Here is a 57,671-nt window from a genome sequence, read left to right as displayed (position 1 = left end):
GCGGAAGTTTTCTGACTCGTTTGCGCTGTAGGCGAAACTGCCACCCCGGACGGATTTATGTGCAAGACCGAGGTCACTGTGTTGAGCGTTGTTAGGGTTATCGGTTGGACCAAATCGATAAAAGGTATCGTCGAAGGCATCAATAACAAATTCACCGACATTACCTGTCATATCGTATAAGCCAAGCTCGTTCGGTTGCTTTAGACCTACTGGATGGGCACGGTTGTTCGAGTTTGCATCGTACCAAGCCACATCATCAATATTATTAGAACCGGCGTAGGTATAACCTTGACTGTGGATACCGCCTTGAGCGGCAAACTCCCATTCAGCCTCGGTCGGTAAGCGATAGTTCTCTCCCGTCATTTCGTTGAGCTGCTCCACAAAGTACGTGGCTTGCTGCCAACTTAAGTTGTTTACTGGTACCTGAGGGTCTTTGAAAAAACTTAATGATGAGCCCATCACAGACTCAAATAGATCTTGAGTTACCTCAAATTTAGATAAGTAAAAACCATCGACCTTCACGCTTCTTGCGGGGCGCTCTGCTTTGGTTGTTGTTTCTGAGTCACTCCCCATGACAAACTCACCGCCTTCAACCCAGACCATATCTTGATTTATTTGTTCAGCGAGTGGATGTGCAGGTTTACTTGCACAACCGGCAAGAGTAAACACAAATAGAGGTATAGAAAGAAGGGATAGACTCGTTTTCATCATCTGTTCTCTGGTAATGTGAGTGTATTGATAATAGCACTTTACACCATAAGCTTTGGTTATAACCCCTATAACATGAACTCAAGGAATACCCGCAGTACACTAACGGTACACAAAAAGATGAAAGGTGATGTATGCAAATTACTCAAGGTCCTCAGTTTCAAGGTAAGGCGTCGAAGCGCATGCATGTGATGGCGAAACCCATCGGTGCAGCGTGTAATATCGATTGCCAATACTGTTACTACCTCAGCAAACAGGACTTGCTTGAGTATAAAAAAGGCTGCTCGCCGCGAATGTCTGATGAGACACTAGAGCACTACATCAAAACTTACATTGAAGGACAAAATACCCCTGAAATCATCTTTTCTTGGCAGGGTGGTGAGCCGACGATGCTCGGACTTGACTACTTTGAAAAAATCGTTGAGCTACAAAATAAATACAAGCCAGATGGCATTGTTATTTCTAACGATTTGCAAACCAACGGTACCTTGTTAAACGACGAGTGGTGTGCGTTCCTTGCCAAAAACAACTTCCTGATTGGCCTAAGTATTGATGGCCCAGAGATGCTACACAATGCGTACCGCACCAACCGAGCGGGCCGTGGTACGTTTAAGCAAGTAATGGCGGCGGTTGACCTGCTGCACAAACACAAGGTGAATTTTGCCACCTTGACCTGCGTGAATAATCTCACCAGCCAAAACCCGCTTGAGGTCTACCGCTTCCTACGTGATGAAGTGCGCTCACCGCAAATCCAGTTCATTCCGATTGTGGAACAAAAGACGTTCCGCACTACGGCGCCGCAAACTTGGCCCGCAGGAGAACAACCCAAGCAGGGCGATAAACGCCTGATCCCGGGTCACAAAGATTCGGTGATGGAGCCTTGGTGTGTGTCGGATATGGCATGGGGTAACTTTTTGATTGCGGTATTCGACGAGTGGGTGAAGCACGACATTGGCAAAGTGTTCGTGCAATATTTTGAAGCGAGTATTGAAACTTGGATGGGGCGTAAAAACCCACTGTGTACACTGGGTGAGTTGTGTGGTAAAGGCCTCGCAATGGAGCCTAACGGCGATCTTTACACCTGCGACCATTATGTCTATCCAGAGTATAAAATTGGTAATATACATCATCAAAAACTCGATGATGTTGCTTACAGCGCCGAACAACAAAAATTTGGTTTCGCTAAATCGCGTACGTTGACGACACAGTGCCAGCAATGTGATTACCAGTTTGCTTGCTACGGTGAATGTCCCAAAAATCGCTTTATTCGAACCGCACAAGGTGAACCTGGCTTGAATTATTTGTGTGCAGGTTGGAAAAAGTTCTTCTCACATGTCGATCGCAGTATCGCGTACATCTTGCGTGCAACACGTCATCCTGTCGCTCATGGTAAGTATAGTGACTCCGTTGTTCGCGAAATGATGCAACAACGCAATGAATTGAATAAGGGGTAATATTATGACTCGTCCATTTTCAACTATCGCATTGCTTGTTGCTGCGCTGAGCGTTTCCACTGTGGTTGCTGCGCCTAATCAAACGAATCCAGTGGCACCGAGCCCACTCATGCCACAGGTGGAAACCCAAGCTATCAATCCGGTTCAATTGGCCTACAATGCTCAAGACACGCGTTTGGACAATGAAGAAAGAGCAATGGCATTGATGGCGCTTGCGAGTTACCCGAGTGAGAACGCACTCGTTGCCGTTGCTCGTGGCTTAAAAGATGAGAGCGCTGTGATTCGTCATGGTGCGATTGTCGGCTCTCAGGTATACCCGATTGAGCATCGCTGGCGCATGGTTTCTCCTTTGCTTACCGATGCCGAGCAGATAGTTCGCGTACGAGCGAGTGCGAACCTGGTTCAAGACTTCAATGCGTTAAGTCAACCGCAGAGAGAGCAACTGTCTGAATCGCTCAAAGAGCTTGAGACAAGTCTCGCTGAACAAAATGATCCAGAGTCTTTATTGTTGCTGGCAAACGTGTACCGTTGGACAGAGCGATGGAATCTCGCTGAGCCTATCTATGTGAATTTGGTAGAGAATGATCAATACTCGACAGAGCTTTGGCTCGCTTATGCAGACAACTATCGTGCACAGCAACTGAATGATAAGGCTATCGTGATCTTGGATCAGGCACTGGAACTGAATCCCGAAGCCGCCGCGTTGTATTATTCGAAGTCGTTAGCCTTGGTTCGCACAGATGAGAGAAAGCAGGCAGCGAAAGAAATGGACATCGCCGCAAACCTTGCGAAAGATAATAGTTACTACTGGTATCTAAACGGTGTGTTACAAGAGTCGTTGGATATTGAAAAATCGACTCAGTCTTTTGAGACTGCTTACCTTATATCAGGTGCTCCAGAACAGTTATATGCTCTTTGTGATATTTATATCCGTTACGATCATGATAAATCCGAGCCATGTATGGATGAGTTAAGTCAAGTCGCCCCAAGCTATGTCATTGATGAACTCAGAAGTAAGCAAAATGCCAACGTCACTCAATAGAGCGAAATAAAAAGGCGCGCCCAATCGTTGAGCGCGCCTTTTTACCTCATAGCTCTAATAGGTACGTTACTTGGTTTTGAACTCCGCCACCGCTTTGTCCATCTCAATCGCTTGAGCTGAGACATTATCGACTTCGAGCAAACAGAGTTTGGCTGATTCCATATTGCCCTCTGAAATCGAGTTGAGCTCGGTGATGGATTCACTGACTTGATTCATCACAATCCCTTGTTCTTCAATCGCCGAGGCGATGCGCTCAGAGTTGGCTTGGATGTTGTCCATATCGGAGATGATTTGCTCCAAACTCGCATCCAATGTTTCCGATGCTTTCAAGGTCTCAGCGCCTTGCTCGTTACACTTATCGATATTGGTGACCACTTCGGACATTTGTGACTGAATCGCGCTCACCACTTTGGTGATGTCTTCGGTCGATTGATGCGTTCGGCTTGCCAATGCGCGCACTTCATCGGCCACCACGGCAAATCCACGTCCTTGCTCACCGGCACGTGCAGCCTCTATCGCCGCGTTGAGCGCAAGTAGGTTGGTCTGTTCAGCAATACCTTGAATGATGTTGACCGCATCACCAATCTTGTCGACGTGATGGTTGAGCGATTGGATAGAGGTCTGGCTCTCGCCTAGAATGCTCGACAGCTGATCAATATTACGCACCGTGGATTCCACCACCTCACGACCTTTATGTGCATTGATCGACGCTTGATGAACGCCCTCCACCGCCACTGAGGTACTTTCTGAAATCTCATTGATGGTCGACACCATCTCTTGAACCGATGTGGCCATCGTGGAGGTGTGATCCGCTTGGACATTAAACTGAACAATGACATTTTCCAGTTCTTGATGCATGTTACCGGTCGTGGATGATAGATGCGCCGATTTCTCTTGAGTTCCTGAAATCAGCCCTTCAAGTTTATCGAGGAGACGGTTGAAGTATTGACTGATGGCGACCAACTCATCTTTACCTTTGAGATTGGCACGCAGTGCGACATTATTAGTCCGCGCGATCTCCTGAATCAGAGAGAGCAAGGTGGATACTTGGGTGTTGATAGAGCGAGCGATTTGCCAGATAAAGCCAATGATAACTAAAGAGACGATCACGGTAACACTTAACTTGAGGGTCGCTAGGCGAGATTGGGTTTGCGCCGAGTTTTCACTGAGCGCTGAAGAGAAGCTTTTAAATTGGTCCTCGACCGTGTGAGACAGGCCGCGTGTCTGCCCCAGTAGCCCCTCATTGTATTTTAGGCCGACCTTTTTGTGTTGAACGACCAGCGCTTGCGCCGCATTGAGCAGTGATGAGGCATTCGGCGGTAGCAAGGAAGAGTCGAACTCACCTTCTAGCACTTTCTCATTAAAATCGGCGAGCTGAACCAATTGGTCACTGTCGAGTGATGGGCGAATGGCGTCTAACGCTTGGTTGTAGCGACCAAGCAGTTGGTCTTCATCATTGAGACCATAGGCCTGAAAGGCGGACACCAAGCTAGCAAAGCCTTTTTGATAGGCGAGGATGTCTGTGCGTAATTGTTTAGAAGACGGCAGTTCATGAGCCTTTAAGAGAGTCGATAGTGTTGCCTCTTTGGCTAAAAACTTATCAATATTGTCATTGAACGAAGTGAGATATTTGGCGTCTTTTCTGAGCAGAAAATCTTTCTCGTTACGACGCAAATTGAGCAAGCGGACTTCAAGCTGAGCGACGAGTAGATTCGCTTGATTGAGTTCATTGGTCACTTTGGCAAATTGGGTGGTGGAGAGCAACAATACGCCGATACCGACGATGGCGACTGCCCCTAGAGAATAGAGCTTACTCTTTATGTTCATAATTGCTTCCTAAAAAAGGTGTAACTCATTATTGTTGTTATAGTAATGTGCATACTCTCAAGCTAGTTCAGTACTGAGATGTTTGTCAATCATACTCATGACTACTACTAAAAAACTAGTTTCTTAACCCATTTAGCTTTGTGAATTTTATATGAAGGAATTATTACATTCGTATCAAGGTCTCATTTTTGACATGGATGGCACCCTGATTGATACCATGCCCGCACACTTGTTGGCGTGGGAAAAGACGGCCGAGCATTTCCAGTTTCCCTTTACCCGTGAATGGCTGCACGGCTTAGGTGGCATGCCGAGTTTTAAAATCGTCGCTGAAGTGAACAGCAAGTACGGCTTGACGTTAGATCCCAACGAAGTGGCGCAATTTAAGATGGCGACATTTAGCAGCCTTAATGATCATGGAGAGCCGATACAAGCCACGATGGCGATTCTCGACCACTTCTACGGTAAAAAGCCACTGGCGGTAGGGACAGGCAGTCAAAGGCAGAGCGCGATGCGCTTGCTGGAAAAAGCGAACCTCATCGGGAAACTCGATGCGATTGTCACTGCCAGTGATGTTGAGCATCACAAACCGAACCCGGATACGTTTTTACTGGCGGCGGAGCAGCTTAAGCTAGCGCCGTCTCAGTGTGTGGTGTTTGAAGATACGCATCTCGGCCGTCAAGCCGCGCACGCAGGCGGAATGGATTGTGTCATGGTGGAAGGGGAAGCCTTGGTCTTTTACCCCGTGCCAGTTAAAGGCGAACAATAAAATGCGCGATAGCTTGTCACTACCGCGTTCATAAGTAATTCGCGTTTAAACGTATCTCGCGTTTATCACGTATTTAAAGCAGGTTTATCGCAACTTTAAATTGTATTTAGCGCGACATTATCGATCCCAATAGGCTTCTTCGAGACTGTCTTCACGCTCTGGTAATGCTCGACCCAATCTCGGCGAGTGTTGCGTGAGCACCTCGTAGCTTACGCGGTTCGCGTACTTACAGATCTGTGATAATGATGAGTAAGTCAAAAACGGCAAGTCATGTTTAGACGAGTTGGGCACGTTCATCTTGTGGTGGCTGTTGGCTGCCATGTCATGGAGCAAGGCTGATAATGCCGCATCGCCTGCGCCGTTGGTGTTTTTGATCTCGAGTGGACCACCAAGGTACGGACCAATATGCGAGTAAACTTTCAAAGGCGACAGACAGTCTTGTTTGCGCATCGCGCGGCTAAATTCATACTTATTAAACTCGGCGATGTTGCCCGGCAATAGCGGTAGTTCCGTATCACGCTTTGCTGATTCATCGGTGTAGCCCGCCATGTAAAGGCCAATAGGCCCCGCTGTACACAGCACGAGGTCGACCCATTCTAGCGCTTTATCAGCCGCGAGCAGAGGATCTTTCTCACCGGTAAGCGCTTCGCCTTCTTCCTCGTTCATCGCGATCACTGAAATGTTCTCTTTGATGTACTCTTGCCACCACGCCGCGTTGCCTTCAATCACCCACTTGGTACCCAAGGTCAGCACAACAGGAACCTGTTTTTGCTTGGCGATTTCAATTGCACGTGCGACCGCTTTTGGCATCGGATCTTCTGGCTTACCGCGCATTAGATAAGAAGAGACCACCAGTGCCGAGGCTTTATCAAACACCTCTTCAGGAATGCTTTCCGGACGCAGCTGATTCATGTGACCTTCATTGATAGCAAACGTACGTTCGCCATTTTCAGAGATCAAGGTATAGCAGCGGCCAATCGATCCCTCGACCATTTGCAAATGATTGAGATTCATACGAGAGGACGTGCGACACAAATAGCGATAGGCAAAGGAGCCAACCTCAATGTTCTTCGACATTACACCCAGCAGCACCGATTTGCTGTCCGCAAGCACGGAGTAGTTGTGTAGGGTGTTGCCGATGGTATCACCGGGGTATTGGTGTGTGATCAGTTCGCGTTCCACCAGCTCTTGATATAGCGCATCGGCTTTGTCCTCTTCGAGTACCAGTGAGTGTCCTTTGCTCAGCTCGTATTTAGCGAGGAAATCATCATCGACGCGCGCTTCAATATCAACGATGGTTTGACCGACACCGACCACGATAGGGCGGTAGAGCTTCGGTGCTTGCTTCATCTGATTGATCAATGGATCGCGATTGTCAGTAGGAAAGTAGTGCTTAGATTTACGTTGGCCAGGAAATTTCATGCTCAAAAAGGACAGTAAAAAATTTTCGCCAGTTTAACACAGAAGTGTCTTTCAAATTTCATAAAAATTACATAACAATGAGATTTTGATCAAAGAAACATGTCGGACAGGGAGACAGTCGAGATTGGCTTAAAGTCGGCTGTTGATTTAAGAAATAAGGCGAGCCAAAACAGCTCGCCTTAAGCCTGCCCACCCCTAGCATGACTTGGATATAGGGCGGGTCAGTCTGCGTGTGATTAGCGCAATTACTGTGCAGCGACAGGGGCCTCCACATACGCATCGGTACCCCAAAGTGGCACGGTCGACAGACTGTGTTTGAAGCTACCTTCGGTTTCTTTGGTTGTGTACGAAAGATAGAGGAGGGACTGTGTGTCGGCATCGTAGATGCGGCGCACTTTCATGGTTTTGAAGAAGATGCTTTTTGACTTTTTGAACACCACTTCACCCGACGCGCTCTTATCGATTTTTGCAATCATATCCGTGGTGATTTCGCCGGTTTGACGGCATGAAATGGAACTGTCGCTTGGATCGGAGAGGCTAAGATTCGCTTCAATGGATGCGATGTGGCAGGTCACGCCTGTCACCACCTCATCTTGCAGTGAGGTGATCTTAATGTCTTTCAATGTAAATAGACCGAGTGAAACGTCACCCACTTCGTTGCTATCACACGCGGTGAGCAGCAGTGAAGCCATGGCAACGCCAAGTAATTTTATCCGCATGGCCGCTATCCTTTCTTAAATAATGGTTGAGCTTTGTGATTGTCGAGCTAATTATGAACCAAGCTTATCTGTTTTATGCTCAAGCAGCCAATAGTTCAATGAAAAACTTGTCGCATCATGATCTTATCGTTAAGCTCATGACGATAAGACTCATGACGTTAAAAGATATCCCATGCCCAATACCGCCTCTGCCATCACCGAGATGAAAAACCAATGGCTTGCCAGCCAAGTGGACGTTGAATTTCCAACGCCAGAGAGCCTCAAAGGGCACGAACTTTATCAAGCACGCGCTTCAGAGCGAGAGACACACTTGCTTGATCTCAGTGAGTTGTCTCTAGACGAATTCAGTGAGCAAGATGTGTTTGTGGCGGATTTTCATCGCATGACCGTGATGTTTGCCTTGCAACAGGCCAAACAGTGGCAAAGCCAACAAGACAGGGAGTGGATTGTTGAGTTTTTCACTCAGATCATCTACTCAGCGCCTTGCCAATTGATCGTTGCGTTTAAAGGTAATCAACCCGTTGGCGCAGCGTTGGTGACCACGCATCAAGGTGCTGCTTTGGTTTCAGATGTCGTGGTGGAGCCGGAATACAAGCGTTCTGATCTGATTGCAGCGATAGTGAGTAAACTTGAACTCAATCAATGTGATGCTGTATATGCTGAACACAGCGCACATTAAGCGCACGAGATAGTCATTATCTTCATCATTTATTCTACCTACCATTCGTGACGCGTGCGAGGGTTCTCAGCAAAACCCTTCCCTTGTCACTTAAAGTGTTAAGTGACGCATTTGAAATCGTGGCCGCTCGTTTACTATTTTGTTTAACGAATTAACAGAGTGTGCGGCTATGTCAGAAACCCAATGCGTGATATTTGATTGTGATGGAACGCTAATCGACAGCGAGAAGCTGTGTTGCCAAGCGCTGAGTGAGACGTTTCATCATTTTGGTGCTGGGCTTTCTACTCAAGATGCCTTAGCCCATTTTGAAGGGGGGAAGTTGGCTGACATTTTAGCAGCAACGAATGAGCGCCTTGGCTGTCGAATTTCAATTGATCAACTCGAACCTTTTTACCGTGAGCGGCTAGATGACTTGTTTGAACGTCATTTAAAGCCCTCGCCCGGTGCCACCGAGCTTTTGAAGCAGCTCGAAGCGAAAGGGATTGAGTACTGTGTGGCTTCAAATGGCCCAAAAAGTAAAATCCGCCGATCGCTTGAGCTGACAGGGCTTTACCCTCATTTCGAGAATAAGATTTTTTCTGCGTTCGATACCAACAGTTGGAAACCTGAACCGGATCTGATTTTATATACTGCCATGACCATGGGATTTCGCTTAGAAAATTGTGTCTATGTTGATGACACAGTCAAAGGGTTAGAGGCAGGGATTCGAGCGGGGATTAAAACTGTTCACTATTTGGGCGTCAATAATCGAGTGCATGAGCACGCCCTGCCCAAAATTCACGATTTACGCGAACTGACCACCTTGATGTGAAGCGATCGATAGACAAAAACAGCCTGCGACGGTGGCAGGCTGAATACTTGATAAGCGAACTAGGTGAATGAAGGCGTTAGGTACGCTTGGCCAGATACGCCGGGTAGTCAGGGATCTCAATGTCCACTTCTTTCTCAAGTAAGCTCGACTCAAACAGGAACTTGGCCGTTGCGCGGTTGGTAGCAACTGGAATATTCCATACGCTCGCAATACGCAATAGCGCTTTGACATCTGGGTCATGTGGAACCGCGTTGAGTGGATCCCAGAAGAAAATCAGCATGTCGATTTTCCCTTCCGAAATGAGGGCGCCGATCTGTTGGTCCCCGCCCATCGGGCCACTGATCATACTCTTAATGGCAAGGCCGGTCTGTTTACTTAGCATGGTGCCAGTTGTGCCAGTGGCATAAAGAAAGTGACTCTGTAACTTTTCTTTGTTTTCCGTTACCCAGCGCAGCAACTCTGGCTTGCAGTTGTCATGCGCGACCAGCGCAATGTGTTTGTGTGCAGGTAGGGTACGTGTTGTTTTTTCCATGAATGTTCTTCCTGATTATGAATGTTCTTCCTGATTATGAATCGTTATTCTTTAGCTAAGACATTAAAAATGGGTCGGTATTCGGATGGAGACAGCGAGGCTTCGATAACCGAACGTGGTAAATGATTGGGCGTTAGCTTAACAATATCGGGCGCAATATGCCTGTCAAAAGGCGCTTGTTTGAGAGATTGAACCGCTTGACGAACCGATAGACGACCTTGCAACACCATCTGATCGCTCGGTGCAAACAGCACTTTATTGCGAAGTAAACCGCGATAGACGCCATGACTGAGGTAGGTAGAGACAAGACCGATATGCGCGCTCTTTCCGCCGAGGCGCAACTCACTGATTGCCGCTTCAATCGCGACCGCACTGCCAATTAGGTAATGGATATCGCGGTTTTCTGTTACGCGCTGAACTAAATTGCGTTGCAGCTCTTTGTCGTTGTCTGCCCAATACACGCCGGTGATAGTGACATCACTGCCTTTAATTGCAGCCTCGATGCCTTGCATCACAGGTTTGGTGCCACCACTTGCCACGGGGCCGGGAAGCACCGCGACGTTAACATGACCACTGCCTTTCGGGTGACGTTTTGCCAAAAACTCGCCAGAGAAATAGCCCATCTCATACCAATCAACACCGACCTCGCCAAGCAAGACGTCATCGTCGTGCTCGGCACTGTCTAACTGATTGATGGTGGCAAAAACCGGGATATCGGCAGAGAGTTGCGCTAATTTGCCCAAATAGATGTCTGGGGCAACGGTACCGAGCAATATCGCATCGGCTTGCCAATCTCGACAGCGTTGCAACTGAGCGGCCTGTTTACTCTGATTGGGGTAGCCGCCCGCTTCCAGTACTTTCAGTGTCACGTTCTGCGCTTGGGCTTCTTGCACCATGCCATAGTTGACCGACAGCCAGTACGAGTCTTTTAGATGCGGATAAAGCGCGCAGATCTTAAACGCGGGTGAGGCAATCGCCACCGATGACCATGATACAAACAGCGCACCAAGCAGCAGAGAGGATTTCAGTGTTGGGATCAAAGTCATTAAGCAATTCATTGGTAAAGTCGTGATAAACCTTGCAAAATATAACCCAATATTTCGGTGTACAGAAGCGATGATTTGTTATGTTACTAGCCAAGGCCAGCATTGGGCGTACGCTCTTATTCGCCTTTGTCTCAATGGGGCTGCTGGTTGTCATCTCGGCGCTGATCGGCATGGCGGGCTTTTCTATGGTGGCGAAAACCGAGCGCGGCGTGGTCAATACGGCAATTCCCTCCATGGTGGAAGCGCGGCAAGTATCGGAGCTCAGCGCTCGTATTCTCTCATCTGTCCATACCTTATCGAACGCGAAAACCGCTCAGCAACATCGTGACTCAGGTCAAGCGCTACTGACACAGCTCGAATCTTTGTTATTGCACATTAAACAACTTGGCGCAGAGGCGTTTGATTCAACCTTATTGGAACAGTTAGAAATCGATGTCGAGCAGGTGATTGATAACGTAGTGCAACTGGGCGTCGTGGTGGAAAAGCGTTTGAGCTTTAACCAGCAACTTTCGGCAGATACGAGGGAGATGCGCCAATTTGCAACGGAGCTTGAAGAGCTCACCCGCACCCAAGTGGCAAACACCAGTACTATCGCGGTGGCCAACGTGACGCATATCTATAATCTGCTTGGTGAAAACAAGCTCACGGATGCCTACCAAGCGCTGGATGCGCTGGTGGAAGTGGACATGGATTTGTCTGAACGTTTGCACGAACTGCATCTGCTGGCGTTTCGATTGCTCAATCAAATTGAAGAGTCGCGGACCATGAATGATGCGCAGCGTATTGAGGTCGTCAGATCCGCATATCAGAACAACATCGAGATTATGCAGCGACGGGTTATGGGAGTCGAAGATCCCACTCGCTCACAGCAAATGGCCGACTTACTGGAACAATTGGCGCAGCGACAATCGGTATTTACGCTATTGCTTGAGCGATACCAAAATGAGCTTGCCGCACAGGCGCTGCTCCAAGCTACATTTGATCAATTTTCTCAGCTCAACTCGACAGTGACACATCTAGTGGATCAATCCAACCGCTCGACTACTACAGCGGTTGAACGGCTTAAAGGCACGTTGAGCTATGCGCAGTGGCTCTTGGCGATTATTACCGCGCTTGGCTTAGCGGTGGCCATACTCATTGTCTGGCGCGTTGTATATCAATCCGTGCTCAAACGTTTGGATAACTACTCGACCGCACTGCTCACGATCTCTAAAGGGGATCTTAATGTGGATTTTGAGGTGCGTGGTAAGGATGAGTTAGCAGAGATGGGGCGCGCGATTCTGACCGCCCGAGACACCGCCAAAGCGCTGAAAGTGGTGGCTGACAGCGAAGCGAAAGCCAAACAAGCGCTTGAATCACATAAAAGCCACCTGGAAGAACAGGTTGAATTGCGCACTGAGCAACTGCAAACGGCCAATCAACGTCTCAATCAAGAAGTGGAGCAGCATGCTGATGCGCGTTCACAAGCAGAGCAAGCCAGCCAAGCGAAATCCGCCTTTTTAGCCACCATGAGCCATGAAATTCGTACGCCGATGAACGGAGTACTCGGCACCGCCAGGCTACTGACAGAAACGCCGCTTGATCAACAGCAGCAGCGTTACGTCGACATCATCACCCACAGTGGGCGAACCTTGCTGGCAATACTTAATGATGTGCTCGATTACAGTAAAATTGAGGCCGGGCATATGGAGATTCGTCCGGTGTCATTCCCTATCCGCGCTATGGTGGAAGATGTAGTGGCGCTGCATCAGGCCGACGCGTTGGCTAAAGGATTGTCACTCTCATATACGGTTGAAAGCGATGTCGCCGAGAGCGTGTTTGCCGACAGCACGCGTCTTAGCCAAGTGCTGAATAACTTGGTGGCGAATGCGGTTAAGTTTACTGATAGTGGCTACATTGATGTGTATATCGCCAATGATCCAGCGAAAGCTGAGCACGTTTTGTTCGATGTGAGTGACAGTGGCGTAGGAATAGCCCAGCCAGATCAAAGTGAGCTCTTCTCTGCGTTTACCCAAGTGCATCAAGGACAAGGCAAGCTGGGTGGAACAGGGCTTGGGCTTGCGATCAGCCAAAAAATTGTGCGGGCGATGGGCGGCGAGATTGCGCTTGAATCGGATCAGAATCAAGGCAGCCGCTTCTACTTTTCTTTGCCGATGCCTGTAGGGGCGACATCACGCAAAGATTCACACAATCATACAGTGACAACACCGTCTGCTCGCGTATTGCTGGTAGAAGACAATGAAGTCAATCGCTTTGTCGCTGAGGGATTTTTGGCAGCGCTCGGGCATCACACCGACGCAGTCGACACCCTCGCTAAGGGAGCCGCGCGATTTAAGGCTCATACTTATGATATTGCGCTGATTGATATTAATCTTCCAGATGGCAGTGGTGTGGACTTAATGCAAAACATGAAGCGTGACACCGATTGCGAGACGAAGATGATTGCGGTGTCTGCGCACGTGTTCAACCAAGAGGTCGAGCGATACCTGCAAGCAGGATTTGATGGCTATCTACCCAAACCGCTAGATAAAGACGCCCTCGATGCCATGATTCATACATTGATGACGGGAGAAACGGTTGATGATACGCCGCGCCAACCCGCGCCTATAAATGCAGAGGCTCCCAAGCTATTGAACACACAACTGATTGACACCGACATCAAGGTGTTGGGTTTAAGCCAAGTACAAGAACTCGCCGATCTTTTTGCCCGCACTACCCAGACATCGTTAACTCAACTGGAACAGGCATTCGTCGAAAATCATCCTAGCGAGGTGTCTGACATCGCACATAAATTGAAAGGCTCTGCTGCCAGCTTGGGCTTGGAGCAACTGAGAGTACTTTGTCACCAATGGGAAAACTCGCCGAGCGAAGTGGGCAACGACATCACCGGACTTCGCGAGGAGGTCGATAAGTCTTTGCAAGCATTGCAGGCTTATTTAAAGGAAAGATCGGAGAAGCGTGAATAGGTTAAGGAATTAGAAAGAGCAGCGTTTGCTGCTCTTTGCGTTATTAAGCGTTTTGATTAGGCGATCGCCGCTTCAAGAATTTGACGACTGGCCTTAAGGTCAATGGCTTGGTTTTCACCGAGCGCCGACATGCCGTGGCTCTCTAGTTGTGATACGACACTGTCAACGGCCGCGCCTTTATCTGCCTGATACTCATCAAACTGTGTTGACACACCGAGTGAGTGGTAGAAGGCTTCAATGTGCTGAATCGTCTCTTCGGCAAGGTTGTCGCTGGCAGCTAGACCGAAGACGTTTATGCCCATCTGCTCGAGTTTGCCTTTTTTCGCCGCTAACTGGTTGCGCAGTAGGGAAGGTTGCACAATCGCCAGTGAACGTGCGTGGTCAACACCCCAAAGCGCCGTAAACTCATGACCAATCATGTGCGTTGCCCAATCTTGCGGGACACCTGCACCGATCAAGCCGTTAAGCGCTTGGTTGGCCGTCCACATCAGGTTTGCGCGCCACTGATCGTTGTCACGGTCAGCAAATTGTTCACCGAGCTGTTTTAGGTTTTTCAACAATGTTTCTGCGTAGCCATCTTGAACCATAGCGCCATGTTGGTAGGTGATGTACTGCTCACAGACGTGTACCCACGCATCAACAATACCGTTGACCAACTGTTTTTCCGGTAGGGTTTTCATTACGTCCGGGTCCATCACAGCAAATTTAGGCTGCACGAAAGGTGACATGAATGCCAACTTATCATGCGTTTCCGCTTTAGTGATCACGGCGCCTGAGTTTGACTCAGAGCCAGTCGCTGGCAGGGTCAGAATCGCAGCAAGTGGTGTGGCCGAAGTGACAGGGTGTTTACCTGTCAGAATATCCCAGCCGTCGCCATCAACGTGTGCAGCAGCAGCGACGTATTTAGAGCCGTCAATCACTGAACCACCACCCACAGCTAAGATGAAATCGACCGATTGCTCTTTAACGATCGCTACCGCTTTGTCGAGTGTTTCTTTGGTTGGGTTTGGCTCAACGCCAGAGAATTCAACCCAAGAATGCGCGTTGAGTGCCGTGACCACTTGGTCATACGCGCCGTTTTTCTTGATGGAACCACCACCGTAGATCACGAGTACTTTTTGGTCTGTAGGAATTTGCGCAGCGATGTTTGCGATCTGACCTTGACCGAATAAAATTTTGGTTGGATTAACATAGGTGAATTGCATTGACATTACCCTCTTGTGTTATTGGGATAGTATTGATTTTGTATGTGTGCATAATAGTAATCAAATGAGACGGGATAAAGGCGAAATTCTGCATTTATTTTGCCTAATCCTACTTATATTGCTTAGGTGAATAGGTGGTAAGCGATGACGCTGGTGGATTGGATGGAGCAATACGTTGAGCAAAATGGCCTTGACGATTTGGAAGGGGTAGTCGGTACCGCCATTGAAGGCGTGTGGTTTTATCGAAGCTCCAAGGGGAATAAACGCCAACCTTTGGTCTACCAGTCGGGCGTGATCATATTGGGGCAGGGGACAAAACATATCTATCTAGGCGACAAGCCCGTTAAATATGGTGGTGATGATTATCTCGTGGTGGGCGTACCGCTCCCCCTTGAATGTGAAGCCATTGCTGATGCTGGCAAGCCACTGATGGGGTTAACGGTCGATGTCGATCCTCAAGTGCTGCACCGTTTAGTCAATAAGCTTGAAGAGCTAAACGTTCAGCCAAAGGCGATGACGCCTGCGCGCAGTGAAGGGCTCTCTTCAGTGAGTATGGACAACGATATGATGGACGTGAGTTGTCGAATCATGAAGGCACTTTGTCATCCTGTAGAGAGCGCTCTGTTAGGTGAGTCTCTAACTGAAGAGTTGGCACTGAGAGCGCTAATGAGCAGTGAAGGGCATGTGTTGTTCGATTTAGCCAAGCACGAAGGGCATTACGCGCGCGTCGCCAAAGCGCTCGAGTATGTGCATCATCACTACCATGACTCACTCACTGTTCAAGGGTTGGCTGAGACGGCGAACATGAGCATTTCCGCTTTTCATCAAGCGTTTCGCTCTGTGACGTTAGAAACCCCTATTCAGTACATTAAAAAGGTGCGCCTAAACAAAGCGAAAGAGTTGATTCATCTTGATGGATTGAAGGTCAGTGAAGCCGCAAGGCGAGTCGGTTACAACAGCACCTCGCAATTCTCCCGGGAGTACAAGCGCCATTTTAACGAAACACCTCGTGCTGGCGCGTTAGCGGCGTAACCGAGCTATGTCCTAAAAAGGGGAAAGTGAATCGCACGCAATTTGCTGTGTTAATCTGATCGCAAATAGGTGATAATTACTCTCAACAAATCGAAGATTTGTCACCTACCCCTATAGGAGATCTAGTCAATCTCTGAGTGAAGCCTCTAACTTAGGTTAGAGGCTTTTTTTACGAAAAACTGTAACTTTCTGGCACCACCACGATCCCGTCTGATGAAATCTTAAAGCGCTTGGCATCTTCTTTCGCATCGACGCCAATTTCTGTGTTGGCGGGGATTCGGACGTGCTTATCAACGATGCAGTTGACCAAGCGGCAGCCTTCACCCACTTCAACATCATCAAACAAGATGCTGCCAGCGATAGTGGCGCCGTCGTTAATACGCACGTTGGGCGAGATAATGGAATGATGCACTGAGCCACCGGAGTTGATCACGCCATTGGCAATAATGGAATTAATGAAAATACCCTCATTGCCTGTGGCTGAGGAGACGGTCCGTGCTGGAGGAAACTGAGACTCGTAAGTGCGAATTGGCCAGTTTGCCTGATAGAGGTTCATTGGGGGAACGGGTTCGAGTAAATCCATATTGGCCTGATAGAAGGAGTCAATAGTACCGACATCTCGCCAGTAGCAGTCTCTGTCAACTCGACCTTTGTCGTTGCAGAAGTTATAAGCGTAGACGCCTTGCTCTTGGATGAGTTTTGGAATGACGTCTTTGCCAAAATCGTGTGAAGAGTGGCTATCTTTGGCATCCACTTCTAGAGAGCGGGTCAGGGTTTCCATATCGAAGATATAGATGCCCATCGACACAAGACTACGCGTATCATTGCCCGGCAGTGATGGCGGATCTAGCGGCTTCTCAATAAAATCGTCGATGCGGCCGCTTTCGCCCACAGAGACACAGCCAAAGGCTGAGGCTTCACTGCGCGGGACGTCCATACAAGCAATCGTCAGCTTCGCGTTCTTGTCGATATGTTCTTTGAGCATCTCCGCGTAATCCATGCGATAGATGTGATCGCCCGACAAGACGATGACATATTTGGCATCGCTGCGGCTCAAAAGCCATAGATTATGGTAGATTGCATCAGCGGTGCCTTCATACCACTTACCACCACCCCGCATTTGAGGTGGAACGGCGGTGATGTACTCGCCAAGTTCAGGGTTAAAAATCGACCAGCCATCTCGTAGATGTTTTTGTAATGAGTGAGACTTGTACTGGGTAAGGACGAGGATTTTCCGAAGTCCAGAGTGTAGGCAATTGGTTAGGGTGAAATCAATAATACGGTACTTTCCGCCAAAAGGAACGGCAGGTTTTGCGCGATCGTCCGTGAGGGGGCTAAGACGAGAGCCCATTCCTCCAGCGAGAATGACCGTGAGAGCGTCTTGCATACTATTCTCCATAATAGTGCGGGGGTACTACTGGGGTATCAAGAACCGAGCCAACCCGAAGGTGATGGTGTTACCTAAGTATAGCGTTCGATAGGGCGTTTATCTGCGCTATCGTGGTGCGTGAACAAAATAATCTTGCACCAATTTAGACGAAGGCTTGCACCTGATCACTTTTGATCACGGAAATGCGATTTCTGCCCAGATATTTAGAGTCGTAAAGCGCCATATCGGTGCGTTTGTAGGTCTGACTTGGATTCGCGCAGACATCACTGACACCGCCACTTATCGTCACATTATGCATAGAGTGTTGTTCAACCACATTGCGTATGCGATTCGAGACGGCTTCCGCCTCTTCAACCGAGGTGTTAGGCATGATGACAGCAAACTCTTCACCACCGACACGGGCGAGCAAATCCGTTTCTCTTAACTCACCTTTCAATAACTGCGCCACGCTTTTAATCACGTGATCACCGACATCGTGACCGTACTGGTCGTTCACCTGCTTAAAATGGTCAATGTCGAATAAACAGAGCGCTGCCTGTTCCTCTTGCGGATAACGCTTCACACGCATGCATAGGCTTTGCAATTCAATATCAAACTTGCGTCGGTTCCATTGCGATGTGAGGGCGTCTTTTTCACTCAATCGGCGCAGTTGCTGTTCCAATGCCTTCAATTCGGAGATATCGACAAACGAGGCGACATAGAACTGAATCTTGCCATCGTGATTCTTGACCGTTTGTATGCGCAGCAACTCAGTGATAAGGGTGGCATCTTTGCGTCGATTGATGATTTCGCCCTGCCAAATTCCCCTTGTATGAATAGACTCCCACATCTCACGATAGAACTTTTGCGTATGTTCTCCGGAGGCAAACATCGACGGCTGTTGATCTTTGACCTCTTCAAAGGTGTAACCACTAATCCGGCAGAGCTCGTCATTCACTTTGATAATCCGATTGTCTTTATCTGTGATCATCAGAGCAGACATACCGTTTATCGCCGCGCGGGCAATTTTGCTTTCCAAGCTATTTTTGTGGTGATTGTCATTCCAAATGACAAAGGATAGGGCAATCAGAAAAATCACCGCCGAGACAGAACACAACTGAACAAATAGCTCAAAGCGTTCGGCGCGACTGATTTGGTTAGCCTGCTGCGCAGGCATAGTCACGAAGAGCAAAAGCGATTGAGTATGCTGACCGAGGGTAAAATCGATGGTTTGATAGGTCAGCCAAGCATTCGACTCGTGCACTGTTCCTGAAGCGTTTATCGCTTGCTGTCGCCATAGCAATGGGAAGTCATTGGCGACAGAATGCTGGGCTCGGCCGGGGAGCAGATCACCAAACAGCGTCGCTGTATCGGGAGACAGCACATAAAAGCCGTTTGCATTAGCAACGATGGGCTTCGAACCGCTGTTGTCTCGATACGCCAACTCGTCATAAATCATCGACAGATTGAGATTCGCAATAAAGTAGCCTTGTCGGACGCCAGAAGTCGCAACGGGCACGATCACGCGCAGCGCCGGCGTGTACGGGCGTGCGTATTCACCGTGCTCAATCTCGAGATCAATGCCATACACCCCCAGTTGGCCGTCTTCCAAGCTCTGCGCATAAGAAAAATAGTTGCGCCCGGATTTATCTTGCAAAAATACATCTTCAACGATTTGGGTTGTACGACCATTGTGGTTGATACGAATTTTTTCTTGGCCATGGATGTCCAAATAACGCAGTTGCGAGTAGTAGCCTTGGGTTCGAGCGACGAGGGCCCAAAAGTCTTCAATTATACTTCGTGAGAGCGGAGAGGGAGAGTCGATAGCACGGTGCAGCAGGCCATTGTTGGCCAGTTCCATCACAGAGAGTTGGATTTTTTGATTGATGGCATTGAGCTCTGCCACCGCGTAATTGACTTTGGCTTGCTCAATCATGGCGACTTGTTGTGCAGTACGAGTCTCGAGATCATCAAGTCGCTCATAGAAATAAATCGCAGGGACAACAGATAGTGCGCTAAACACGAGGATAAATTGCAACAAAAGTTTGGTCGGAGAGTAGTAGCGCATTGCGTCTAGAGTCATCTTCTGGATTTATTCATCGAAAAGTTTACCCCAGGGGGATATGCAATACTGTGAAGATGGTGGGATTCTATTGAGCTTAACACCCGTTCCAATATTTTTCTTGGGTATTGTGTTTTATATCAATAGAGTTGTTTGATTGCGCCGCTCTAAGCGATAAAAAAGCGCCCCGGAGAGGAGCGCTGAGCAGATTAAGCATAGATCTAATAAAAGGTTGGGGGGTGTTATGCTTGTGCTTGAACTTGTTTTGCGTCACTGCGTGCTTTTAGGAACGCGTAACCAAAGCCTGTTACTGCTGTACCCGCTGCGATAGCGACAAGATACATGACGACTGGAGTAATCGCGTTCGGGATAAGAAGAACGAACAGACCACCGTGTGGTGCCATCAGTTTAGCGCCAAACAGCATAGACAGAGCACCAGTTAACGCGCCGCCTGCCATACACGCCGGGATAACGCGCATTGGATCTTTTGCTGCAAAAGGAATCGCACCTTCCGAGATAAAGCATAGGCCAAGTACGAAAGAGGCTTTGCCTGCTTCTTGCTCGCTTTTCTCAAATTTGTTTTTCGCGATAAAGGTCGCCAAACCCATGCCCAGAGCCGGTACCATGCCCGCCGCCATGATGGCTGCCATCGGTGCGTAAGTTTGTGATGCCAATAGGCCAACACCAAACGCGTACGCTGCTTTGTTGACTGGACCACCTAAGTCGAAACACATCATCGCGCCAAGGATAATTCCGAGAAGTACTGCGCTGTCAGAGCCCATGTTGTTTAGGAAGTCTGTTAGACCGTTCATAATGCCGGAAACAGGACCACCGACGATGTAGATCATGACCAAACCAGTAAAGAGGGTCGCGACAAACGGGATGATCAAAATGGGTTTGAGTGCTTCCATCGATTGCGGAAGTTGTACTTTATCTGCAAGGAATTTCGCGGCGTAACCAGCGATGAAACCTGCGGCGATACCACCAAGGAAGCCTGCGCCTGTTGAGCTTGCGAGCATACCACCGACAAGGCCCGGTGCCAGTCCTGGACGATCCGCAATAGAAAAGGCGATGTAACCGGCGAGCACTGGGATCATCAGCGCGAATGCTGAACCACCACCGATGGTCATCAATGCTGCGGCAAGCGTGCCTTCTTCTTTAAATGCTTCAATACCAAAGACAAAAGAGAGCGCGATAATCAAACCACCTGCAACCACGACAGGGAGCATATGTGATACACCGGTCATTAGGTGTTTGTAGGCCCCTTTCTTCTCATCTTGAGCGGAAGATTGATTAGCTGAGCCAGAATGTTGGTAAACCGTCGCTTGTTCAAAGGCTCTATCCATCTCTTCGGCGGTTTTCTTCAGGGCAGGACCGGTTTTAGTACGGTACATTTTTTTGCCGTTGAAACGATCCAGTGGCACTTCAATGTCCGCGGCGATGATCACTAAGTCTGCGTCAGCAATTTCTTGGTCTGTGAGCTGGTTTTTCGCACCGACCGAACCGCGAGTTTCTACTTTGATTTGGTGACCACGACGTTTGCCTTCTTCTTCGAGTGCCTCAGCAGCCATAAAGGTGTGCGCCACGCCTGTTGGGCACGCTGTGATGGCCACAATCTTCTTCGCAGAAGAGGTGGCTGGAGCTGCAGCAACCGATTGTGTCGCACTGGAAAGGAGTTGTGCTTGGCTAGTTGCTTGCTCAAGGAATGCAACGGCGTCTTTGGTTACAGCGCTGATGTCACTGCGGAACACTTTTTTGCCGACAAAGCGCGCGTCGTCAACTTCAGTATTCGCCGCAATGACGATCACATCCGCTTGATCGATGTCCGCTTGTGAGAGCACATTGGTGTCGACAACGCTTGATTGGCATTCAATGGTCGCGTTCCATGCAAGTTTCTTCGCTGCTTTTTCTAACAGTCCAGCAGCAAGAATGCTATTTGCCACGCCGCTCGGGCAGGCAGTAATGATGGCAATATTCATAATGATAACCTTCTGTTCCTTAGTTTGCTTCTACGTTTTGGCGAACGGATTCGCTTAGGCAAGCTCATTAACTTGAGTATTAAGCTTAATTTGATCCAGCTCTTGTTGGCTGGTCACACCAACGCCGACTTGACTCACTGCAAGTGCAGAGAGGGCTGTGGCAAATTGGAGTAATTCGGTTTTTGGCATCTGTTGCATGTGGCCCCAACATAGACCCGCGACTAACGTATCGCCGGCGCCTACTGTGCTGACCACTTGCATTCTTGGCGGCTTGGCGTGGAGCCATTGATCGTCGTGCAACCACATCACACCGTCAGCGCCCATTGAAACGACAATGTTGTCGATGCCTTTGTTAGACAGGGTTTGTGCCGCGTTTTGGCACGCTTCTCGCGTATCCAGTGTTTGACCTAGGAAATCGCCCAACTCTTCCTCGTTAGGTTTGATAAGCCAAGGTTTGGCATCAAGCCCTGCGGCAAGTGCGGCTTTACTGCTGTCAAACAGGACTTTTTTGCCACGTTCACGCAACTGCGCGATCCATGCTGCGCACTGAGCCGGTGTGACACCACCGGGTAGGCTGCCAGCAAAGACAAAGTAGTCATGATCGATCGCCAGTTCGTGCAGAACTCGCTCAAATTGCGCGATTTGAGCATCGTTTACTTCGACGCCAGGAAAATTGATGTCGCTGACCTCGCCATTTTTCTCCACCAACTTGACGTTGATACGAGTGGAGCCGTCAACTTCGACAAAGCGATCCGTCACACCGATGTTTGAAAACAGTTGGTGGAACAGCTCAGGGTTATCTTTACCTAAAAAACCCGTGACAGTGACGTCAGCACCTAAATCGCGTAGGACCATAGCGACGTTGACCCCTTTGCCCGCCGCTCTTAGGTTGCTCTCTTTGACAAGACTCACGCTACCCACATTGAGGGTATCCAGACTACCGGTCAGATCGAGCGCTGGATTCAACGTGATGGTCACGACTTTATTGGTTGCAATCTCAGACATGGTCGCCCCTTAACCTTCACCAAGGCCAGATTGAATCGCGCTGCCAATGGCTTCCAGTGCTTGAGGTGCATCTGCCCCTTCTGCGGTGAATTGCAGCTGATGACCGTGTTTAACACCAAGCGCAATCACTTTCATTAGGCTTTTCGCGTTAACGGCTTTGCCGTCGCCATCAAGGTTTGCAACGCGAATGTTCGACTCAAACTTTTTCGCTTCCGCCACCAACATCGCGCCCGGTCTTGCATGTAAACCATGTGCGTTTCGAATTTTGAAGACTGCGGTATTGCCATCAGCGCTGGCTTGCTCTGCTTGTTCGCCTTTGAGTAGCGCGATGACTTGCTCGGCACTACCATCAAGCAATGAGGTGTGTTTTTGTTCAAAAACCAACTGCGTCAGGTTTTCTAAGATTGCTTGGTGTGCATTGTTGCACGCTGCAAAGGTGATCAATGCTTTGACGTTTTCACCGTCAAATTGGCATTGATTCGCCGTGGAAACAAAAGAGACACCGCTACGCTGAACGCCTTTTTCACTGCCGACTAACCAAAGCCCTTGACCAAGGTGGGTGGGTGTTTTTGATACGATATCGGCAACAAAATCGTGGTTTGCGCATCCGGTATTTTTGAGCAAACCAGAGGCGACAGCGCTGAGCTGGACCATATCACTGGCTGGAAAGCCCACTTGAACTAACGACGCGTCGAGATCCACTTCTAACTGAACATCGCCATTCAGGAGTGCGACGATTTCATCCGCGGTTTTTACCGATTTTAGGCGTTCTTCAACGCCGTCAGCGCTAAGTACTTTGGTCAATTGCTTAAGAATGCCCAAGTGTTCGTCCGATTTTGCCGCAATACCAATGGCGACGTAGACACGGTTACTGTCACCCCATTCTACACCGTCAGGGAAGTGGTGAATCGCAACGCCTGTCTCTTTGACCATGTGACGGGTGTCGGTGGTTCCGTGTGGGATGGCTATGCCGTTGCCTAAAAACGTCGAGTTTTGCTTCTCGCGATTGAGCATGCCCTCGACGTACTGCGCGTCGACTAAGCCTTTATTCGCTAGTGTCGATGCAATGTTTTGAATAGCGGCAAATTTATCATCGGCCTGTTGCGATAGGGTGATATCAGTTTTAGTGAGCTTGAGCATGGCGCTTCTCCAGCATAAAAGTCATACAGTTCGTTCTCAGTCTGTGGGCGCGGAGTGCAACTTCTGTTGTCTCTTCTCGCTATTTACTTTCATCTTTTTACTGGGCAGTCAGTATAGCTTGAGACCAGTAACTACTTTAGTGAATCGATTCAGCAAATTCGCGCCACAAAAAAGTTTTAGCAAAGAATGGAGTAATATCTATGAGGTTCCCGCCTCAATACTGTTCAACTTGGTTGAAAATAGTGACCTTACTCTTGTTTTGTTCTTTGCTGAATCCTTTCAGCTTTTATACTGAAACGTTTCAGCTTATAATTCAACTCAGCGATAGATCTTTGATGAATTATTATGATCGTGCGCACAGATTAAGGTAGAGATATGACACTAGATGAAGTAGCCAAATTGGCCGGTGTGTCCAAGACAACCGCAAGCTATGTGATTAACGGCAAAGCACAAAAATATCGGATCAGTGAAAAGACACAACGTAAAGTGATGGCGGTGGTGGAAGAGCATAACTATCGCCCGGATCTTGCCGCCAGTACGCTGCGCGCAGGGCAAAGTCGATCGTTTGGGTTGGTGATCCCTGATTTAGAAAACACCAGTTATGCCAAGCTTGCAAAACTTCTCGAACAAAGCTCTCGAAAAGCGGGCTATCAAATATTGATCGCTTGTTCAGATGATGACGCTGATACCGAGAAAAACGTCGTCAATGCGTTGATCAGTCGTAAGGTCGATGGGCTGTTTGTGGCGAGCGCGATGCCAGATGCCAATGAATTTTATCTCGACATCCAAAATAAGGGCACGCCGGTTATCGCGATTGACCGTCCCTTGGACGATGAGTTTTTTTCATGCGTGATCAGTGAAGACTTTGGCGCGGCGAATGAGCTCACTCACTCCGTAATTAGTGACGCCGTCACAACTATTGGCTTAATTGGTGCACTTCCAGACCTCAATATCTCTAAAGAGCGTGAGTTGGGTTTTAAGACGGCGGCAGAAGAGCGAGGTTGCAGTGTAGTAATTGGCTATGGTGACCACTTTAACCGTATTGACGCGAAAAAGGTGATGCGTACTTGGCTGGCCAACAATGAGCTCCCCAATGCGATTGTGACCACCTCGTATACTTTGTTGGAAGGGGTATTAGACGTATTTCTCGAGCAACCAGAGTTGGTCAAAGGCATCAAACTGGGGACCTTTGGTGATAACCGTCTGCTTGATTTCCTTCCCTTTAAAGTGAACTCTTTGCCCCAACAATTTGAAATGATTTCAGACAGCGCGTTGGCGTTGGCACTTAACGCATCGGCAAAACGTTACCATCCGGGTATTGAGTTGATTCCACGTGAGTTGATTGTTCGCTAACCGTTTTAACTAAGATAAGGTTACTAAAACAGGGATACTAAAACCGTGGAACTAAAAAGCGCCAAGACGGCGCTTTTTTCACATCAGAGCAGCACGATCATCAGTACTGAAAACGAACGCTCATCGTCAATTGTGGACCATAGAGTCCGTTGTTTCTTGTCTCGGCTGATAGCGACATCTGCTGAGTAGAGTGAAAACGAAGTCCGGCGTGAAAGACAGAGGAATCATCCAAACGGCCTAATCGCATCGTCGCTTCGACTTGTTCAGTCAACCAAAGACGACCGCCAATGTTCATTTCAATCTGCGTGTCACTGTCACCTGCTACATATTTTGTTTGGTGAAGTAGCATTTGACCATACACATCCGCAAATTGTGTTACTGGTCCATTAAAACCGATACCACCGGCAACGTCATAATCGCCATCAAACTGAGAATCGGCGCGAATGATCAAATGGGAGTTTTCCGTGAATAGAGTGGTGAACTCACCGCCTAATGTCGAGGGATTGGCGCCTACACGCACTTCAAAGTAGTTGTAGCTGAAGTTATTCGCTTGTGCTGATGTCGCCGCAAGAGCCAGCGCGCTGGTAAGTAGGATTTTTTTCAAAACAGTCTCCGACATTGTCAATTTTCCGTCTAAGCGCCACATTGGCTTGGCGTTTTTGCCTAATGAAAATAATATTAGCAAGTTTTAAGCCAGCCATTTGAGGTGGGTGTCATTATTGATGATTTAAAATGATTTGTCGCCTACGAATTGAATTGATTGATTTTTTATATAGAAAGCTTACAGTGGAGCTCTAGCCATCTAAAAGGCTTTTATTAACAATGAGAGGGAAATATGAAGTTAGTCAGTAAGGTGTCGTTGTTAGCATTCATCACGGTAGTCGGACTTACCGGGTGCGGCGAAAAAGAAGAGTCAGTGATTAAAGTTGGAGCGACGGTTGGCCCACACGCCCAGGTTGTCGAGGCGGTAGCAAAACAAGCCGAGCAGCATGGGTTAAAGGTGCAAGTGATCGAGTTTTCGGATTATGTCACGCCAAACGCGGCGCTTGATGATGGCAGTATCGATATCAATAGTTATCAACATCAACCATTTTTAGACAGCTTTAATCAAAATCATGGTACAGAACTTGTCTCAATCGGCCGTTCAATCCTCATGCGTATGGGACTTTACTCAAATAAATACCGCACTTTAGATGCGTTGCCAGAGAAAGCGCGTATCGCGATACCTAACGATCCGACTAATGGTGGTCGCGGTCTATTATTGCTTGCTGATGCGGGAGTGATCACCCTGAAAGAGGGCGTTGGATATGCGGCAATGCTCACTGATGTTGTGGACAACCCTAAACAGTTCGAATTCATCGAGGTCGATGCGGCGCAGTTACCCAGAACTCTGGATGATGTCGATGCTGCGGCAATCACGATGAACTATGTGATGTCATCAGGGCTTGATCCGCAGAAACAGAGTATTTATCTCGAATCGACCGATGCCCCGCTCGCTGTTATGGTCATCGCGACCCGTAAAGGGGAAGAGACTAAACCTGAGTATCAGCAGTTTGTTGAGATCTTCCAATCGCAAGAGACTAAAGCCTTCCTAGCCAAGCAGTTTGGTAGCACGATTGAGGCGGCGTTCTAATTCGCAGAATGATTGAGAGCCCGAGGCATTACCACCTCGGGCTTTTTTTATCGAAACATTAGCGATTGCAAGGTGGGAGTGGTATCGTCAGCCAACATAACGGATGGATTTATTGTAGTTTTTTCTTTATATGAAAACGCCTCTTCAAGCCCTAATGGTACAGGGTACAACCTCTGACGCAGGAAAAAGCGTCGTCGTGGCAGGTCTTTGCCGAGTGTTGGCTCGCCGTGGTGTGCGAGTTGCCCCATTTAAACCACAGAATATGGCGTTAAACAGCGCCGTAACCTCTGATGGTGGTGAAATTGGTCGCGCCCAAGCGGTGCAAGCTTTAGCCTCCGGTGTCGAGCCTAGTGTTCATATGAATCCAGTATTACTTAAGCCCAATTCCGATATTGGCGCACAGGTGATCGTGCAAGGTAAAGCACTGAGTAATATGGAAGCGTGTGGTTACCAGAACTACAAACAGTTAGCGCTGCCTTTTGTGATGGACTCGTTTAGTCAACTGACCGAACACTATGATTCGATTATGATCGAAGGCGCTGGTAGCCCCGCAGAAATCAATCTACGTGAGAATGATATCGCCAATATGGGCTTTGCTGAGGAGGCGGATGTGCCCGTCGTGATTGTCGCCGATATTGACCGGGGCGGCGTGTTTGCTCACTTGTACGGCACTCTGGCCCTGCTATCAGAGAGCGAGCAGCAGCGAGTCAAAGGATTTATTATTAATCGCTTTCGTGGTGATATTTCACTGCTCGAACCTGGCCTTGATTGGCTGGAAGAAAAAACCGGCAAGCCTGTTATCGGCGTGTTGCCGTATCTGCACGGGTTTGAGTTAGAGGCGGAAGATGCCATCAATACTCAGCAATCGCTCAATTCGAGCGCGAAGATTCAGGTTGCGGTGCCAGTGTTTACTCGGATCAGCAATCACACCGATTTTGATGCGTTAAGAAGCAACCCAGACATTCACCTTAGATACGTAGGTAAGGGGGAGTCGCTGTCGGGAGCAGACGTCATTATTTTGCCGGGCTCAAAATCGGTCCGCAGCGATCTTGCCTACTTGCGCAGTCAGGGATGGGATCGCGATATCCAGCGTCATCTTCGTTTAGGCGGCAAAGTGATTGGCATTTGTGGTGGATACCAAATGCTGGGTCAGAAAATTGATGATCCTTTGGGGTTAGAAAGTGACGCAGGCAGCACAGCAGGGCTAGGGTACTTGCAGACTCAAACGGTGATCACCGACTCCAAAACGCTAACGAATGTGGATGGCCAACTCTCATTAAATGGCAGCACGGTGCCCGTATCAGGCTATGAGATTCACGCTGGTCGCACTCAAACCACAGATGTATCGCCCATTATGCTCAGTTCGGGTGAGAGGGATGGCGCGTTGAGTGAGTGTAATCAAGTCTTTGGGACCTATTTACATGGTATCTTTAACTCGGCCGAGGCGACGACGCAGATTATGCGTTGGGCAACCGATGAGGATATCGGCGCGATAGACCATAATGCGCGCCAACTTGAAGCCATCGATCGTATTGCTGATGCCATCGAGCAGCATTTGAAACTGGATTTACTCTGGCCAGAACTAGAGACACAGAACAAACAATGAAACAACGATTTTCACTTTTCTTCGCTTTGTGGTTAAGCCTTGCTTTTCACGCTCAGGCGCAAGACAAACTCACGGTCTATGCTGCCGCGTCGATGACCAATGTGGTCTCAGAGCTCGTGAATGAATTCGAGCAGCAGCGTGATGTTTCGGTGACCACTGTGTTTGGTGGCTCGTCATCCCTAGCGCGGCAAATTGCCTATGGCGCTCCCGCAGACGTGTTTATTTCAGCGAACCATCAGTGGGTGCAATATTTGATCGACAACGGCAGTGTAGAACCACACCAGGTGAAACAGATAGCGGCAAACCAACTCGTCGTCATTGCCAAGAAGCAGATCGCTTTGGCTGTCGGGGACGTTCAATCTTGGCAACAAGCGCTAAACGGGCAAAGACTCGCGGTTGGGCAAACCGACACGGTTCCCGCTGGTATCTATGCGAAACAAGCGCTGACTTGGCTTGGCGTCTGGCAGAGCGTAGAGATGTCGCTCGCGCCGAGTAAAAGTGTTCGTGCTGCTCTAGCGTTAGTGGAGCGAGGTGAAACGCCATTAGGGATTGTCTACAAAACCGATGCGATGCAATCAGAGACGGTGACAGTGGTAGCCACGCTTTCAGAGCGTAGCCACGAACCGATTCAATATCCTGCTGCTGTTGTGAGTGACAATGTCACGGCGAACGAATTTCTTGATTATTTGCAAACGCGTGACTCAAGAGCCCTGTTTACACAATACGGATTTTTAGTCAGTGATGCTCAGTGATTACGAGATTCAAGCCTTATCGCTCAGTTTGAAAATAGCGGGGGTGGCGGTGCTATGGCTGATCCCCCTCGGTATCTTGTTGGCGTGGTTGCTGGCTAGAAAGTCGTTTCTCGGACGTAGTGTGCTAGATAGTCTTATCCACCTACCACTGGTGTTACCCCCTGTTGTGATTGGCTATTTGCTGCTGATTTCCCTTGGTCGCCAAGGCTGGCTTGGCCAGTATCTGTTTGAGCATTGGGGGCTGGTCTTCGCCTTCAGTTGGAGAGGCGCGGTAATTGCGTGCATGATTGTCTCTCTACCATTGATGGTCAGGGCGGTTCGTTTGAGTCTAGAGTCCATCGACCCACGCCTTGAAGAAGCAGCGGCCACATTGGGCGCTTCCCCGTTGAAAATCTTTACCACCATTACACTGCCTTTAACCCTACCAGGTATTATTACCGGTACTATGCTCGCCTTTGCGCGCAGCTTAGGTGAATTTGGTGCCACCATCAGTTTTGTCTCCAACATTCCTGGCGAAACGCAAACCATTCCTTTGGCGATGTATACCTTTATCGAGACCCCGGGCGCAGAGTATGCAGCAATGAGGCTTTGTCTCATCTCAATTGCGATTGCGTTACTCTCTCTGTTTATCTCTGGCTGGTTAAGCCGAGTTAGTCAAAAAAGGCTAGGGCAATGACGAATTCTCACGCGCTGAACGTTCAGTACCGCACCCGACTCGGTGATCAAACGTTTGATATCGACCTTGAGTTGCCCAATCGCGGCATTACCGCCATCTTTGGCCGTTCGGGGGCGGGCAAAACCAGTTTGATTCATTCTGTCGCTGGTCTTCATACGCCCCTAGAAGGGCGGATTCAACTCAATGACCGTGTGTTGTTTTGCTCGCAAAATAAGATCAATGTCCCGGTGCATCAGCGCAATGTGGGTTACGTGTTTCAAGAAGCCCGCTTGTTTCCCCATTATCGCGTTGAAGGTAACTTGCTGTATGGCGTGAAGGGGGATGATAAGGCACATTTCGATAAGGTGGTGGACACGCTCGATCTCGGTGCGCTGTTGAGTCGTTACCCTAAAGCGTTGTCTGGGGGAGAAAAGCAGCGCGTCGCAATAGGACGAGCATTGCTGCGCAAGCCAGACATACTCCTGATGGATGAGCCGCTTGCGTCATTGGACATGCCGAGAAAGCGCGAAGTGATGCCATATCTTGAGCAACTTGCTGCCGATATCGACGTGCCTATTCTTTATGTTTCCCACAGCTTGAATGAAGTATTGCGTCTGGCTAATCAACTGGTGGTGATCGATGACGGTCGGGTGGTGGCTTGCGATAATATTGAGGCGGTTTGGTCTTCGGACGTCATGCGCCCGTGGCACTCGTTTTCGGAGCAAAGCTCGCTGTTCGAAGCTCGTGTCCTGCGCCACAATCATGACTATGCGTTGACTGAGGTGAGTTTAACGCCTGCGCATTCGCTCTGGGTTCAAAAAATCAACGTCCGTGAAGACGACTTAGTACGGCTGCAAATTCGCGCCAATGATGTCTCTTTAGCTCTAGAGCCGCCAAAGCAAACCTCGATTCGTAATAGCCTTAAGGTCACGATTGAGGAATTGGAAGAGGTGCGTCATGGTGAGCAACGGCAAAGTGTGACCGTCTATTTGCGCCTAGATGAAAGACGAACCCTCAAAGCGACCATTACTCAGTGGGCCAAAGATGAGTTGAATTTAACACCTGGGATGACGGTCTACGCCCAGATCAAAGGCGTGAGCGTGACTCAAAAAGACATTGCGCTTGCTCACGGTGACAGGTAGCCATTAAAAAAGCGCCTTGCGGCGCTTTTTCAACAAAACGGTTGTGATGCGATCATTACTTCGCAAAGACATCCGTAAAGTCGCGTTTAAGAATAGGGTCGCGGCGTGCTTTTTTAATTTGCTTAACCATATCTTTTACGCAGTTGTGCAGGACTTGGTCGAGAAGCTGCGCACGGTACTCTTCTTTTTGCTCATCTGTCATCTCTTTAGGCAGATTAAGCGTTGGAAACTCTTCCATTACGTTAAGCCCAGCAAACGCTTGGCTTACCGACACAAGCGCATGGAACTGCTCAAAGTTATCGAGAACATTTTGCGCACTGTTTGGCAGTTGTTCCCAAGATTCGCGCACGGCTTCTTCCGATACTTCATGAATTGAGACGACCATGTTGTGCATAGCTTCTGGTACGCCATCAAACTCAATCACTTGACGAAGTTCAGCGGAAACGGTGGACAGGTCTACGACAGCTTGTTCTGCTTGATTCTCGTCAGACATAAGGATGCTCTCTTTAATTACTAAAATTAGGGCGTTATCGTAAAAAAAACCGTATAAAAGTCAACATAAGTTGGCTGAACATAGGGCGGTAAGGTATGCTCTTAGATAACGGATTACGATATTCATGAATTAAATCAAGGTAGTTAGCGTGGATAAAGCAGGTTCTTCGATGAAAATCTTGCTAGTGGATGACGTGCAAATGGAACGCATGCAGCTAGCCATTCGACTTAAGCAGCTTGGCCATACGGTCGAAATGGCGGATTCTGGCGCCGGTGCTTTGGATATCTATCCCACCTTTGAACCTGATTTGGTACTGCTCGATATCAGCATGCCGGATATGAACGGCTTTGAAGTTTCATCTCGAATTCGTGATTTGTATGAAGAGTGGGTACCGATCATTTTTCTAAGTGGTCACGATGAGCCGGCGATCATCGCTAAAGCCATTGAAGCTGGCGGCGACGACTACTTGATTAAGCCCGTGGATAAAATCGTTCTTAACTCTAAGTTGATTGCCATGCAGCGCATCGCTGCCATGCGCCGTGAATATAAAAAGAAATCCGCCGCCCTTGAAGAGGCCAATCGTCTGCTTGAAAAGTTGGCGACAGAAGATGGCCTTACTAAAGTCGCAAACCGTCGCTCAATCGATGAAAAAACTCGTGAGCTGATTGCGTTTCATGGTCGCCATCATCTGCCCCTCGGGTTCATACTGCTGGATGTAGACCACTTTAAACTTTACAACGACACGTACGGCCACATTGAAGGGGACAAGTGCCTTGTTGCCCTTGCGAGTGCATTGTCGGGCTTGTTTGTTCGTAATGGCGAAGTGGTGGGCCGTTATGGTGGTGAAGAGTTCATTGTGCTGCTCGGCTATACAGATGAAAACAAGGTTGAGCAAGATGCGCAGCGCATCCACAATACCGTTGAAGCGTTGGCTATCGCTCACGAATCTTCATCCATTCATCAAAACGTGACCGTGTCACAAGGTGTCTATTCCTTTGTTCCTAGCGGAAAGGAGACATTGGAGTCGGTATTTGAGAAAGTGGATAAAGCTTTGTACCAAGCCAAGGCGTCTGGCCGAAATCGATACGTGATTGTGTGAGCGCTGGTTGCACTCTTCATTTATGCACTCTTTATTTATGTTGCACTTGATTTACGCGTATTGGGTTTATTATGCGTAAGCGACTCGGTTACGCCCGGCCTTTTTCGCTTTATATAAAGCGTTGTCCGCTTCTTTAATCACTTGAGAGACTTTGCGTGTTTCCTGGCTGTCGCAGACACCAATACTGATGGTCACGCTTACCGAGTCTGGGTTTTTCGCCGAACCGCGCTGTTTCGTCCCTTGTTTGTTGTCTTTTGGCCGCGCAGATTGATCGCGTAACATCATTTCGTACTCTTCAATCGACACTCTCAACGCCTCTAGATGCTCTTTTACCTGCTCGGCGTACCGCCCTTTAAATATGACGGTGAACTCCTCACCCCCGTAGCGATACACTCGGGCTCTACCGCCCACTTGCTGAAGTTTACTGGCGACTAAGCGTAGCACATCGTCGCCGGTGTCATGGCCATAGGTGTCATTGAACGACTTAAAGTGATCAATATCGAGCATGGCAATCGTAAATTTTCGACCCAGGTGTTTTAAGTCTGACTCAAGTGCCAATCGTCCAGGGATATCGGTCAAACGATCGTTAAACGCCATTTCGTAACTGGCTGACAGTAAGTAAACCAGCAGCAATATGCCTGCAAGAGAGAACATGGTGCTCGAAATAAAAGGCACATGGAAAAAGATAAAAGTCACAGATGCAAGCAGTATTGATGAGTAAATCACCACATCGATAATGCGATTTTTTGCCATGACCAATATCGCGCCACTTAAAGTGATGGCAAACATGTAAAGCACAAGAATCAGTGGGATTCGCGATACGGCGGGTTCGATAAATAAAAATGTTGAGTTGATGTCGTCGAAACCACCATCGTAGAAGTGAGCCAATACGAGGTAGCACCAGACGATAATAAGTGACAGTGTCACTAGATAAAGCCCAAATGAGCGAGACATTAAACTCGAATCTTTGTAGGGATAGACACTGAGTAGTGCAATAGGCAGCAAAAAGGCCAACAACGACAACTCAAGCACCGTTGTGCCGGTCGATAGTGGAGATTGTAGTCGAGACTGTATCAACCAGTAGGCAAGCAGAAGGGTCGTGGCGACCATGGCTATTCGGCTCTGTTTGAACGCGTTCGCTAACGCTATCGCACAAATAAACAGAACAAAAGGCAGTTTCGAGGTGATATCTAGGTTGGCTTGCGTCAATGTGATGACATTGTTCATACCAGACGCGATGAATATCAGTAGCAGTAGCGGAAACGACAACCGAAACCAATTAGCGGAAACTACTGACAGTGACATGCAACAACCAAACCCACAGAAAAAGACACATTGAATAGCAAAAGATAAGAATACTTTGATTTGCTGAAAATCCAAGCTTTTTACTAAACTTAAGTAGCAAATTGGATCATATGTTTAATGTTTGAACACCATCATATCTAAATGACTCTATTGCATGGCAATTTTAGGTAATGTTCCACATACTGATACCAGAAGCATAACGAAAAGGAGTGATTGATATGCAGATTAGCGTTGATGTCCACAATTACATGGAAACCTTAGTTGGACACGTGCTTGCGCGAGAAGAATTTACTCAGAGATTCGACCATGATCAATTGGCCGATTTAGCGTGTCTTGCGCTAAGTCAATTGAGGCCTGTCTACATCCGTTTTGATGTCGACTTTCTCTCTGCACTCCCAGAAGAACGTTTAGTGGCATTAAAAGAGTATGCTGAGACAGCGGTCTCTTCTGCTGTGAGCCTGATCGTTGACGACCGCCGTAAAAATCGTAAAGATGAGATTCCGGTGATCATCAACAAGCCTCGTTTTGATGATGACTTGGAGCTGGAATGGTTTGAGAAACCGATTGTATCCATGAAAAGTCGTAAGTAAGGAGTTATAAATGGGATTGTTTTCACGTCTATTTGGTGGCGGAAAATCACAACAAGCCGTCGCGGTAGAGCCGGTTGAATATAAAGGTTATCTCATTTATCAAGAATCCATTGCAGAAGGCGGTCAATACCGTATTGCAGGACGTATTGAGAAAGAAAAAGAGGGCGAGATCCTATCACACCGTTTTATTCGCTCGGATGTGCTCGCTAGTAAAGACGATGCCAATGAATTGATGCTGAAAAAATCACAAATGTTCATTGATCAAATGGGTGACAGTATTTTTAACTAACAGTTTTCGTTAACAGTGACGTAATAAGACGCGTAATGGGAAAGTAACCCATAGAGAGTTCGCCTGATTGATTATTTTGCTGTGATAACTCCTCAATTTGATGAACATCATACTCTAAGAAGCCATTAGCCGTTATGCTGATGGCTTCTTTGTTTTGGTGAGTAAGATAATTTGTTGTTTTAAAGGAAATTTTTGCTTGCACTGGACGCAACTGGTTTGACCTCCTATCAATGGTTTCTGTCTTGTCCTTTTTGTCGTTCAGACGCACAATCCTTCATTCCCAACGGTTATAACTCATGATTTTTTCAGCAAGTTTTTAAAAAGACTTGCAGTCTGTTTTTACGTTGGATAAAAACAAATCAAACAGTGTTGCGAATAGTCAAGGAATAGCTAATGCAGATTGGTGTGCCAAGAGAGTCGCTCCCCGGTGAGACGCGTGTTGCTGCGTCACCCAAATCGGTCGAGCAATTAATTAAATTGGGGTTCAGCGTTGCCGTTGAATCAGGAGCAGGAGAGAAAGCCAGTTTTGATAATGGTGCGTTTGAAGCCGCAGGGGCGAGCATCGTCTCAACGCAAGACGTGTGGCAATCAGACGTCATGTTAAAGGTCAATGCGCCGATTATCGATGACACGCTGGATGAGTTGGCTTTGATCAAGGAAGGGGCCACGCTGATTAGCTTTATTTGGCCAGCACAAAACCCAGAATTGATGGAGAAGCTTTCGAGCAAAAACATTAATGTTATGGCGATGGATGCTGTGCCGCGTATCTCACGTGCTCAAGCGTTAGATGCGCTCTCATCAATGGCAAATATTGCCGGGTATCGTGCTGTAGTTGAAGCCGCGCATGAGTTTGGTCGATTCTTTACTGGGCAAATTACCGCCGCGGGTAAGGTGCCACCAGCGAAAGTTTTGGTGGCTGGTGCTGGTGTTGCTGGTCTAGCTGCGATTGGCGCAGCAGGCAGTCTCGGCGCGATCGTTCGTGCGTTTGACGTGCGCCCAGAAGTAAAAGAGCAAGTACAATCGATGGGCGCTGAGTTCCTTGAAGTCGACTTCAAAGAAGATTCTGGCGCTGGCGATGGTTATGCGAAAGAGATGTCGGATGAGTTTAACAAAAAAGCGGCTGAGCTTTACGCTGAGCAAGCGAAGGATGTCGACATCATCATCACTACCGCACTGATCCCGGGTCGTCCAGCTCCTAAGCTTATCACCAAAGAGATGGTCGACAGCATGAAAGCGGGCAGTGTGATTGTTGATTTGGCTGCGGCCAACGGCGGTAACTGCGAATACACTGAAGCAGACAAAGTGATCACCACAGCCAATGGTGTCAAAGTGGTGGGCTACACCGATATGGTCGGCCGCTTGCCAACACAGTCATCGCAGCTCTATTCAACCAACCTCGTCAACTTGCTCAAACTGCTGTGCAAAGAGAAAGATGGCAACATCACCATCGATTTTGATGATGTTGTTATCCGCGGCGTCACTGTAGTTAAAGAGGGTGAAGTGACTTGGCCTGCGCCACCAATCAAAGTCTCAGCTCAACCAGAGCAGAAAAAAGCGCAGCCAGTAAAAGCAGAGCCGAAAGTTGAAGAGCCCACTTCACCAGTGAAGAAACTGGCGGCGTTAGCTGTGGGTGTCGGAGCGTTTGCATGGATAGCCTCTGTCGCGCCAGCGGCCTTCTTGTCACATTTTACTGTGTTTGTTCTTGCATGTGTCGTTGGCTACTACGTGGTTTGGAACGTCACACACGCTCTGCATACACCGTTGATGTCGGTGACCAATGCAATTTCTGGCATTATTGTTGTCGGCGCTTTGTTACAAATTGGCCAAGGCAACGGAGTGGTATCATTTTTGGCGTTCATCGCTGTGTTGATTGCCAGTATTAACATCTTCGGTGGATTCACCGTCACCAAGCGTATGCTTGAAATGTTCCGTAAAGACTAAGGAGTAACAAGGATGTCTGCAGGATTAGTACAAGCAGCTTACATTGTTGCTGCATTATTCTTTATTTTAAGTTTGGCCGGGTTGTCAAAGCAGGAGTCTGCTCGCGCAGGTAACTACTATGGTATCGCTGGTATGTCGATCGCGTTGATCGCCACGATCTTTGGTCCTGAATCGCAAGGCTTTGCGTGGATCATCGTTGCCATGGTGATCGGTGGGGGTATCGGCATCCACTATGCGAAGAAAGTCGAAATGACCGAAATGCCAGAACTAGTAGCAATTTTGCACAGTTTTGTTGGTATGGCGGCAGTATTGGTTGGTTACAACAGCTACCTCGACGCACCAGAGGCAGCAACGCATGCCGAGCACGTTATTCACTTGGTTGAGGTGTTCCTAGGTGTCTTCATTGGTGCGGTTACCTTTACAGGTTCCGTGGTCGCATTTGGTAAGCTGCGCGGTATCGTGTCATCTTCACCATTAAATCTGCCGCATAAGCACAAAATGAACCTTGCGGCGATCGTGGTATCAACGCTTTTGATGGTGCATTTCGTCAACGCTGAAGGTAGTATGTTCGCACTGCTTGTGATGACGTTGATTGCGTTTGCGTTTGGTTACCACTTGGTTGCGTCCATCGGTGGGGCGGACATGCCTGTGGTGGTTTCTATGCTCAACTCTTACTCAGGTTGGGCAGCGGCAGCGGCCGGTTTCATGCTCGCCAACGATCTATTGATTGTCACCGGTGCGCTTGTGGGTTCTTCCGGTGCGATTCTCTCCTACATCATGTGTAAAGCGATGAACCGCTCGTTCATTAGTGTGATCGCCGGTGGTTTTGGTCAAGAAGTGGTGATCTCTGAAGATGTTGAGCAAGGTGAACACCGCGAGACCACAGCAGAAGAAGTGGCCGAGATGCTCAAGAACTCTAAGTCTGTGATCATCACACCAGGATACGGCATGGCCGTTGCTCAAGCGCAGTACCCAGTGCATGAAATTACCGAAAAACTTCGTGCACAAGGTGTGGAGGTGCGATTTGGTATTCACCCTGTTGCGGGCCGACTACCTGGTCATATGAACGTATTGCTCGCGGAAGCGAAAGTTCCTTACGACATCGTATTGGAAATGGATGAAATCAATGACGATTTCTCAGAGACCGATACCGTGCTCGTCATTGGTGCTAACGACACGGTGAACCCAGCCGCGCTGGAAGATCCAAACAGCCCGATCGCTGGCATGCCCGTGTTAGAAGTGTGGAATGCGCAAAACGTGATTGTCTTCAAACGCTCGATGAACACCGGTTACGCTGGCGTTCAGAACCCATTGTTCTTTAAGGAGAACACTCAGATGCTGTTTGGTGATGCAAAAGAGAGTGTCGACGCCATCTCCAAAGCGTTGTAATCTCCCCTCACAGTACGATAAAGCCAGCGTAATGCTGGCTTTATGCGTTTTAGTGGTAATGATTCCTGACATCAATATTACATTTGAAATGTCTATTTTTGTCATAATGGTTTATTCTATTTCTAACTTACTGATTTAATGAATTTTTACAGTGATTAAACCCGTAAACATACTGATAACTGCTTTGATAACTCTGGCCACAAAGAGCGCGTTCGCGAACTCTTTGCCTGAGCGTATCGACACATTTATTGATATGTTTGACCGCTCTGAGGCGGTAGTGAGTTACGATATTCGCGTACTACAGGCCGATTACCCCACACGTTTGCTTACGCCTGAATCTATGCTGCCGCAAACGGCGCATTATCCTCTCAAAGATATTCAGCGCTTGTATGATCTCGCAAGAGACTGTACAGGTAAGCTCCCTCTGAGCCCTTTAGTGACGGAGCCGTTGGTGTTTACCCGTTCTGTATGTAAAGGGAATACCGTGAGCACCAAGTGGTTTGCGCGCAGTGCGCTTATCCATCCTGGCGGCGGAACCTACGCCAGTCGTTATGTGGCACTGCATCCGGAAAAACTGGATGAGCTATCGCAATACATGCACATCAAGGAGCGTCCGCTCGATCCAGAAACGACCTTATTAGGACGATTGCAGCGAATGGATGAGTCTGCCATGTTGGCACTGTTGGCAGGATCGAGCATGTTTTTGGATCGAAATGCACTCTGGCTTCGCAATAATGATGAATATTTAGTGTATCCAGACAATGTTTGGAAAACCTATGTCGATCAGAGTGGTCTAAAAGTAGAGCCGAAATCCACGGCGGTACGCTGTTTCGCACAGCGGGGCAATTTGTGTTGGGATATTGAAGATCAATCAGAGATCTTACGAATCAGCATGGCGGTTTTGGTTGTCGCGAACATTTTGCTGGTACTGGGTTGGTTGACGTATCGCTGGAACACCAAGCGCCAAGAAATGAAAAGCCGTATGCTGATTTTGCAGATCTTAACGCACGAACTGCGTACGCCAATCGCCAGTTTATCCTTGACGGTTGAAGGCTTTCGTCGTGAGTTTGAAAAGCTGCCAGAGTCAGTGTACGACGAATTTCGTCGATTATGTGAAGATTCTAGACGATTGCGCCAACTGGCCGAAGCCAGTAAAGATTATTTGCAATCAGATAACAAACCATTGGCCGCAGATTGGGTACCATCTGTCAGCGAATGGCTTGAGTTCAAATTAGAAGAAGAATTTGGCGACAAAGTTGAGTTCTTAATTAACCAAGATGTCGCGGCAAAGCTTAATGTCTACTGGCTAGGGACTTGCATCGACAACTTAATCCGCAATGCCACTAAATATGGCGTTGCTCCTGTTCAACTTGAGGTTGAAACCTCAGTGGACATGATTACGCTAAAGGTCAAAGACCAAGGCCAGTTAACCCATAAAGACTGGCGCAATTTGCGCAAACCCTTTGTGAGTAAAAGCGGCCTGGGCTTAGGATTAACCATAGTTGAATCGATGGTCGGACGTATGGGCGGAACTATGAACCTCATCGGCCCACCGACAACATTTATATTGGAGATACCCTGTGAAACAGACACTGCTTCTCGTTGAAGACGACAAAAATTTAGCTGACGGCCTACTAGTTAGCCTTGAACAAGCAGGTTACGAATGTTTTCACTCTGAAACCATTGCGGACGTGGCACAGTACTGGGATAAAGCAGACTTGGTGGTGCTTGATCGCCAATTGCCTGATGGTGATTCTGTAGCGCACTTAACCGATTGGAAAAAAATCAAAGATGTTCCAGTGATCTTATTGACGGCTCTGGTAACGGTAAAAGACAAAGTCACAGGTTTAGATGCCGGTGCGAATGACTATTTAACCAAACCTTTCGCTGAAGCGGAGCTATTTGCTCGAATTCGTGCGCAGTTGCGCTCTCCGGACGCCGAAGCTCAAGATGATTCAAAAGTGACGACCAGCGACTTGGTGATCGATAAAGCGACCCGTGAAGTTTTCTACAAAGAGGAATCCATCACCTTAACACGTACAGAGTTTGATCTCTTGTTGTTCTTAGCCAGTAACTTAGGCCGCGTGTTTACTCGTGACGAATTGCTTGATCATGTTTGGGGATACAATCATTTTCCTACCACACGTACGGTTGACACACATGTATTGCAGTTACGTCAAAAACTCCCAGGTCTAGAAATCGAGACCTTGCGTGGTGTTGGATACAAAATGAAAGCCTAATATGAAGATACGGGCTCTCTTATGGGGTGCACTCATTGCGAGTGCACCTGCACTCAGCGATACCGCGCCTTGGTTTGAGGACAACACACCGTTGACTCAAGCTCATAAGCATCTACTCAACAATAACTTGTCGGGTATGTTTTCTTCATTGGTGGAAGTTTGGCAACTCGAATCAACCTCAAATTTATCAAGCCACCTCAATTCGTTACTCCTTCAATCGCTTGAAGTGGACTGTGGAAAAGGCCTAGATACCAATCCCACGCCCACGTGGATATCCTCGGTTGTCATCCGCCGTACTAACATTGAAAGCCCTGGGCGCGATGCGTTTCGAGCCATCGTCGAAGTGGATTCAGAAAAGCCCATTCGAGATATCGCATTAACCCAGTGGGTATCTCGTAATATATCCACTGACAACACTTTGACAAAGTTACCGGGTAACGAAAGTGGCCTGAGTAAATACATTAAGCGATACAACTTGAACAGTCGTTTACCTATGGGACTCTATCGATTGGACGTCACTGCTGCTGACCAATCCTCTTGGAGTGCTTGGGTCCTGCTTGGCGAACCCAATGCTGCGATTGACGTTCGCTGGAAATCAAAGGATGAGTGGAGTATCGATCGCACCGCATTACTCAACCCGCACTGCCCATTACCTAAGCTAGAAACGGGGATTTACGACTATGTGGATGGCAAATATAACCAAATTTGGACAGAGGTACATGTTTCCGATTTTCCGACTGCGCTGAAACCGAATGTGGTACCAGCAGGTCGTTACGTGTTGGCCGTTTCCATCAATCAACAACGTTGGCAGGGGCCAATAATTGTTGAACAATCCCAAATTATCAGCAAAACCTATGATGTTTCTGTAGAGGAATAGTTAAAGTTCATAGACAATAAGACGATATAAATGAATGGAACTGAAAAGATTTATATCGCTATGGATAATAAAATTAAACTCTTGAGCCTGTCAATTGCTCTGGCTGCCACGTCAGCCTCTGCCGCCAACTACGCCATTGAAGCACGTGGTGATGCCATGGGTGGCGTAGGGGTGGTATCCGCCAATTTTCTCACTGCACCGTTCTACAATCCCGCGCTTACCGCTATTTACCGTCGCAATGATGATGTCGGTATGATCGTGCCTTCTTTTGGTCTCTCGTATAGTGATCAAGATGATATGGTGAATGATCTTGATACAGTGGCGGACCTATTAGAGACCAATGACCCTAGTAGAATTAACGAGTTAGGACAAGCGCTTGATGATCTGCAAGGCGATCAAGCTAAGTTGGAAATGGGTGGCGTTGTAGCGTTTGCAATTCCGAATAGCTTTATCGCTGCCAATGTATTCGGCAAGTTATACACTGAGTCATATGCGACCCCTAACATTGCAACGGATAGTACAGCAGGCACGGAGGAGCAACGTATTTTAGAAAATGCGCAAAATAGCTCTGTCAGTGCTGTTTCTATCGGAGTTGCGGAAGCGGGTATCTCTCTAGCTAAATATCAGACATTTCTCGGACAACACATCGCGTTTGGTGTCTCACCAAAACTGCAGCGTATTTACACATACGTGTATGAAGCATCTCTAGCTGACTACGATATAACAGACGTACGTGAAAACGGAACTGGCGAAACCATGTTCAATATGGATGCAGGTTTCCTGTGGTTCCATGGCCCGTTACGAGCAGGCATCTCTGCGACCAACTTGATCAGTCGCGACATCGAAACTAACGCGACTCCAATCTCTGGACGTACTTATCAATATCAACTAGGACCGCAATACACCGTCGGTTTTGGTTTAGTTGCTGACTACGCGACAATCAGTGTTGACTATGACCTCAATGAAGACAAACGTTACACCGACTTTGAAGACAATACACAAATGCTCAGAATCGGGGGCGAAATTGACATCATGCGTCAGTTAAAACTGCGAGCTGGATGGAAACGCAATCTTGCGTATGACAATCAAGATGACACGCTGACAGCAGGTATAGGCATATCGCCATTGAACCTGTTCCAACTCGATATTGGTGCAAGCTACACCAATGAAGATTCTATGGGCGCCTTTATTAATTTCTTAGGTAGTTACTAAAGGCGAGGGTAGCGCTAGCCACCTCGAATAATTCGTACTATAGTCGGGCTCCTATAAAAAGGAGCCTTTTTTATGTTTGATGATTTACCACCGCTGACACACGAAGAGCAGCAAAAAGCCGTAGAGCGGATTCAAGAGCTAATGGCAAGCGGGATGAGTACCGCGCAGGCAATAAAAGTCGTTGCCGATGACATACGCAAAGCCGCAGCAGAAAACAAACAATAACCCACCTAGAGAGAGCCAATGGCTCTCTTTTTTTTGCCTAAAACAAAGCGGTTACAAATCCTGAAAGTCATGTCGAAAGCAATAACATTAAGATTAAGTTTATTAATTACAATGACTTATGGTGGGTTATTATTCTGTTGCTAGCTCGTTTTTGTTTCTTGGTGTAATTTAATTACACAACTGAAAGTCGGTCGGTGTAAGCGCTCACTATTGCCAGTTAATCATGCTTCTGGGTGATGCCGTCACTGATGCGGACTTTGACCAACGATGTCGCCTTGTCATTTACAGTCACCCATAAATTAGACGGATGGTTTGGATACGAGAATGCAGTGACGCTGTCACGTCAACTGAATCTAATTAATGTAATTAAGATAACGAGAGTTAAAAGCGGGTGATTTTGTAAGGACTACAAGGTCCGACTAGAAGTGTTTTGGTTAGCGCCGTTTTTAAGTCGCGCACAGTATCGGCAACAGAGAACGTTTGTGCGGACAAAGAAATGGTGTTGGTGCCCTTGGCGGACGATAAAGCCAAGTCGCACGAAGCGGAGGCTTTATGGAATCAGATCGCAAAAAAGTATAACGGGCTAGGAATTACAAGCGTATCAGGTGCTTATGCGGTGTTTAGCCTTAGCTCAGATGGCCTATTTCAACGTGTTAATGAGTGCGTATTATCTATCTTATGTTAAATGCGATTATTCAAATATAGGGAGCCACGCTCCCTATTCGATCTTTACGGTTAAATACAGCATTGATTAAACATAACTGTATTTACCATAAAATACCTAATAATCAGTTTGTTAATCTGCGATTACCAAACCGTTTATTACTTAGCATTAACCGCCAGCGAGCTTTACCGTGAAGCCTTTCTTTTCTAGATGGGCTTTGATTTTATCTCGCGCGTCGCCTTGGATCTCAATGTTGCCATCTTTAACTGAACCGCCGCAGCCACACACTTTCTTAAGTTCTGCTGCGAGGAGTTTCAATGGCGCGTCATCCAAATCAAGACCAGTGACAATACTCACGCCTTTGCCTTTGCGGCCTTTGGTTTGACGTTGAATACGCACAATACCGTCGCCTTTTGGGCGTTGTACTTTCTCTTCTTCTGGCTTAATTCGGCCAACTTCTGTTGAATACACTAAAGACATATTACTTCTTCTGTTGCTCTGCTTTTTGTTTCGCGACCAAGTATGCCTCTATATGCTTCTGAATGGCAAGTTTTCCACCTTTAAGTAACCTACCATTGAAAAAACAGTACCAAGCGTTGGGTTCGCCTGTGTCATTCTTTAGGGTAAAACCATTAAAATTCTCTTGTGCGGGCTGGCCTGAACCTTCACGTTTCGAGTTGATGGAACTGAACTCACGGGGATCGATAATGGTCGCAGTATCGCAAAACCAATCAATACTCTTCTTCACCGCCGCCATGCTGCCTTGCAGTTGGTGGTTTTTGATTTGCACTTGCCAAATCTCTGTAGAGTTCCCGGCAGTTTTAAGGTTAAAACCTCGATAAGTCGCTACTGGCATAGTATTTATTGTCTTAGTTATGAGTTAAATTAATGATAATTGTAATTCCTTGTTTATCAAGTATCTCGATATGAGTTTGTGCGTTTTTATAGTGAATCCATGAGAAAAAATGTTCGAATAGTGACCGATAACAGCATGAGACAAACATTGACTCGTGCACTCAACAAACAGACGACAATTCAAGACCTTAACCTTGTTACTGATGGGCAATACTCGCACAATTCCGTCTTGGCGATGAGTAATGATTGGAATCGTTTCTACAACTTTTGTCTTAGTCACCATGTTGTCGCGCTGCCAGCCGCCTCGACAGCGGTACGGTTATTTCTGCAGTCGGAATCGAGAAACAGAAAGTACGCCTCCATTCGTCGTTACAGTGTCACCATAAGTTTAATGCACCGTATATTGGGCTACGACGATCCCGTCAACACCCACTCTGTTAGGCGCTTGATGTCTGAACTTAGCAACGAAAAGCGTGGGGATGCGACATCAAGCCATGCCTTTACTAAATCCTCGCTCGATGCACTGACTGATAAGCTTGAGCGCTCGAATACGCCAATCGATGTTCGAAATCTAGCGATTTACCACGTGATGTTTGAGTGTTTGTTAAAACGTTCAGAGCTCAAATCGCTTAACGTTGGCAATGTGACGATTGAGTCATCGCAGGGGATTTTGAGCTTGGGTAATGAGTGTTATCGATTGAGTACAGGTGCGACAGAAAAGCTCAATCGTTGGTTGATTTTACGTGGTGTGGCTCCCGGTCCTCTTTTTGTTGCAATAGACAAACATGGTCGGTTTGCTACCGCGCCTTTGGATGACTCCTCAATATACCGAATCATGCGTTCAGCGAGTGACAAGCTTGGCTTGGCACTGGATTTTTCTGGCCAGTCTTTGCGCGTTGGTGGAGCGATCGAGTTAGCTAAACAAGGTATAAAAACGCGTGAGATTCAGACTTACGGTCGTTGGAAGAGCGCTGCTATGCCCTATTACTATGTTGGTAATACAGTGCGAGCAGCGCATGAAAGGCTCAAATATAAAGTGATCCGCCCTATTGATTGAGTGACGTTGTCACGCAGTTGGCGAGAAACTGATGAAATGGCACACCGTCGTTGACCACCATCTTAGGGAACATTGAGATTGGGGTCATCCCAGGGAAGGTGTTGACTTCATTGAGGTAAAGCTCACCCTCTTGTGTCAAAAAGAAATCGATCCTAGAGAGGTGACGCAGCTTCATATGGGTAAAGACCTTTTCAGCGTTGAGTCGAATCATCTGTTGTTGCTGCTCGGTGAGATTAGACGCGACGATGTCCGTTGTGGAATGGCTCGTTGCACTGTATTTTTCTTCGTAGCTATAAAAGGCATCAGCAGGCGCCTTAACTTCACCGGGTAAGGTAATGTGGAGTTGGCCATCCATTTCGTAGGCCGCCACTTCAAGTTCTCGTGGCTTCACGGCTTTTTCGACCAGCACTTGATCGGAAAATGTGAACGCGTCTGCAATCGCTGTACGCAACTGATCGATATTAGTGACCTTGTAACAACCAACGGAAGAGCCCTGTCTCGCCGCTTTGACAAACACACTACCCCAGTTTTCAAAGGCTTGCTTACTCTGCTGATAAGTTTCTTCTGTGTTTTCTGTGAGAAACAAGTAAGGTGTGTTGGGGATGCCTAATGCGTCGTACCAAAGCTTAGAGGTGATCTTATTGAAGCTGTTGGTGCTCGCCTCAGGTCCACAGCCTAGATAAGGAATTCCTGATAGCTCGAGCATTGATTGAATATCACCCGTTTCCCCTGGGTAACCGTGTATGCACGGGACGACAAAATCGAGCGTGATGGCATCTGTTGCGGTATTTAAGGTGCCTGCATTGGTATCGAGATAGACTAACTCATCATCTTCGGTATGCCAGCCATCAGAGCGCATTTCAACGCGTACGACGTTGAACCCATCCGTCAAGGTAAGTTGTTCTTGCAGGTAATTGGCTGAAACGAGTGAGACTTCGTGCTCAGATGAGCCGCCGCCACAGAGTAATAAGATGTTGGTCGTCATTGATGGTCTTTCCGTAATGCAACAAAGAGGCTTATCCGATCTTAATGAAAACTCGGGAGCGTTTACACGTTTTTCGTCTATTCATATCGAGTTAGTTGGTTGGTTGTTGAATTTCTGAGCGGATAACAAGAAGAGTCATGAAAAAAGGGGCGCTTGGCCCCTTTCATTCTATCAGTTTAGTTTGTTGAGCGTCGGGTACTGAGAGTTCTTAATATCATCGATGCTCTTAACGAATGGCTTGAGTGCTTGCAGTTCGGCTGGTAATTCACCCACTGCTTTTTTGGCATCCGCACGCGTCGCATAATCCCCATAAAGTACGGTGTACCACTTTGTGCCGTTCACGACTTTGTAGTTTTCCCAAATCGGTTGATCACCTTGAGGTAGTTGTCGAGCAAACTGGTCAACTTTCGTTTGTGACCCTACGGCCGCGACTTGAATCGTAAAACCAAAACGTGGATTCATCGCTTTCTGTTTGGCTGTCGGCGGTATGATTGCAACAGCAGGCTTGCTTTGTGGCTGCTTTTTCACCACTTGCTTGCTAGATTCTGGTGACATTTTCACAACATTAGGCTTGACGTTACTTTCGGTCACATCTTTTGCCATGCCCTGCTCAGAGACGACAGGTTTGGCGACAGATGCCGTTTGGTAATCTTCACGGTAGCTCTCTGAGCTGACATCGGTGACGTAATCACTGGATACACAAGCGGAGAGAACGACGGACAGGCCTACTATTGCGATTTTTTTCATGGGATATTCGAATGCCTTAAACTAGAAATTACTGTAAATCATGCCGTTAGATAATCGTATAATCAACCCAACAATGAAATTATATACCAAGACTCTTGTGACACATGACACAAAGTCAGTGAGCAACACAGTGATCTGATTAAAACTACGTCAAACTCACGCAGCGAATGGGTCTAACCTCGGATACCATAAAGAGAGTTAGATTCAAGGAGTGTCACGTTATGTCCAGTATCGCTGCGTTACTCAAGCCCTCGTCAGTCGCCGTCATCGGCGCCTCTTCGCGACCGATGAGAGCGGGCAACATCGTGATGAAAAACTTACTACAAGGTGGGTTTGAGGGCGCAATCATGCCTGTCACACCTCGTTATTCCTCTGTTTGTGGCGTGCTCGCCTACCCGACGATTGACTCGCTGCCGATTGTACCGGACGTCGCGATTTTATGTACTAGTGCGAAGCACAATGTTGAGCTGATACGTCAGCTTGCCGACAAACGAGTCAAGGCCGCGATCATTCTTTCGGCGGACATGCACCTCCCTGACCAAGATGGTATCACTCATCAATCACGCTGTTTAGAGATAGCGCGGGCCGCTGGCATGCGCCTGCTCGGTCCTAATAGTTTGGGACTCATCCTTCCTTGGCACAATTTTAATGCTTCGTTTTCCCCGGTGATGGCGCAAAAAGGCAAAATCGCGTTCATTTCCCAGTCTGCAGCTATGTGTACCACCATTTTGGACTGGGCCAACGACAAAGACATCGGATTTTCCGCATTTATTTCGATTGGCAATGCCAGCGATGTCGATTTTGCCGATCTTCTCGATCACCTCAGCACCGACACCAACACTGATGCGATCTTGCTCTATGTCGATACCATCAAAGATGCCAGGCGGTTTGTTTCTGCCGCGCGTGCGGCGTCACGTAACCGTCGCATACTGGTGCTCAAAGGTGGGCGAACAAAAGCCGGACGTGCCGCTGCAAAAGCACACACTGGCGGCGATGACACGCTTGATATTATCTATGATTCGGCGATTCGACGTACAGGTATGCTGCGCGTCAATAATTCACATGAACTGTTTGCAGCCGTTGAGACGTTGACTCACTCCGTTCCTTTGCGCGGCGAACGATTGGCCATCATTACCAATGGTGGTGGCCCCGCGATTATGGCGGTGGATACGCTGCTCGAACGTGGCGGCAAACTTGCGCAGTTGTCTGAAGAAACGATGTTGCGTTTAAGCTCTACGTTGCCGCCCAGCTGGAGCCAAAGTAACCCCATTGACATGGTTGGCGACGCAGACCATTTGCGCTATGTGAATACGCTTAACGCTTTGATGGATACAGATTGTGCGGACGCCATTTTGATTATGCACAGTCCTTCAGCCGTGGCGGAGTCGGAGCAGACCGCACGAGCAATTGTCGAAGCGGTCAGAGCTCATCCTCGTCATCGACGTTTCAACATTTTGACCAATTGGTCTGGCGAGTTAACCGCCAAACCTGCGCGATTGCTGTTTACCCAAGCGGGCATTCCTACCTATCGTACTCCGGAGAGCGCTGTGGTGGCCTTCATGCATTTGGTCGAGTACAGACGAAATCAAAAACAGCTGATGGAAACGCCAACCACCGCAGAACCTATCGAGATCAATGATAGAAATGAAGCAAAAGTATGGATCAATGAGCGTTTAGAGCAACATGATGTCCGCCACCTCGATACTCATCAAATAGGGACACTACTCAAGCACTATGGGTTCAATGTGCTGCCGACATGGCTCGCGTCCGATGCGAGTGAAGCTGTACATATCGCCGAAAGCATTGGCTACCCTGTTGCGGTAAAGCTTCGCTCACCTGACATTGCGCATAAATCCGATGTACAAGGTGTAATGCTTAATCTAAGAAATAGCCAAGAGGTGGCAAATGCGGCGCAAGCGATACTGGACCGAACGCAGCTTTCTTACCCTTCCGCCCATGTTCATGGTTTGATTGTGCAGGGCATGGCAAAATTGGCCGGCGGTGAAGAGATTCGTATTAAGATCAAACATGACAATACCTTCGGACCAGTAATTCTTATCGGTCAGGGTGGCTCCGAATGGGACGAGGCGATCGACGCGGCCGCCGCTTTACCGCCGTTGAATATGGCGTTGGCGCGTTATCTTATCGTCATTGCGATTAAAAATGGCAAGATACGTCTGCAGAAACTCCCAGAACCGATGAACATACAAGGGCTCTCTGAGTTTTTAGTTCGTTTGTCTCAATTAGTGGTGGATTGCCCTCAAATTCATGAGCTGGATATACATCCAGTACTAGCAAATGGCTCACAATTTACCATCCTCGATGCGGATCTTACATTACGACGCTATCAAGGCGACGCCCAGCAGCGTTTGGCCATTCGACCGTATCCAGTAGAGTATGAAGAGTCGATTACATTGAAAAACGGTGACTCCCTACTCCTTCGTCCAATCTTGCCTGAAGATGAGCCGCTTCATGCGGATTTTATTCACAACGTCAGCAAGGAGGATCTCTACAAACGCTTCTTTACGGATGTGGGCGAATTTAATCATGAAGCGCTAGCGAATCTAACGCAAATTGACTATGACCGAGAGATGGCTTTTGTCGCAGTGCGTGAAGAGCAAGGTCAGCCGCAAATCATTGGCGTGTCACGCGCACTAATCAACCATGACAACACCGACGCCGAGTTCGCGATTTTGATCCGTTCCGATCTTAAGGGGATCGGTTTAGGTAAGGTGTTGATGAAAAAGATCATTGATTACTGCCACCATAAGGGCACCAAGCAAATGTCCGGTATGACCATGCCCACCAACCGCGGTATGCTAATGCTGGCGCAAAAACTGGGCTTCACCCTTGATATTCAGTTTGAAGATGGCGTCGCGGATATGGTGTTACCCTTGAATTAAGGAGCCAAGTGTTGAAATCCGTGAGTTGATATTAGATTTTTGCCAGAGTCTTCCAGTTTTTCTTCAGGTATTGGATGCACCAAGACTTGGCTTCGCCCATTTTATTGCGCTTCCAAGCTAAGACGATGTCGATGGTGACAGCTTCGGTATCGGTGATCTGTTTGAGTTCCCCTTTTTCAATCAATCTTTGCGCCAGTTCGGCGGGCAGCGTTCCTATGCCTAGACCACTGCGCAGAGCATCGACTTTGGCAGCAAAGGTCGTGACGGTTAAACGCGGTTGGCGCTGCATCACATTGATGCTGATCGCCGGTTGCTCTCTTGCCGTATCCGCAATCGCAATAACACGATACTTCTCACGCGCAGACTCATTAAATGCGCCTGAACGTTTGTGTACGTAGTGATCACTAGCCGCGACCCAAATCATTTTCATTTCCCCTAAAGTTTCAGCCTTAACGTCATGGGGAAGCGCATCCAGTTTCGGACACACTAACAGGTCAGCTCGACCCGTACTCAATGCCTCCCAACTGCCGGCTAAAATCTCTTCTTGCAGTTTGACTCGAGTTGAACTGACATTGCCAAGTGCATCGACAAGGGGGAAAAAGTTGTGAACAGGAATGATGCCATCGAACGCGAGTGTAATATCGAGCTCCCACCCATTGGCTATCACACTGGCGTCATTGACGAGTTTCTCTGTCGCCACCAATATGGCCCTACCTCGTTCGAGAATCAGTTTGCCTGCCTCAGTGAAATTCGCTTTGTGCCCAGAGCGATCAAAGATGGTGATATCGAGGTCTTGCTCGAGTTTCTGAATTTGATAGCTCAAAGATGATGGCGCTTTATCCAATTCATTCGCGGCGGCCGCAAAGCTTCCTCTTCGATCAATCGCGTCCAATATGTGTAAGGCTTCTAACGTTATCGGGCTTTGCATCGCTTACATTCCTATAAATGAGAATCATTATTGTGACATATATCTCACTAATGAAGTCTTGTTTTACCAATACGCTGACTATTCTACAAGTTTAAGTTTCTGTTTTATATATAAAATATTGATAGGATTCATTCAAATTCCAATAGTTCAACCCAAAAGTGATATTGATAACGATAGTAATTATCATTTAGATCCAATAAAATTCAGGCCGTTCAACCAAACCTAATGGATTTAAGGTAATCATAAATGTATAAGAAATCACTATTGTCGGCTTCGATTGTTTTAGCCCTAACAACGAGTGCGTATGCACAAGAGTATGCCCTATTTGACGAAGTTGTGGTATCGGCAACGCGTACTGATCAACAGCTTAGTGATGTTGCTGCATCGGTTGCGGTGATCGATAACGACGAAATCGAAAGTAATATGACCACAGGTCTTGAGGATTTGTTTAAGTACACACCGGGTGTTAGTGTACAGACAAACTCGCGTCAAGGTGTGCAAGGCATCAATATTCGCGGCATGGAAGGCAACAGAATTCAAGTTTTGGTGGATGGCGTCAACCAAACCAACCAGTTCGCGCCAAGCGGTGGTCAGTCGTACAACTTTATCAACTCTTCACGTATTGATGTAGACACTGACCTGCTAAAATCGGTTGAAGTGGTTAAGGGGGCCGCCTCTTCCCTTTATGGCTCAGGCGCTATCGGTGGGATCGTGGCTTTTCAGACCATCGACCCGAGTGATTTACTGAAAGGTCGCAATTTTGGTGGCCATGCTAAGTTCAATTTCTCATCTTCTGACAATACGTTCAGTGAGTCGATTGCACTTGCCAACAAAACAGGCAATTTAGAAAGTCTCGTCGCCTACACGCGCAGGGATGGGAATGAAGTGGATAACTTTGGCGAGCCTGATGAGCAAGACACCACGGCTAACAGTTTATTGGTTAAGCTTCAATACCAAGCGTCAGATGATCACCGTTTCGAGTTTACGGGTAATATCTTGCACGATACGGTAGACACGCAGTTTATTAGCGACAGCTACAGTGATTACAATGGTGATGATACGACCGACAAGCAGCAGATCGGCATTAAACACATTTGGAATGCGGACGCGTCTATTGCAGACACGGTGACCTGGCAGTTGGACTGGTTGAGCAAAGAAGAAAATGGCGTGACCAATCGTACCTCAAATGGCGGAATGTTCTTACCGACGGCCGGTAACGTGCAGCGTAAAGATTACCTCTATTCGGACGAAGGCTTCCAGTTTGACGCGCAGTTTGATAAAGGATTTAACCTAGGTTCAACGGAGCACTTCATCGTCTACGGACTGTCGTTTGCCGATAAGGATATCAAAAACATCAACAACGAATACAACTCGATTGATGATGACAAAACGATTTTCTACATTCCTTCTGCCTCTGAACGAAACTACGGCTTATTTATCGAAGATACGATCACCATTGGTCAACTTACGCTGACTCCAGGTGTCCGTTTTGACAGCTTTGAGACAAAACCTGGTGACAGTTCGGAAAACCCAAGTGAAAACCCAGCGTCTGATTACCAAAAGTTCTCCGACTCTGCTCTCACTGGACGTCTAGGTGCGGTGTATGCACTGAATAAGCAGCACAAACTCTTTGCTCAAGTGAGTCAAGGTTTTAGAGCCCCTGATTTCCAAGAGTTGTACTACTCCTATGGCAACCCTAATTATGGCTACATCAATAAACCTAACCCTGATCTTGAGGCAGAGAAGAGTGTCTCGTATGAGTTAGGCTGGCGCCATAACACAGAGAACTCAGCTACAGAGTTGGCCGTGTTCTACAGTGACTACGACAACTTTATCTCTAGCGATACGGTCAGCGGTTCATTTACGCCAGCGGATCCCGCCGTTATTCAATACATCAACATTGATCAAGCAACCATCAAAGGTGTAGAGCTCTCAAACACATTCTATTGGGATGAGCAGTTGCCGCTTAACGGGATCAGTACGCGTGTTGCCGCGGCTTACACCGAGGGTGAAGATGGAGAAGGTAAACCACTTAACGACGTGACACCATGGAACACTGTGGTTGGCCTCAATTACGACGCACCTGCTGGTACTTGGGGTAGCGCGTTGACTGTCACCTATAACGCGGAGAAGAAAGCCAAAGACATCAACTCTGAAGGCTCAACTCGTGGAGATTACATCGGTATTGATGCCGCGACCATTGTCGATCTAACGGCTTACTACGTACCAATGAAAGATCTGACGCTACGCGCCGGACTCTTCAACGTAACGGACGAAGAGTATTACGAGTGGAATGATGTCAAAGGCTTTGTAGAAGAGGATAAAGATTTCACTCAACCGGGTCGTAACTGGGCAATCACGGCTAAGTACGAATTCTAAATATTGACGACGTCAAAAACAAAAAAGCTCCCTTTTTAATAAAGGGAGCTTTTCTTTGGTTTCCAATAAAAGTGAACAAAAAAGGGTTGGAATCCATTAAGCGTTTGAGCTAGCCATCTCTTTCTTAACCATAAGCGCAGCAGCGACGATGAAAGCGACGATTAAACCTAGTTCCATTATGAACCTCGTTGATTTGTTGAAAATACCGAATTTAAACTTCGGTAATTCTAACACTTTACGTCGTCGTGCAAAGTTCAAATGTTCACTTTTTTGCCAGTTTTATCGACTCAGTTCAAAAAAGCTGCGCTATGATTTATTTTTGACACATAAATCCGTCTTATCTTTGAGATAACATATGCCTTTATTACAAATAATTAACATTGAGCAGTGAGTGCTTGAGACTATCACTGTCCGAGTTCTGGTTTCACCCACACTGAACTAAAATCAAACCAACCCAACGCGTTACACTGCGCATTTTGCAATGAACCGCATTGATCTTTACTCACTCCCAACCAACAGTGGAACATCGGAATTAACTGCATTCTTTCCACAAGAGACTGCCCTAGCGCTTTAGCGGGAAAAGGCCGGTTTTGATCACTTTGCCAATCCTTCACAAGTTGCTGCCAATATTGAAAGTCATCTGACTGGCTCATCGCTTCAATATCGCTGTAGCTGAGTAACCAAGCAGCCAATGCATCATCACGATTGTTAGTGATGCCCATCGCTTTAACCCAGATATCCACATCGGCGAGATCAGGTGTCTCGTGCTCATAACGAATGAGGCGAACTGATACCTTGTCTTGTTTGAGAACACGCTCTATACACTTAACCAAAGTCGGAAACATCGGGTGTTGCGATTGGTAGGCAACCGTCACCTCTCGCTCTGTTGAGGGAGCTTCGACAGCGTCGGTTTTTATGTGGTGATACCAACCTGGCTTGAGTCCATGTGCCGGCAGAACGCCCAACTCGACTAATTTCTCATCAGGAATTTGTTTAAATAAATTGAGCGTGGCTAGGCGGTCATGGAAATAGCTTGCCCATTGTGACTCTTTAGCCAGTCCCGTTTTACGATTGAAGAGCAAAAAGGTACAACCCGGGTCTAGCTCGACATTATCTGTGACACGCTCAATGCCAGTCGCAATTGGCTGTGAAAGGCTCGGAAAAATCATTGAAGATAGCGCTCGCTCAATCACCCATACTTCCACACGATCGAGTAAAGGTCGGTAGCCAAAATACCCATCGTGCGCTTGAAGTACCAGACGTTTGGCATCATTTTGAACCACTTTGAACGGTCCTGTACCAATCGGAAACGCGTCATAATCGTCTTGTTGGTCGCGCTCTGGCAACGTGATCTTCGCACTCGACTCTGCTAACAGAACAGGCAAATGGTAATCAGGCCTAGAAAGGTATACATCAATAGTGTTAGCGTAACGACACTCAACGCATTCGATATGAGAAAAGAGCGTGTTTTGACTCAATCGGCGCAGAACGGACAAAATGTGCTCAATAGTAAGCAACTCTCCGTTGTGAAAGCGTACCCCGCTACGAATGTAAAAGCGCCAATGCTGCGGTGTCACCAACTCCCAATTGTGCGCAATATCCGGCTCGATACGCTCTTGATCGCCAATTTTAGTTAAACCGCTGAATATCTGCGTGATGATGTGCAGCTCTGAACGGCGAACCCTTTTAGCGGGATTGAGAGTGGATAAGGGGCGATAGTAGGGTAAGCGAATCACCTGCTCACCTTGCTGGTGGACCACGCCTAAGTAGCTTTCAATCACTTGAGCTAACTTAGCGGTATCTTGATCGAGCGCTTTGAGCGCTTGGCTGATTTTTCCCTCATCTAAATATCGGCGAGCTAGAGTTTCGCTGACGTCACTGCGGCTACGTTTGAACACCAACTGGGAGAGCTTGCCGCGCCCCGGTGCTGGGTGCCACTCAAGCCACCCCTCTTCTTCCATTTTATTCAGCACGATTCGCGCATTTCGCCGTGTGCAGAATAAGATCTCTGTGATCTCTTCTAGTTGGACACCACAATCTTTGCCTTGGTAGTGCTCAAATAAAGTTTCGAACTGGACGCGTAATCTTGGGCTACTCATAAAGGGGAAATTCGTTGGTTTTGGATTCCAAACTAGTTTCCTCATTTATGAGCTCACATGCAAGTCTTGATATCTCACCCCAATACCGAGTTCTATGATATTGCGATACCTAATTGCTCGGCAACTTGGGTTAATTGATGGGCGTTATCGAGCGAGATTGACCAGCTAGCTTCAGACGCTCTTACCGCAATCACGTTACCGCCACCATAGAGCATGACGGCGTCCGCTTGGGCTTGCAACGTGACTCTACCCGGCCCTGCTAACTTAATCACCACTTCATTGGGGGTCGCGATGATTTTCCCTAAACTAAACTCAATCAGCATGAGCTTTCGTTCCACGATGTTTCTTAACCGCGATGGTCAAGCGACTGGTGCACACCAGTCGTTGCCTTTCGTCGGTGATATCAATTTGCCACACTTGTGTAGAAACGCCTAAATGCACGGGTCTGGCTGTACCGATGACATGCCCTTCCCGCATCGCGCGAACGTGGTTGGCGTTAATATCAAGCCCAACACAATAGCTTTCGTTATCAACACAGAAGTTTGCGGCCAGTGAACCGAGTGTTTCTGCGAGCACCACTGAAGCGCCGCCATGAAGCATACCGAGTGGTTGGTGGGTAAAATGACACACGGGCATGGTGGCCGTTAGGGAGTCATCACCAAAATCGGTATAGACGATATTGAGATGCTCAATCAGAGTGTTTTTTGAGGTTTGATTGAGTTTTTCCAGATCGATCTCTTTTTTCCATATTTTCATTCTGTGATCCGTCGTAATAAAAAGCGTTGTCGCGCGGTTGGTGCGTAGGAAACAGAGTCGCGTTGTAGCATAATGAAGCGGAATAACTCAAGCGTCATGACTCACAATGCCGACGCTGGCACATTCGTTACCTAGATGGAGAACGTCATGCACATCACTTATAAGCGCGGCTTGTCGCTATCCTTAATCGCTGCAAGCCTCGCGTTGTCTGCCTGTAGTTCATCGCCGACGGGGCGATCACAGCTGATTTTATTTTCCGATCAAGATATGAGCGCTTTAGGTGCCCAGTCATTTGAACAGATGAAAAGCGAACAGCCGATCAGTACCGATGCCAAAACTAACGCGTACGTGCAGTGCGTTGCCAAAACCATTACGGCTCATGTGCCCAAGCAAGCGGGATTTGACGAGTGGGAAGTGGTGGTATTCGATAGTGACCAAGTCAACGCCTTCGCGCTCCCAGGTGGAAAAATCGGCGTATACACCGGATTGTTAAACGTCGCGGTCAATCAAGATCAGCTAGCAACGGTGATTGGCCATGAAATTGCGCATGTACTCGCCGATCACAGTAACGAGCGCTTATCTCAATCTCAAATTGCCAATGCAGGCTTACAAATCACCAACATCGCGTTGGGCAGTTCAGAGTATCGTGACATGACGATGGCGGCACTTGGCGTTGGCGTTCAATATGGCGTGCTGTTGCCCTACGGGCGTACCCAAGAATCCGAGGCGGATATCGTTGGGTTAGAATTGATGGCCAAAGCCGGCTTTGACCCTAAGCAAAGCGTCGCGCTGTGGCAAAATATGGCGAAAGCCTCCGGGGGCAATACGCCGCCTGAGCTACTCTCGACCCACCCCTCTCACAGTACACGTATTGATGATCTCAGCGCGAAAATGAAAACGCTGCCAGCGAGCAGCGTAAGCAAACCACAATGCTGAGTGTGCATACTCTACACAATGACCAACGGGAGCATGCTCCCGTGATTTCTATCTAGCCCACGCTGTAAGCGTGATAGCGCGGTACGTATCGGGTCAATTAGGTGCCCAGTATCAATAGAGGTAGGCGTAGCAACTCATCGCCCGTATTAGCAAAGAAGGCAATAATCGCGACCAACCCCGCTACCAAGCCCACATACCATATGGATGAAACAACTTGTCCATATCGGTCGAGCGGTAATAAATGGCTCGCATGGCGGCCACGCCACTCCAATACGATCTCAAGCATGCCCATGATGAGCAAGAAGCCAAACAAGGTCAGACCGAGCGAATAGCTGAGCAAGACCCCTGCCCCAGCTGCCGCACTGCACAGTAGGATGCCAGCGACGCTGTTCATTGAGAAGCTGATGCTTTTTAGAATATGGCCGCCGTCGAGAGGCAAAATAGGCAGCAAATTAAACAAATTCAGCAGTGCATTAAACACCGCCAACCCCGCAAAGAAGGCTTCCCCTGTGAGCAGATAGACTAACGTCAACAGTAATGAAAGGATGAAGCCAAACATTGGCCCCATGATTGAGATCACCACGTCTTGCCAGCGAGTGTTGATCTTTTCGTCGCTGAGAGCGAGTCCGCCGAGAAACGGCACTAAATAGATGCCTTTGGTTTTCATGCCAAAGTATTTCATTGCTTTGACGTGCCCATATTCATGAAAGATTAAGCAAGCCAGTAGTGCTAAGGCAAACTGAAACGAGAACAGCCATGAATAGGCGGCTAAACTGGCTGACGCCAGTACAACCTTA

At 47.8% G+C, this 57,671-nt stretch carries 53 protein-coding genes (1 of these 53 running past the window's edge); 28 read left to right on the top strand and 25 right to left on the bottom strand.

Annotated features, from left to right (window positions below):
- Positions 1-711 carry the 5' portion of a formylglycine-generating enzyme family protein gene (locus AC6R1A_RS11020; protein WP_500631262.1) on the bottom strand. Its footprint begins 63 nt before the window's first position, so the window shows 711 of its 774 coding nt (coding positions 1-711); its start codon is at positions 709-711; the stop codon falls past the left edge of the window.
- A 131-nt stretch (positions 712-842) separates the two neighbouring features.
- On the opposite strand from AC6R1A_RS11020, the gene AC6R1A_RS11015 reads away from it, so the two are divergent.
- Together AC6R1A_RS11015 and AC6R1A_RS11010 are read left to right on the top strand one after the other, a co-directional pair.
- Entirely contained in the window at positions 843-2,162 is a 1,320-nt protein-coding gene (locus AC6R1A_RS11015) for an anaerobic sulfatase maturase (RefSeq protein WP_500631263.1), read from the top strand.
- Positions 2,163-2,166: 4 nt separating this feature from the next.
- A complete protein-coding gene (locus AC6R1A_RS11010; RefSeq protein ID WP_500631264.1) occupies positions 2,167-3,204 on the top strand; it encodes a tetratricopeptide repeat protein in 1,038 nt (345 codons plus the stop codon).
- A gap of 66 nt (positions 3,205-3,270) precedes the next feature.
- Here the strand turns inward: AC6R1A_RS11010 and AC6R1A_RS11005 are convergent, their stop codons facing one another.
- On the bottom strand, positions 3,271-5,031 hold the full coding sequence (locus AC6R1A_RS11005; protein ID WP_500631265.1) for a methyl-accepting chemotaxis protein: 1,761 nt from the start codon (positions 5,029-5,031) through the stop codon (positions 3,271-3,273).
- Between the two features lie 151 nt (positions 5,032-5,182).
- Between AC6R1A_RS11005 and AC6R1A_RS11000 the strand changes: the two genes are divergently transcribed.
- Entirely contained in the window at positions 5,183-5,797 is a 615-nt protein-coding gene (locus AC6R1A_RS11000; RefSeq protein WP_500631266.1) for a beta-phosphoglucomutase family hydrolase, read from the top strand.
- A gap of 117 nt (positions 5,798-5,914) precedes the next feature.
- Here AC6R1A_RS11000 and AC6R1A_RS10995 read toward each other — a convergent pair whose 3' ends face one another.
- Together AC6R1A_RS10995 and AC6R1A_RS10990 are read right to left on the bottom strand one after the other, a co-directional pair.
- The gene (locus tag AC6R1A_RS10995) at positions 5,915-7,219 is read right to left on the bottom strand and encodes an inosine/guanosine kinase (protein ID WP_500631267.1); all 1,305 of its coding nucleotides are present in this window, start codon (positions 7,217-7,219) and stop codon (positions 5,915-5,917) included.
- Positions 7,220-7,464: 245 nt separating this feature from the next.
- Positions 7,465-7,938, bottom strand: a complete 474-nt coding sequence (locus AC6R1A_RS10990) for a CreA family protein (RefSeq protein ID WP_334551908.1) — start codon at positions 7,936-7,938, stop codon at positions 7,465-7,467.
- Positions 7,939-8,110: 172 nt separating this feature from the next.
- Here AC6R1A_RS10990 and AC6R1A_RS10985 point away from each other — a divergent pair, with 172 nt between their 5' ends.
- Positions 8,111-8,617, top strand: a complete 507-nt coding sequence (locus tag AC6R1A_RS10985; RefSeq protein WP_500631268.1) for a GNAT family N-acetyltransferase — start codon at positions 8,111-8,113, stop codon at positions 8,615-8,617.
- A 169-nt stretch (positions 8,618-8,786) separates the two neighbouring features.
- Positions 8,787-9,428, top strand: coding sequence for an HAD-IA family hydrolase (locus tag AC6R1A_RS10980; protein WP_500631269.1), 642 nt, complete (start codon positions 8,787-8,789; stop codon positions 9,426-9,428).
- A gap of 76 nt (positions 9,429-9,504) precedes the next feature.
- Here AC6R1A_RS10980 and AC6R1A_RS10975 read toward each other — a convergent pair whose 3' ends face one another.
- Entirely contained in the window at positions 9,505-9,960 is a 456-nt protein-coding gene (locus AC6R1A_RS10975) for a methylglyoxal synthase (protein WP_487901476.1), read from the bottom strand.
- 44 nt (positions 9,961-10,004) lie between these two features.
- Entirely contained in the window at positions 10,005-10,997 is a 993-nt protein-coding gene (gene torT / locus AC6R1A_RS10970) for a TMAO reductase system periplasmic protein TorT (RefSeq protein ID WP_500631348.1), read from the bottom strand.
- An 89-nt stretch (positions 10,998-11,086) separates the two neighbouring features.
- On the opposite strand from torT, the gene torS reads away from it, so the two are divergent.
- On the top strand, positions 11,087-13,972 hold the full coding sequence (gene torS, locus AC6R1A_RS10965; RefSeq protein ID WP_500631270.1) for a TMAO reductase system sensor histidine kinase/response regulator TorS: 2,886 nt from the start codon (positions 11,087-11,089) through the stop codon (positions 13,970-13,972).
- 56 nt (positions 13,973-14,028) lie between these two features.
- On the opposite strand, the gene AC6R1A_RS10960 is transcribed toward torS, so the two are convergent.
- The gene (locus AC6R1A_RS10960; RefSeq protein WP_500631271.1) at positions 14,029-15,177 is read right to left on the bottom strand and encodes an iron-containing alcohol dehydrogenase; all 1,149 of its coding nucleotides are present in this window, start codon (positions 15,175-15,177) and stop codon (positions 14,029-14,031) included.
- A 144-nt stretch (positions 15,178-15,321) separates the two neighbouring features.
- Here AC6R1A_RS10960 and AC6R1A_RS10955 point away from each other — a divergent pair, with 144 nt between their 5' ends.
- Complete coding sequence (locus tag AC6R1A_RS10955) at positions 15,322-16,209, top strand: AraC family transcriptional regulator (protein ID WP_487901479.1); 888 nt, start codon at positions 15,322-15,324, stop codon at positions 16,207-16,209.
- 169 nt (positions 16,210-16,378) lie between these two features.
- Here AC6R1A_RS10955 and glgC read toward each other — a convergent pair whose 3' ends face one another.
- The 5 genes from glgC to fruB form a co-directional block, all read right to left on the bottom strand.
- Entirely contained in the window at positions 16,379-17,596 is a 1,218-nt protein-coding gene (glgC, locus tag AC6R1A_RS10950) for a glucose-1-phosphate adenylyltransferase (RefSeq protein ID WP_500627192.1), read from the bottom strand.
- Positions 17,597-17,741: 145 nt separating this feature from the next.
- On the bottom strand, positions 17,742-19,661 hold the full coding sequence (locus AC6R1A_RS10945; protein ID WP_500631272.1) for a GGDEF domain-containing protein: 1,920 nt from the start codon (positions 19,659-19,661) through the stop codon (positions 17,742-17,744).
- A gap of 221 nt (positions 19,662-19,882) precedes the next feature.
- Entirely contained in the window at positions 19,883-21,619 is a 1,737-nt protein-coding gene (fruA, locus tag AC6R1A_RS10940; protein ID WP_500631273.1) for a PTS fructose transporter subunit IIBC, read from the bottom strand.
- Between the two features lie 54 nt (positions 21,620-21,673).
- Positions 21,674-22,624 carry a 1-phosphofructokinase gene (pfkB, locus tag AC6R1A_RS10935; protein ID WP_500631274.1) on the bottom strand — a complete coding sequence of 317 codons (951 nt, stop codon included), beginning with the start codon at positions 22,622-22,624 and terminating at the stop codon, positions 21,674-21,676.
- Between the two features lie 9 nt (positions 22,625-22,633).
- Positions 22,634-23,764 (bottom strand): fused PTS fructose transporter subunit IIA/HPr protein, encoded by a 1,131-nt coding sequence (fruB, locus tag AC6R1A_RS10930; RefSeq protein WP_500631275.1) that lies wholly within the window; start codon positions 23,762-23,764, stop codon positions 22,634-22,636.
- A gap of 375 nt (positions 23,765-24,139) precedes the next feature.
- On the opposite strand from fruB, the gene cra reads away from it, so the two are divergent.
- Positions 24,140-25,117: a catabolite repressor/activator gene (gene cra, locus AC6R1A_RS10925; protein WP_500631276.1), complete on the top strand. Its 978-nt coding sequence runs from the start codon at positions 24,140-24,142 to the stop codon at positions 25,115-25,117.
- Between the two features lie 100 nt (positions 25,118-25,217).
- Here the strand turns inward: cra and AC6R1A_RS10920 are convergent, their stop codons facing one another.
- On the bottom strand, positions 25,218-25,736 hold the full coding sequence (locus AC6R1A_RS10920) for a hypothetical protein (protein ID WP_487901486.1): 519 nt from the start codon (positions 25,734-25,736) through the stop codon (positions 25,218-25,220).
- 216 nt (positions 25,737-25,952) lie between these two features.
- On the opposite strand from AC6R1A_RS10920, the gene AC6R1A_RS10915 reads away from it, so the two are divergent.
- From AC6R1A_RS10915 to modC, 5 genes are all read left to right on the top strand, one after another.
- Positions 25,953-26,750 (top strand): MetQ/NlpA family ABC transporter substrate-binding protein, encoded by a 798-nt coding sequence (locus AC6R1A_RS10915; RefSeq protein WP_500627188.1) that lies wholly within the window; start codon positions 25,953-25,955, stop codon positions 26,748-26,750.
- A 130-nt stretch (positions 26,751-26,880) separates the two neighbouring features.
- Positions 26,881-28,356 carry a cobyric acid synthase gene (locus AC6R1A_RS10910; RefSeq protein ID WP_500631277.1) on the top strand — a complete coding sequence of 492 codons (1,476 nt, stop codon included), beginning with the start codon at positions 26,881-26,883 and terminating at the stop codon, positions 28,354-28,356.
- The gene (modA, locus tag AC6R1A_RS10905) at positions 28,353-29,108 is read left to right on the top strand and encodes a molybdate ABC transporter substrate-binding protein (protein ID WP_500631278.1); all 756 of its coding nucleotides are present in this window, start codon (positions 28,353-28,355) and stop codon (positions 29,106-29,108) included. The genes AC6R1A_RS10910 and modA overlap by 4 nt, the downstream gene beginning before the upstream one ends.
- Positions 29,095-29,784, top strand: coding sequence for a molybdate ABC transporter permease subunit (gene modB / locus AC6R1A_RS10900; protein ID WP_500631279.1), 690 nt, complete (start codon positions 29,095-29,097; stop codon positions 29,782-29,784). Before modA ends, modB begins: the two co-directional genes overlap by 14 nt.
- Entirely contained in the window at positions 29,781-30,905 is a 1,125-nt protein-coding gene (gene modC / locus AC6R1A_RS10895) for a molybdenum ABC transporter ATP-binding protein ModC (protein WP_500631280.1), read from the top strand. The genes modB and modC overlap by 4 nt, the downstream gene beginning before the upstream one ends.
- Before the next feature lie 55 nt (positions 30,906-30,960).
- Here the strand turns inward: modC and AC6R1A_RS10890 are convergent, their stop codons facing one another.
- Positions 30,961-31,398, bottom strand: coding sequence for a DUF3069 domain-containing protein (locus AC6R1A_RS10890; protein ID WP_334551889.1), 438 nt, complete (start codon positions 31,396-31,398; stop codon positions 30,961-30,963).
- 169 nt (positions 31,399-31,567) lie between these two features.
- On the opposite strand from AC6R1A_RS10890, the gene AC6R1A_RS10885 reads away from it, so the two are divergent.
- Positions 31,568-32,497 carry a GGDEF domain-containing response regulator gene (locus AC6R1A_RS10885; RefSeq protein WP_500631349.1) on the top strand — a complete coding sequence of 310 codons (930 nt, stop codon included), beginning with the start codon at positions 31,568-31,570 and terminating at the stop codon, positions 32,495-32,497.
- A gap of 69 nt (positions 32,498-32,566) precedes the next feature.
- Here the strand turns inward: AC6R1A_RS10885 and AC6R1A_RS10880 are convergent, their stop codons facing one another.
- Positions 32,567-33,802 carry a GGDEF domain-containing protein gene (locus AC6R1A_RS10880; protein WP_500633999.1) on the bottom strand — a complete coding sequence of 412 codons (1,236 nt, stop codon included), beginning with the start codon at positions 33,800-33,802 and terminating at the stop codon, positions 32,567-32,569.
- 218 nt (positions 33,803-34,020) lie between these two features.
- On the opposite strand from AC6R1A_RS10880, the gene AC6R1A_RS10875 reads away from it, so the two are divergent.
- A complete protein-coding gene (locus tag AC6R1A_RS10875) occupies positions 34,021-34,392 on the top strand; it encodes a late competence development ComFB family protein (protein ID WP_334551886.1) in 372 nt (123 codons plus the stop codon).
- 10 nt (positions 34,393-34,402) lie between these two features.
- Complete coding sequence (locus AC6R1A_RS10870; RefSeq protein ID WP_334551885.1) at positions 34,403-34,681, top strand: HlyU family transcriptional regulator; 279 nt, start codon at positions 34,403-34,405, stop codon at positions 34,679-34,681.
- Here AC6R1A_RS10870 and AC6R1A_RS10865 read toward each other — a convergent pair.
- On the bottom strand, positions 34,674-34,949 hold the full coding sequence (locus tag AC6R1A_RS10865; RefSeq protein WP_500627181.1) for a hypothetical protein: 276 nt from the start codon (positions 34,947-34,949) through the stop codon (positions 34,674-34,676). The two genes, AC6R1A_RS10870 and AC6R1A_RS10865, sit on opposite strands and share 8 nt — an antisense overlap.
- A 125-nt stretch (positions 34,950-35,074) precedes the next feature.
- Between AC6R1A_RS10865 and pntA the strand changes: the two genes are divergently transcribed.
- From pntA to AC6R1A_RS10825, 8 genes are all read left to right on the top strand, one after another.
- Positions 35,075-36,622, top strand: coding sequence for a Re/Si-specific NAD(P)(+) transhydrogenase subunit alpha (gene pntA / locus AC6R1A_RS10860; RefSeq protein WP_500631282.1), 1,548 nt, complete (start codon positions 35,075-35,077; stop codon positions 36,620-36,622).
- A gap of 12 nt (positions 36,623-36,634) precedes the next feature.
- Positions 36,635-38,011, top strand: coding sequence for a Re/Si-specific NAD(P)(+) transhydrogenase subunit beta (pntB, locus tag AC6R1A_RS10855; protein WP_500631283.1), 1,377 nt, complete (start codon positions 36,635-36,637; stop codon positions 38,009-38,011).
- A gap of 175 nt (positions 38,012-38,186) precedes the next feature.
- Entirely contained in the window at positions 38,187-39,617 is a 1,431-nt protein-coding gene (gene vxrA, locus AC6R1A_RS10850) for a sensor histidine kinase VxrA (protein WP_500631350.1), read from the top strand.
- Positions 39,592-40,251: a response regulator transcription factor VxrB gene (gene vxrB, locus AC6R1A_RS10845; RefSeq protein WP_334551881.1), complete on the top strand. Its 660-nt coding sequence runs from the start codon at positions 39,592-39,594 to the stop codon at positions 40,249-40,251. The genes vxrA and vxrB overlap by 26 nt, the downstream gene beginning before the upstream one ends.
- Position 40,252: 1 nt before the next feature.
- Positions 40,253-41,128: a DUF2861 family protein gene (locus AC6R1A_RS10840; protein ID WP_334551880.1), complete on the top strand. Its 876-nt coding sequence runs from the start codon at positions 40,253-40,255 to the stop codon at positions 41,126-41,128.
- 60 nt (positions 41,129-41,188) lie between these two features.
- Entirely contained in the window at positions 41,189-42,340 is a 1,152-nt protein-coding gene (locus tag AC6R1A_RS10835) for a conjugal transfer protein TraF (protein ID WP_500631351.1), read from the top strand.
- Between the two features lie 72 nt (positions 42,341-42,412).
- On the top strand, positions 42,413-42,565 hold the full coding sequence (locus AC6R1A_RS10830; RefSeq protein WP_500631284.1) for a YoaH family protein: 153 nt from the start codon (positions 42,413-42,415) through the stop codon (positions 42,563-42,565).
- A gap of 496 nt (positions 42,566-43,061) precedes the next feature.
- Positions 43,062-43,250: a DUF3693 domain-containing protein gene (locus tag AC6R1A_RS10825; RefSeq protein WP_500631285.1), complete on the top strand. Its 189-nt coding sequence runs from the start codon at positions 43,062-43,064 to the stop codon at positions 43,248-43,250.
- A gap of 147 nt (positions 43,251-43,397) precedes the next feature.
- Here the strand turns inward: AC6R1A_RS10825 and yciH are convergent, their stop codons facing one another.
- Entirely contained in the window at positions 43,398-43,709 is a 312-nt protein-coding gene (gene yciH, locus AC6R1A_RS10820; protein WP_500634000.1) for a stress response translation initiation inhibitor YciH, read from the bottom strand.
- Between the two features lies 1 nt (position 43,710).
- Positions 43,711-44,085 (bottom strand): DUF3319 domain-containing protein, encoded by a 375-nt coding sequence (locus tag AC6R1A_RS10815; RefSeq protein WP_487901497.1) that lies wholly within the window; start codon positions 44,083-44,085, stop codon positions 43,711-43,713.
- Positions 44,086-44,220: 135 nt separating this feature from the next.
- Here AC6R1A_RS10815 and AC6R1A_RS10810 point away from each other — a divergent pair, with 135 nt between their 5' ends.
- The gene (locus tag AC6R1A_RS10810) at positions 44,221-45,141 is read left to right on the top strand and encodes a tyrosine-type recombinase/integrase (RefSeq protein ID WP_500634001.1); all 921 of its coding nucleotides are present in this window, start codon (positions 44,221-44,223) and stop codon (positions 45,139-45,141) included.
- Here AC6R1A_RS10810 and AC6R1A_RS10805 read toward each other — a convergent pair.
- Together AC6R1A_RS10805 and AC6R1A_RS10800 are read right to left on the bottom strand one after the other, a co-directional pair.
- Positions 45,131-46,126, bottom strand: coding sequence for a D-alanine--D-alanine ligase (locus tag AC6R1A_RS10805; RefSeq protein WP_487901499.1), 996 nt, complete (start codon positions 46,124-46,126; stop codon positions 45,131-45,133). The two genes, AC6R1A_RS10810 and AC6R1A_RS10805, sit on opposite strands and share 11 nt — an antisense overlap.
- 171 nt (positions 46,127-46,297) lie before the next feature.
- Positions 46,298-46,873 carry an SPOR domain-containing protein gene (locus AC6R1A_RS10800; RefSeq protein WP_500634002.1) on the bottom strand — a complete coding sequence of 192 codons (576 nt, stop codon included), beginning with the start codon at positions 46,871-46,873 and terminating at the stop codon, positions 46,298-46,300.
- Between the two features lie 221 nt (positions 46,874-47,094).
- Between AC6R1A_RS10800 and AC6R1A_RS10795 the strand changes: the two genes are divergently transcribed.
- Positions 47,095-49,776, top strand: a complete 2,682-nt coding sequence (locus AC6R1A_RS10795) for a bifunctional acetate--CoA ligase family protein/GNAT family N-acetyltransferase (protein WP_500634003.1) — start codon at positions 47,095-47,097, stop codon at positions 49,774-49,776.
- A gap of 31 nt (positions 49,777-49,807) precedes the next feature.
- Here the strand turns inward: AC6R1A_RS10795 and AC6R1A_RS10790 are convergent, their stop codons facing one another.
- Entirely contained in the window at positions 49,808-50,704 is an 897-nt protein-coding gene (locus tag AC6R1A_RS10790) for a LysR family transcriptional regulator (RefSeq protein ID WP_500634004.1), read from the bottom strand.
- A gap of 246 nt (positions 50,705-50,950) precedes the next feature.
- On the opposite strand from AC6R1A_RS10790, the gene AC6R1A_RS10785 reads away from it, so the two are divergent.
- Entirely contained in the window at positions 50,951-53,083 is a 2,133-nt protein-coding gene (locus AC6R1A_RS10785) for a TonB-dependent hemoglobin/transferrin/lactoferrin family receptor (protein ID WP_500628268.1), read from the top strand.
- 404 nt (positions 53,084-53,487) lie between these two features.
- Here the strand turns inward: AC6R1A_RS10785 and AC6R1A_RS10780 are convergent, their stop codons facing one another.
- The 3 genes from AC6R1A_RS10780 to AC6R1A_RS10770 form a co-directional block, all read right to left on the bottom strand.
- On the bottom strand, positions 53,488-55,182 hold the full coding sequence (locus tag AC6R1A_RS10780; protein WP_500634005.1) for an SgrR family transcriptional regulator: 1,695 nt from the start codon (positions 55,180-55,182) through the stop codon (positions 53,488-53,490).
- 92 nt (positions 55,183-55,274) lie between these two features.
- Positions 55,275-55,505, bottom strand: a complete 231-nt coding sequence (locus tag AC6R1A_RS10775; protein ID WP_487901547.1) for a DUF3389 family protein — start codon at positions 55,503-55,505, stop codon at positions 55,275-55,277.
- Complete coding sequence (locus tag AC6R1A_RS10770; RefSeq protein WP_500627171.1) at positions 55,495-55,938, bottom strand: hotdog fold thioesterase; 444 nt, start codon at positions 55,936-55,938, stop codon at positions 55,495-55,497. The genes AC6R1A_RS10775 and AC6R1A_RS10770 overlap by 11 nt, the downstream gene beginning before the upstream one ends.
- Positions 55,939-56,085: 147 nt before the next feature.
- Here AC6R1A_RS10770 and AC6R1A_RS10765 point away from each other — a divergent pair, with 147 nt between their 5' ends.
- Positions 56,086-56,874, top strand: coding sequence for a M48 family metallopeptidase (locus tag AC6R1A_RS10765; RefSeq protein WP_500628269.1), 789 nt, complete (start codon positions 56,086-56,088; stop codon positions 56,872-56,874).
- A gap of 97 nt (positions 56,875-56,971) precedes the next feature.
- Here AC6R1A_RS10765 and AC6R1A_RS10760 read toward each other — a convergent pair.
- Positions 56,972-57,671 (bottom strand): site-2 protease family protein (locus AC6R1A_RS10760; RefSeq protein ID WP_500646178.1); only part of this gene is annotated, 700 nt, incomplete at its 5' end.

The sequence above is a fragment of the Vibrio sp. R10-SG3-ISO3 genome, from assembly GCF_059834225.1.
The sequence above is the reverse complement of the archived record's forward strand: the minus strand, read 5'-3'. Positions and strand labels throughout refer to the sequence as shown.

Bases quoted from the DNA above. Each gene is read 5' to 3' on its own strand.
- AC6R1A_RS10780 (WP_500634005.1), bottom strand. From the start codon at position 55,182: ATGAGTAGCCCAAGATTACGCGTCCAGTTCGAAACTTTATTTGAGCAC.
- pntB (WP_500631283.1), top strand. From the start codon at position 36,635: ATGTCTGCAGGATTAGTACAAGCAGCTTACATTGTTGCTGCATTATTC.
- AC6R1A_RS11005 (WP_500631265.1), bottom strand. From the start codon at position 5,031: ATGAACATAAAGAGTAAGCTCTATTCTCTAGGGGCAGTCGCCATCGTC.
- modC (WP_500631280.1), top strand. From the start codon at position 29,781: ATGACGAATTCTCACGCGCTGAACGTTCAGTACCGCACCCGACTCGGT.
- AC6R1A_RS10870 (WP_334551885.1), top strand. From the start codon at position 34,403: ATGGGATTGTTTTCACGTCTATTTGGTGGCGGAAAATCACAACAAGCC.
- AC6R1A_RS10945 (WP_500631272.1), bottom strand. From the start codon at position 19,661: ATGACTCTAGACGCAATGCGCTACTACTCTCCGACCAAACTTTTGTTG.
- AC6R1A_RS10770 (WP_500627171.1), bottom strand. From the start codon at position 55,938: ATGAAAATATGGAAAAAAGAGATCGATCTGGAAAAACTCAATCAAACC.
- AC6R1A_RS11010 (WP_500631264.1), top strand. From the start codon at position 2,167: ATGACTCGTCCATTTTCAACTATCGCATTGCTTGTTGCTGCGCTGAGC.
- AC6R1A_RS10790 (WP_500634004.1), bottom strand. From the start codon at position 50,704: ATGCAAAGCCCGATAACGTTAGAAGCCTTACACATATTGGACGCGATT.
- AC6R1A_RS10980 (WP_500631269.1), top strand. From the start codon at position 8,787: ATGTCAGAAACCCAATGCGTGATATTTGATTGTGATGGAACGCTAATC.
- fruB (WP_500631275.1), bottom strand. From the start codon at position 23,764: ATGCTCAAGCTCACTAAAACTGATATCACCCTATCGCAACAGGCCGAT.
- torS (WP_500631270.1), top strand. From the start codon at position 11,087: ATGTTACTAGCCAAGGCCAGCATTGGGCGTACGCTCTTATTCGCCTTT.
- AC6R1A_RS10975 (WP_487901476.1), bottom strand. From the start codon at position 9,960: ATGGAAAAAACAACACGTACCCTACCTGCACACAAACACATTGCGCTG.
- AC6R1A_RS10910 (WP_500631277.1), top strand. From the start codon at position 26,881: ATGAAAACGCCTCTTCAAGCCCTAATGGTACAGGGTACAACCTCTGAC.
- pfkB (WP_500631274.1), bottom strand. From the start codon at position 22,624: ATGTCTGAGATTGCAACCAATAAAGTCGTGACCATCACGTTGAATCCA.
- AC6R1A_RS11015 (WP_500631263.1), top strand. From the start codon at position 843: ATGCAAATTACTCAAGGTCCTCAGTTTCAAGGTAAGGCGTCGAAGCGC.
- AC6R1A_RS10955 (WP_487901479.1), top strand. From the start codon at position 15,322: ATGACGCTGGTGGATTGGATGGAGCAATACGTTGAGCAAAATGGCCTT.
- AC6R1A_RS10985 (WP_500631268.1), top strand. From the start codon at position 8,111: ATGCCCAATACCGCCTCTGCCATCACCGAGATGAAAAACCAATGGCTT.
- AC6R1A_RS10915 (WP_500627188.1), top strand. From the start codon at position 25,953: ATGAAGTTAGTCAGTAAGGTGTCGTTGTTAGCATTCATCACGGTAGTC.
- modA (WP_500631278.1), top strand. From the start codon at position 28,353: ATGAAACAACGATTTTCACTTTTCTTCGCTTTGTGGTTAAGCCTTGCT.
- AC6R1A_RS11000 (WP_500631266.1), top strand. From the start codon at position 5,183: ATGAAGGAATTATTACATTCGTATCAAGGTCTCATTTTTGACATGGAT.
- AC6R1A_RS10880 (WP_500633999.1), bottom strand. From the start codon at position 33,802: ATGTCACTGTCAGTAGTTTCCGCTAATTGGTTTCGGTTGTCGTTTCCG.
- AC6R1A_RS10875 (WP_334551886.1), top strand. From the start codon at position 34,021: ATGCAGATTAGCGTTGATGTCCACAATTACATGGAAACCTTAGTTGGA.
- cra (WP_500631276.1), top strand. From the start codon at position 24,140: ATGACACTAGATGAAGTAGCCAAATTGGCCGGTGTGTCCAAGACAACC.
- AC6R1A_RS10990 (WP_334551908.1), bottom strand. From the start codon at position 7,938: ATGCGGATAAAATTACTTGGCGTTGCCATGGCTTCACTGCTGCTCACC.
- AC6R1A_RS10885 (WP_500631349.1), top strand. From the start codon at position 31,568: ATGAAAATCTTGCTAGTGGATGACGTGCAAATGGAACGCATGCAGCTA.
- AC6R1A_RS10920 (WP_487901486.1), bottom strand. From the start codon at position 25,736: ATGTCGGAGACTGTTTTGAAAAAAATCCTACTTACCAGCGCGCTGGCT.
- AC6R1A_RS10805 (WP_487901499.1), bottom strand. From the start codon at position 46,126: ATGACGACCAACATCTTATTACTCTGTGGCGGCGGCTCATCTGAGCAC.
- AC6R1A_RS10815 (WP_487901497.1), bottom strand. From the start codon at position 44,085: ATGCCAGTAGCGACTTATCGAGGTTTTAACCTTAAAACTGCCGGGAAC.
- AC6R1A_RS10995 (WP_500631267.1), bottom strand. From the start codon at position 7,219: ATGAAATTTCCTGGCCAACGTAAATCTAAGCACTACTTTCCTACTGAC.
- fruA (WP_500631273.1), bottom strand. From the start codon at position 21,619: ATGAATATTGCCATCATTACTGCCTGCCCGAGCGGCGTGGCAAATAGC.
- AC6R1A_RS10830 (WP_500631284.1), top strand. From the start codon at position 42,413: ATGTTTGATGATTTACCACCGCTGACACACGAAGAGCAGCAAAAAGCC.
- AC6R1A_RS10890 (WP_334551889.1), bottom strand. From the start codon at position 31,398: ATGTCTGACGAGAATCAAGCAGAACAAGCTGTCGTAGACCTGTCCACC.
- AC6R1A_RS10795 (WP_500634003.1), top strand. From the start codon at position 47,095: ATGTCCAGTATCGCTGCGTTACTCAAGCCCTCGTCAGTCGCCGTCATC.
- AC6R1A_RS10800 (WP_500634002.1), bottom strand. From the start codon at position 46,873: ATGAAAAAAATCGCAATAGTAGGCCTGTCCGTCGTTCTCTCCGCTTGT.
- yciH (WP_500634000.1), bottom strand. From the start codon at position 43,709: ATGTCTTTAGTGTATTCAACAGAAGTTGGCCGAATTAAGCCAGAAGAA.
- AC6R1A_RS10825 (WP_500631285.1), top strand. From the start codon at position 43,062: ATGGTGTTGGTGCCCTTGGCGGACGATAAAGCCAAGTCGCACGAAGCG.
- glgC (WP_500627192.1), bottom strand. From the start codon at position 17,596: ATGCAAGACGCTCTCACGGTCATTCTCGCTGGAGGAATGGGCTCTCGT.
- AC6R1A_RS10840 (WP_334551880.1), top strand. From the start codon at position 40,253: ATGAAGATACGGGCTCTCTTATGGGGTGCACTCATTGCGAGTGCACCT.
- AC6R1A_RS10835 (WP_500631351.1), top strand. From the start codon at position 41,189: ATGGATAATAAAATTAAACTCTTGAGCCTGTCAATTGCTCTGGCTGCC.
- AC6R1A_RS10810 (WP_500634001.1), top strand. From the start codon at position 44,221: ATGAGACAAACATTGACTCGTGCACTCAACAAACAGACGACAATTCAA.
- pntA (WP_500631282.1), top strand. From the start codon at position 35,075: ATGCAGATTGGTGTGCCAAGAGAGTCGCTCCCCGGTGAGACGCGTGTT.
- AC6R1A_RS10775 (WP_487901547.1), bottom strand. From the start codon at position 55,505: ATGCTGATTGAGTTTAGTTTAGGGAAAATCATCGCGACCCCCAATGAA.
- AC6R1A_RS10785 (WP_500628268.1), top strand. From the start codon at position 50,951: ATGTATAAGAAATCACTATTGTCGGCTTCGATTGTTTTAGCCCTAACA.
- AC6R1A_RS10765 (WP_500628269.1), top strand. From the start codon at position 56,086: ATGCACATCACTTATAAGCGCGGCTTGTCGCTATCCTTAATCGCTGCA.
- AC6R1A_RS10960 (WP_500631271.1), bottom strand. From the start codon at position 15,177: ATGCAATTCACCTATGTTAATCCAACCAAAATTTTATTCGGTCAAGGT.